General features: G+C 58.8%; 50 protein-coding genes, 2 pseudogenes and 1 riboswitch (1 of these 53 only partly in view). Of the genes and pseudogenes, 26 read left to right on the top strand and 26 right to left on the bottom strand.

Annotated elements, in window-relative coordinates; all coding sequences use genetic code 11:
• Positions 1 to 110 precede the first annotated feature (110 nt).
• Complete coding sequence (locus AC0N03_RS07450) at positions 111 to 1130, bottom strand: YeiH family protein (protein WP_474288011.1); 1020 nt, start codon at positions 1128 to 1130, stop codon at positions 111 to 113.
• Positions 1131 to 1232: 102 nt separating this feature from the next.
• On the opposite strand from AC0N03_RS07450, the gene AC0N03_RS07445 reads away from it, so the two are divergent.
• Together AC0N03_RS07445 and AC0N03_RS07440 are read left to right on the top strand one after the other, a co-directional pair.
• Positions 1233 to 2111, top strand: a complete 879-nt coding sequence (locus tag AC0N03_RS07445) for a LysR substrate-binding domain-containing protein (protein WP_474288010.1) — start codon at positions 1233 to 1235, stop codon at positions 2109 to 2111.
• Positions 2112 to 2158: 47 nt separating this feature from the next.
• Positions 2159 to 2764 (top strand): SAM-dependent methyltransferase, encoded by a 606-nt coding sequence (locus AC0N03_RS07440; protein WP_474288009.1) that lies wholly within the window; start codon positions 2159 to 2161, stop codon positions 2762 to 2764.
• A 19-nt stretch (positions 2765 to 2783) separates the two neighbouring features.
• On the opposite strand, the gene AC0N03_RS07435 is transcribed toward AC0N03_RS07440, so the two are convergent.
• The 4 genes from AC0N03_RS07435 to ftsH form a co-directional block, all read right to left on the bottom strand.
• A complete protein-coding gene (locus AC0N03_RS07435) occupies positions 2784 to 3572 on the bottom strand; it encodes a sulfite exporter TauE/SafE family protein (RefSeq protein ID WP_474288008.1) in 789 nt (262 codons plus the stop codon).
• A gap of 3 nt (positions 3573 to 3575) precedes the next feature.
• On the bottom strand, positions 3576 to 4469 hold the full coding sequence (locus AC0N03_RS07430; RefSeq protein WP_474288007.1) for an MBL fold metallo-hydrolase: 894 nt from the start codon (positions 4467 to 4469) through the stop codon (positions 3576 to 3578).
• 194 nt (positions 4470 to 4663) lie between these two features.
• Positions 4664 to 5383 carry an outer membrane protein gene (locus tag AC0N03_RS07425; protein WP_474288006.1) on the bottom strand — a complete coding sequence of 240 codons (720 nt, stop codon included), beginning with the start codon at positions 5381 to 5383 and terminating at the stop codon, positions 4664 to 4666.
• Between the two features lie 368 nt (positions 5384 to 5751).
• Complete coding sequence (ftsH, locus tag AC0N03_RS07420) at positions 5752 to 7575, bottom strand: ATP-dependent zinc metalloprotease FtsH (RefSeq protein WP_474288005.1); 1824 nt, start codon at positions 7573 to 7575, stop codon at positions 5752 to 5754.
• A 415-nt stretch (positions 7576 to 7990) separates the two neighbouring features.
• On the opposite strand from ftsH, the gene AC0N03_RS07415 reads away from it, so the two are divergent.
• The 3 genes from AC0N03_RS07415 (at position 7991) to AC0N03_RS07405 (ending at position 10050) form a co-directional block, all read left to right on the top strand.
• A complete protein-coding gene (locus AC0N03_RS07415; RefSeq protein WP_474288004.1) occupies positions 7991 to 8560 on the top strand; it encodes a hypothetical protein in 570 nt (189 codons plus the stop codon).
• A 150-nt stretch (positions 8561 to 8710) separates the two neighbouring features.
• On the top strand, positions 8711 to 9190 hold the full coding sequence (locus tag AC0N03_RS07410) for a DUF2938 domain-containing protein (protein ID WP_474288003.1): 480 nt from the start codon (positions 8711 to 8713) through the stop codon (positions 9188 to 9190).
• Between the two features lie 278 nt (positions 9191 to 9468).
• Positions 9469 to 10050 carry a hypothetical protein gene (locus tag AC0N03_RS07405; RefSeq protein WP_474288002.1) on the top strand — a complete coding sequence of 194 codons (582 nt, stop codon included), beginning with the start codon at positions 9469 to 9471 and terminating at the stop codon, positions 10048 to 10050.
• Positions 10051 to 10061: 11 nt separating this feature from the next.
• Here AC0N03_RS07405 and AC0N03_RS07400 read toward each other — a convergent pair whose 3' ends face one another.
• The 3 genes from AC0N03_RS07400 to AC0N03_RS07390 all read right to left on the bottom strand — a co-directional run bounded on the left by AC0N03_RS07400 (position 10062) and on the right by AC0N03_RS07390 (position 12958).
• Positions 10062 to 11618 (bottom strand): glycosyltransferase family 39 protein, encoded by a 1557-nt coding sequence (locus tag AC0N03_RS07400; protein WP_474288001.1) that lies wholly within the window; start codon positions 11616 to 11618, stop codon positions 10062 to 10064.
• A 213-nt stretch (positions 11619 to 11831) separates the two neighbouring features.
• On the bottom strand, positions 11832 to 12380 hold the full coding sequence (locus AC0N03_RS07395; RefSeq protein ID WP_474288110.1) for a transglutaminase-like cysteine peptidase: 549 nt from the start codon (positions 12378 to 12380) through the stop codon (positions 11832 to 11834).
• A gap of 404 nt (positions 12381 to 12784) precedes the next feature.
• Complete coding sequence (locus tag AC0N03_RS07390; protein WP_474288000.1) at positions 12785 to 12958, bottom strand: Flp family type IVb pilin; 174 nt, start codon at positions 12956 to 12958, stop codon at positions 12785 to 12787.
• A 958-nt stretch (positions 12959 to 13916) separates the two neighbouring features.
• Between AC0N03_RS07390 and AC0N03_RS07385 the strand changes: the two genes are divergently transcribed.
• Positions 13917 to 14456 carry an Hsp20/alpha crystallin family protein gene (locus AC0N03_RS07385; RefSeq protein ID WP_474287999.1) on the top strand — a complete coding sequence of 180 codons (540 nt, stop codon included), beginning with the start codon at positions 13917 to 13919 and terminating at the stop codon, positions 14454 to 14456.
• 53 nt (positions 14457 to 14509) lie between these two features.
• Here AC0N03_RS07385 and AC0N03_RS07380 read toward each other — a convergent pair whose 3' ends face one another.
• On the bottom strand, positions 14510 to 16090 hold the full coding sequence (locus AC0N03_RS07380; protein ID WP_474287998.1) for a CYTH and CHAD domain-containing protein: 1581 nt from the start codon (positions 16088 to 16090) through the stop codon (positions 14510 to 14512).
• A gap of 388 nt (positions 16091 to 16478) precedes the next feature.
• Between AC0N03_RS07380 and AC0N03_RS07375 the strand changes: the two genes are divergently transcribed.
• Positions 16479 to 16754, top strand: a complete 276-nt coding sequence (locus AC0N03_RS07375) for a PepSY domain-containing protein (RefSeq protein WP_474287997.1) — start codon at positions 16479 to 16481, stop codon at positions 16752 to 16754.
• A 43-nt stretch (positions 16755 to 16797) separates the two neighbouring features.
• Positions 16798 to 17316 carry a cytochrome b/b6 domain-containing protein gene (locus AC0N03_RS07370; protein ID WP_474287996.1) on the top strand — a complete coding sequence of 173 codons (519 nt, stop codon included), beginning with the start codon at positions 16798 to 16800 and terminating at the stop codon, positions 17314 to 17316.
• Here AC0N03_RS07370 and AC0N03_RS07365 read toward each other — a convergent pair.
• Entirely contained in the window at positions 17313 to 18218 is a 906-nt protein-coding gene (locus AC0N03_RS07365) for a DMT family transporter (RefSeq protein WP_474287995.1), read from the bottom strand. The two genes, AC0N03_RS07370 and AC0N03_RS07365, sit on opposite strands and share 4 nt — an antisense overlap.
• A gap of 114 nt (positions 18219 to 18332) precedes the next feature.
• Positions 18333 to 18436, top strand: a riboswitch (TPP riboswitch).
• Positions 18437 to 18487: 51 nt separating this feature from the next.
• On the opposite strand from AC0N03_RS07365, the gene thiC reads away from it, so the two are divergent.
• On the top strand, positions 18488 to 20317 hold the full coding sequence (thiC, locus tag AC0N03_RS07360) for a phosphomethylpyrimidine synthase ThiC (RefSeq protein ID WP_474287994.1): 1830 nt from the start codon (positions 18488 to 18490) through the stop codon (positions 20315 to 20317).
• An 84-nt stretch (positions 20318 to 20401) separates the two neighbouring features.
• Here thiC and AC0N03_RS07355 read toward each other — a convergent pair whose 3' ends face one another.
• Positions 20402 to 20938, bottom strand: a complete 537-nt coding sequence (locus AC0N03_RS07355; RefSeq protein WP_474287993.1) for an isochorismatase family protein — start codon at positions 20936 to 20938, stop codon at positions 20402 to 20404.
• 396 nt (positions 20939 to 21334) lie between these two features.
• On the opposite strand from AC0N03_RS07355, the gene AC0N03_RS07350 reads away from it, so the two are divergent.
• The gene (locus AC0N03_RS07350) at positions 21335 to 21811 is read left to right on the top strand and encodes a chemotaxis protein CheW (RefSeq protein WP_474287992.1); all 477 of its coding nucleotides are present in this window, start codon (positions 21335 to 21337) and stop codon (positions 21809 to 21811) included.
• A gap of 77 nt (positions 21812 to 21888) precedes the next feature.
• On the opposite strand, the gene AC0N03_RS07345 is transcribed toward AC0N03_RS07350, so the two are convergent.
• The 3 genes from AC0N03_RS07345 to rpe form a co-directional block, all read right to left on the bottom strand.
• On the bottom strand, positions 21889 to 22437 hold the full coding sequence (locus tag AC0N03_RS07345; protein WP_474287991.1) for an RBBP9/YdeN family alpha/beta hydrolase: 549 nt from the start codon (positions 22435 to 22437) through the stop codon (positions 21889 to 21891).
• Positions 22438 to 22769: 332 nt separating this feature from the next.
• Entirely contained in the window at positions 22770 to 24071 is a 1302-nt protein-coding gene (purB, locus tag AC0N03_RS07340; RefSeq protein WP_474287990.1) for an adenylosuccinate lyase, read from the bottom strand.
• A 114-nt stretch (positions 24072 to 24185) separates the two neighbouring features.
• Positions 24186 to 24866, bottom strand: a complete 681-nt coding sequence (rpe, locus tag AC0N03_RS07335) for a ribulose-phosphate 3-epimerase (RefSeq protein WP_474287989.1) — start codon at positions 24864 to 24866, stop codon at positions 24186 to 24188.
• A 124-nt stretch (positions 24867 to 24990) separates the two neighbouring features.
• Here rpe and AC0N03_RS07330 point away from each other — a divergent pair, with 124 nt between their 5' ends.
• Entirely contained in the window at positions 24991 to 26232 is a 1242-nt protein-coding gene (locus AC0N03_RS07330) for an NAD(P)/FAD-dependent oxidoreductase (protein WP_474287988.1), read from the top strand.
• 112 nt (positions 26233 to 26344) lie between these two features.
• Here the strand turns inward: AC0N03_RS07330 and AC0N03_RS07325 are convergent, their stop codons facing one another.
• Positions 26345 to 27331: a P1 family peptidase gene (locus AC0N03_RS07325; RefSeq protein ID WP_474287987.1), complete on the bottom strand. Its 987-nt coding sequence runs from the start codon at positions 27329 to 27331 to the stop codon at positions 26345 to 26347.
• A 119-nt stretch (positions 27332 to 27450) separates the two neighbouring features.
• Between AC0N03_RS07325 and AC0N03_RS07320 the strand changes: the two genes are divergently transcribed.
• Positions 27451 to 28176, top strand: a complete 726-nt coding sequence (locus AC0N03_RS07320; protein WP_474287986.1) for a cytochrome c biogenesis CcdA family protein — start codon at positions 27451 to 27453, stop codon at positions 28174 to 28176.
• A 53-nt stretch (positions 28177 to 28229) separates the two neighbouring features.
• On the opposite strand, the gene AC0N03_RS07315 is transcribed toward AC0N03_RS07320, so the two are convergent.
• From AC0N03_RS07315 to AC0N03_RS07290, 6 genes are all read right to left on the bottom strand, one after another.
• Positions 28230 to 29345 (bottom strand): branched-chain amino acid ABC transporter substrate-binding protein, encoded by a 1116-nt coding sequence (locus AC0N03_RS07315; RefSeq protein ID WP_474287985.1) that lies wholly within the window; start codon positions 29343 to 29345, stop codon positions 28230 to 28232.
• 141 nt (positions 29346 to 29486) lie between these two features.
• Positions 29487 to 29852 (bottom strand): DUF6867 family protein, encoded by a 366-nt coding sequence (locus AC0N03_RS07310; RefSeq protein WP_474287984.1) that lies wholly within the window; start codon positions 29850 to 29852, stop codon positions 29487 to 29489.
• Positions 29852 to 30577 (bottom strand): ABC transporter ATP-binding protein, encoded by a 726-nt coding sequence (locus AC0N03_RS07305; protein WP_474287983.1) that lies wholly within the window; start codon positions 30575 to 30577, stop codon positions 29852 to 29854. Before AC0N03_RS07305 ends, AC0N03_RS07310 begins: the two co-directional genes overlap by 1 nt.
• A complete protein-coding gene (locus AC0N03_RS07300; protein WP_474287982.1) occupies positions 30577 to 31497 on the bottom strand; it encodes an ABC transporter ATP-binding protein in 921 nt (306 codons plus the stop codon). The genes AC0N03_RS07305 and AC0N03_RS07300 overlap by 1 nt, the downstream gene beginning before the upstream one ends.
• Entirely contained in the window at positions 31497 to 32870 is a 1374-nt protein-coding gene (gene livM / locus AC0N03_RS07295) for a high-affinity branched-chain amino acid ABC transporter permease LivM (RefSeq protein ID WP_474287981.1), read from the bottom strand. Before livM ends, AC0N03_RS07300 begins: the two co-directional genes overlap by 1 nt.
• Positions 32871 to 32873: 3 nt before the next feature.
• Positions 32874 to 33791 carry an ABC transporter permease subunit gene (locus tag AC0N03_RS07290; protein WP_474287980.1) on the bottom strand — a complete coding sequence of 306 codons (918 nt, stop codon included), beginning with the start codon at positions 33789 to 33791 and terminating at the stop codon, positions 32874 to 32876.
• Positions 33792 to 34251: 460 nt separating this feature from the next.
• Here AC0N03_RS07290 and AC0N03_RS07285 point away from each other — a divergent pair, with 460 nt between their 5' ends.
• The 10 genes and pseudogenes from AC0N03_RS07285 to AC0N03_RS07240 all read left to right on the top strand — a co-directional run bounded on the left by AC0N03_RS07285 (position 34252) and on the right by AC0N03_RS07240 (position 45122).
• Positions 34252 to 35637, top strand: a complete 1386-nt coding sequence (locus tag AC0N03_RS07285; protein WP_474287978.1) for an aspartate ammonia-lyase — start codon at positions 34252 to 34254, stop codon at positions 35635 to 35637.
• Positions 35638 to 35924: 287 nt separating this feature from the next.
• Positions 35925 to 36353, top strand: a pseudogene (locus AC0N03_RS07280) (CoxG family protein); the annotation flags it as partial.
• A gap of 123 nt (positions 36354 to 36476) precedes the next feature.
• The gene (locus AC0N03_RS07275) at positions 36477 to 36971 is read left to right on the top strand and encodes a (2Fe-2S)-binding protein (protein ID WP_474287977.1); all 495 of its coding nucleotides are present in this window, start codon (positions 36477 to 36479) and stop codon (positions 36969 to 36971) included.
• A gap of 64 nt (positions 36972 to 37035) precedes the next feature.
• Positions 37036 to 39402, top strand: coding sequence for a xanthine dehydrogenase family protein molybdopterin-binding subunit (locus AC0N03_RS07270; RefSeq protein WP_474287976.1), 2367 nt, complete (start codon positions 37036 to 37038; stop codon positions 39400 to 39402).
• Positions 39403 to 39453: 51 nt separating this feature from the next.
• Positions 39454 to 40251 (top strand): FAD binding domain-containing protein, encoded by a 798-nt coding sequence (locus AC0N03_RS07265; protein WP_474287975.1) that lies wholly within the window; start codon positions 39454 to 39456, stop codon positions 40249 to 40251.
• Positions 40252 to 40334: 83 nt separating this feature from the next.
• Complete coding sequence (locus tag AC0N03_RS07260) at positions 40335 to 41258, top strand: AAA family ATPase (RefSeq protein WP_474287974.1); 924 nt, start codon at positions 40335 to 40337, stop codon at positions 41256 to 41258.
• Positions 41248 to 42477 (top strand): vWA domain-containing protein, encoded by a 1230-nt coding sequence (locus tag AC0N03_RS07255; protein WP_474287973.1) that lies wholly within the window; start codon positions 41248 to 41250, stop codon positions 42475 to 42477. Before AC0N03_RS07260 ends, AC0N03_RS07255 begins: the two co-directional genes overlap by 11 nt.
• 10 nt (positions 42478 to 42487) lie before the next feature.
• Positions 42488 to 42814, top strand: coding sequence for an XdhC family protein (locus AC0N03_RS07250; RefSeq protein WP_474287972.1), 327 nt, complete (start codon positions 42488 to 42490; stop codon positions 42812 to 42814).
• Positions 42811 to 43515: an XdhC family protein gene (locus tag AC0N03_RS07245; RefSeq protein WP_474287971.1), complete on the top strand. Its 705-nt coding sequence runs from the start codon at positions 42811 to 42813 to the stop codon at positions 43513 to 43515. Before AC0N03_RS07250 ends, AC0N03_RS07245 begins: the two co-directional genes overlap by 4 nt.
• Positions 43512 to 45122: pseudogene (locus tag AC0N03_RS07240) on the top strand (NTP transferase domain-containing protein). Before AC0N03_RS07245 ends, AC0N03_RS07240 begins: the two are co-directional and overlap by 4 nt.
• 27 nt (positions 45123 to 45149) lie before the next feature.
• Here AC0N03_RS07240 and AC0N03_RS07235 read toward each other — a convergent pair.
• The gene (locus AC0N03_RS07235; RefSeq protein WP_474287969.1) at positions 45150 to 46490 is read right to left on the bottom strand and encodes an ABC transporter ATP-binding protein; all 1341 of its coding nucleotides are present in this window, start codon (positions 46488 to 46490) and stop codon (positions 45150 to 45152) included.
• An 11-nt stretch (positions 46491 to 46501) separates the two neighbouring features.
• Positions 46502 to 48238 carry an ABC transporter permease gene (locus tag AC0N03_RS07230; RefSeq protein ID WP_474287968.1) on the bottom strand — a complete coding sequence of 579 codons (1737 nt, stop codon included), beginning with the start codon at positions 48236 to 48238 and terminating at the stop codon, positions 46502 to 46504.
• Positions 48239 to 48481: 243 nt separating this feature from the next.
• On the opposite strand from AC0N03_RS07230, the gene AC0N03_RS07225 reads away from it, so the two are divergent.
• Positions 48482 to 50164, top strand: a complete 1683-nt coding sequence (locus AC0N03_RS07225; RefSeq protein WP_474287967.1) for a thiamine pyrophosphate-binding protein — start codon at positions 48482 to 48484, stop codon at positions 50162 to 50164.
• A 70-nt stretch (positions 50165 to 50234) separates the two neighbouring features.
• Here the strand turns inward: AC0N03_RS07225 and AC0N03_RS07220 are convergent, their stop codons facing one another.
• From AC0N03_RS07220 to AC0N03_RS07210, 3 genes are all read right to left on the bottom strand, one after another.
• A complete protein-coding gene (locus AC0N03_RS07220) occupies positions 50235 to 50957 on the bottom strand; it encodes an SIMPL domain-containing protein (RefSeq protein WP_474287966.1) in 723 nt (240 codons plus the stop codon).
• A gap of 168 nt (positions 50958 to 51125) precedes the next feature.
• Positions 51126 to 52739: a phosphoenolpyruvate carboxykinase gene (locus AC0N03_RS07215; protein ID WP_474287964.1), complete on the bottom strand. Its 1614-nt coding sequence runs from the start codon at positions 52737 to 52739 to the stop codon at positions 51126 to 51128.
• A 201-nt stretch (positions 52740 to 52940) separates the two neighbouring features.
• Positions 52941 to 53663 (bottom strand): HugZ family pyridoxamine 5'-phosphate oxidase, encoded by a 723-nt coding sequence (locus AC0N03_RS07210; protein WP_474287963.1) that lies wholly within the window; start codon positions 53661 to 53663, stop codon positions 52941 to 52943.
• Positions 53664 to 53749: 86 nt separating this feature from the next.
• On the opposite strand from AC0N03_RS07210, the gene AC0N03_RS07205 reads away from it, so the two are divergent.
• The 3 genes in view from AC0N03_RS07205 to AC0N03_RS07195 are tightly spaced (at most 46 nt apart) and all read left to right on the top strand, a layout consistent with a single transcriptional unit that may run on beyond the window.
• Entirely contained in the window at positions 53750 to 54448 is a 699-nt protein-coding gene (locus AC0N03_RS07205; protein ID WP_474287962.1) for a response regulator transcription factor, read from the top strand.
• A 46-nt stretch (positions 54449 to 54494) separates the two neighbouring features.
• Entirely contained in the window at positions 54495 to 56216 is a 1722-nt protein-coding gene (locus AC0N03_RS07200; RefSeq protein ID WP_474288109.1) for a stimulus-sensing domain-containing protein, read from the top strand.
• On the top strand, positions 56213 to 56430 hold the 5' portion of the coding sequence (locus tag AC0N03_RS07195) for an HPr kinase/phosphorylase (RefSeq protein ID WP_474287961.1). The gene runs 211 nt beyond the window's last position; the window shows 218 of its 429 coding nt (coding positions 1-218); it begins with the start codon at positions 56213 to 56215; its stop codon lies off the right edge, out of view. The genes AC0N03_RS07200 and AC0N03_RS07195 overlap by 4 nt, the downstream gene beginning before the upstream one ends.

Genomic DNA, 56430 nt, shown 5'->3' with positions numbered 1-56430 from the left:
ATTTATAAAATATAAATTAGAAAATACTTATTTAATAGAAACGCAAACATTGTGATCTGAGCAGCCACGGTACCGTTCGCTCTGTAATACGACGCCGCGCGCGGCTATGATCAGCTTATGGCAAGAAGCCGGATCAGCGCGAAGGCAATCAGGCCGAGCAGCATCAATGACAGGCTTGCCGCCAGTGTGACGCGCGAGCCGGAACGCAGAAGTGCCCGGACATCCATGCTGAGACCCAGTCCGGCCATGGAAACGATGGTCAGGGCGCTGGCAATCTGGTCGGCAATATTGAGCAATGCCGGACTGATGAGATTAAGGGAATGCAGACCCATCAGCGCAAGAAAGCCGATGATGAACCAGGGCACCAGTCCGCGCCGCGCCGCCGCCAGATTGGCGCTGCCTTTGGCGGCGTAAAGGCTGATGCAGACAACCACCGGCCCGAGCATGAGCACGCGGATCAGTTTGACCAACGTGCCGATCTGGACGCTGATCAGCGCGACAGGTGCGGTCGCGGCGATAACCTGCGGCACGGCATAGACCGTAAGTCCCGCAAGAATGCCATATTGCGATTCAGATAAATGCAGCGCCGGAACCAGCAACGGCAGAAAAAGCACGACAGCCACGCCCAGCACCGCCGTATACCCAATGGAGGCAACAATATCTTCCGATTTCGCGCCGATAACTGGCGCGACAGCCGCAATGGCGGAATTGCCGCAAATGGAATTTCCGCAGGCGACAAGCAGGGCGAGGCGCCAGTTGAGGCCAAGCAACCGGCTGACGGAATAGCTTAACCCGATCACCAGCACTACGATGACGGCAATGCCCAGAATGAGTTTGCCTCCCACAGCGGAAAGCGATTGTGCGCTCATGGCTGCGCCCAGCAGCATCACGGCAATTTCGAGCAATGTCTTGGAACTGAACGCAATGCCCTCCCGCGCATATTCGCCGACAGGCAGGACGGAGCGCACGAAACCGCCAATAACAATGGCCAGAACGAGGGATTCAATGAACGGCCTGCCCATGAAGGCGATCTCAAGCCTTTGGGCGCCCGCGGCAAACCAAGCGATAAGGATGCAAAGCAGCGTTCCCGGTGCAAGGCGCAGAAAATGATTTTTCCAGGAAAGCAGCATGTTGATCCCGTTTGGTTGCGGTTTCAATTATCAGTTAGAAATGATTGTTTTATCCAGTTTAAAATAATTTACATTCCATTCGATTTAATTGAATAATAAGCCATGACCCTTGAGCAACTTCGCATTTTTATCGCCGTGGCCGAGCGCCAGCATCTGACGCGCGCCTCGGAAGCCTTGAGCCTGACGCCCTCGGCCGTCAGTTCCGCCGTCAAGGCTCTGGAAGAGCGCTATGGCGTGCGCTTGTTCAACCGCATCGGACGCGGCATCGAATTGACGGATGCGGGCCGGATCTTCGTCGATGAAGCGCGCGCCGCGCTGACGCGGGCGCAGCTCGCCGAATCGGCCCTGTATGAACTGGGCGGTCTGGCGCGCGGGTCGCTCCGGGTGCATGCCAGCCAGACCATTGCCAGCTATTGGGCACCGGAATTTGTCGTGCGTTTCATTCAGGCCTATCCGGGCATCGATCTGCGGCTTGAAATGACCAATACGCAGCGCGTCGTTGCGGCAGTGATGGACGGCACCGCAGAGCTTGGACTTGTCGAGGGTGAATTTGACGAGCCCGCGCTGAGTGCGCGTGTTATCGCTATGGATTTGCTGGCATTGGTTGTTGCGCCGGATCACCCCTGGGCAGATGGGCGCAAACTGACGCCCGAAGAACTGACCACCGGCCGCTGGGTTCTGCGCGAGGTCGGCTCCGGCACACGTTCGGCCTTCATCCGTGCTCTGCGGGCGCGGCGGGTTGATCCTGATGGCCTTGATGTTGCCCTGACGCTGCCATCCAACGAGGCCGTGATGTTGGCCTTGCAGGCGGGGCCCTTCGCCACTGTGTTGTCCGAGCGTGTGATCGCACCATTTGTCGAGGCGGGCCGGCTGGTTATGGTGGATTTTGCCCTGAATCCGAGGCCGTTCCGGATTTTGTGGCATAAGGAACGCTTCCGGACAAAAGCGGCGCAGGCGTTTGAGAAGCTTATTCTTGAGTGAAAGCTCATATAGCCTATATTCTCCGCACTATCGGGGAGAAGCGCGACATGAGCGAATTTGAACGCTGGCAGCAACGGTATTCCGTAACGGATTATGTGTTTGGCGAAGCGCCGAATGCGTTTCTGGCCGCGCAAAAGCACCTTCTGCCAAAATCCGGAAAGGCGTTGGCCGTGGCCGATGGCGAGGGCCGCAACGGCGTTTTTCTCGCGGAGCAGGGGTTGGACACGCTCTCGATCGATTTTTCGCCTTTGGCGCAGGCCAAGGCGATGGCGCTTGCCCGCAAGCGCGGTGTCCATCTGCAGACGGAAACAGCCGATGTGCATCGCTGGCCCTGGCCAGATGAGGAATATGACGTGATCGTCGAAATTTTTGCGCAATTCTCGCCGCCAGAGGAGCGCGCGCGTAAATTTGCAGGCATGAAACGCGCGCTCAAAACCGGCGGGTTGCTGCTTCTGGAAGGCTATACGCCTAAACAGCTCGAATATGGTACCGGTGGCCCGAAAAATATTGCCCATCTCTACACACAAGATCTGCTGGAGCAGGCGTTCGGCGACATGGCGAAGGTGCACATTCGCGCCTACGAAGCGCCATTGTCCGAGGGCGCGGGGCATTCCGGCATGTCCGCGGTGATCGATCTCATTGCCTGGAAGTAGCGTTCGCGCCCTGCGGCGCTCAGTGCATCAGTACTAGGACGCTGCGCCAGATCATGTACGCGGCGACGGCGAAGACCAGCACGGCAAAAGCCGAATTCAGCGCCCCTTTCCGTCCGGACATGAACCGCGCGACATAAGCACCGCTGAAGCCGCCCGTGCCGCCGCCCACAAGGAAGGCGAAAGCCAGCGGCCAGTCGACAAGGCCGGAAAAAGCATAATTTGCCGATGTGGTCAGGCCAAAGGCCGTCACCGCCACCAAGGAGGAGCCGACGGCGTTGAGAATCGGCATGCCCGTGGAGGCCACTAGGCCGGGAACAATGAGAAAGCCGCCGCCGATGCCGAAAAAGCCGGAAAAAATTCCCGTCAGACTGCCATAGCCGAATACTTTTCTTAAATTCTCCCGGTTGCATTCGGCGCCGGGATTTCCCTGATTGCCTCTGCCGCGGAGCATGAGAACACCGACGAGAATCATCACCAGAGCGAAAAGAAACAGCAGCTTCTGGCCGTCGAATAATTTGCCGATCGTCGAGCCGGCCGTTGCGCCGATGATGCCGGCAAGGCTGTACATGACGGCGCATCGCCATTTGACTGTGCCAAGCCGCGCATGATGGGCAAGATTGACGGCTGCGTTCAATGCGACCGCCAGCGCGCTTGTGCCAATGGCGATATGGGGATCAGGCACACCGACGAGATAGACCATCAGTGGCACGGCCAGAATGGAGCCGCCGCCGCCGAACAGCCCCAGAGAGAAGCCGACCAGCGAGCCGGACAGAATGCCCAGCACATATTGCAGCAGGGTGAACGTCATGCATCAAAGTCCATTGATCGGGACTTTGAGAAAGCGCTTGCCGCTCGTGTCCGGGTTGGGCAACTGGCCGGCCTTCATATTGACCTGCAGCGAGGGCAGAATCAGCCGGGGCATGCCCAGCGTTTTGTCACGGGCCTCGCGCATCCGGACGAATTCATCCTCGGTTATGCCGTCGCGGACGTGAATATTATGGGCCTTCTGCTCGGCGACAGTGGTTTCCCATCTGATATCGCGGTTGTTCGGGCCATAATCGTGGCACATGAACAGCCGCATCGCATCCGGCAGAGCGAGTACGCGTTTGATCGAGCGATAGAGCGTGCGCGCATCTCCGCCCGGAAAATCGGCGCGGGCGGAGCCGCCATCGGGCATGAACAACGTGTCGCCGACAAAGGCGGCATCGCCGATAACATGGGTCATGCAGGCGGGCGTATGGCCGGGCGTGTGCATGGCGAAGGCGTTCATTGTGCCGATTTTATATACGTCGCCATCCTCGAAAAGCCTGTCGAACTGGCTGCCGTCACGCCGGAAATCCGTGCCTTCGTTAAAAACCTTGCCGAATGTTTCCTGAACGATGGAAATGCCCGCGCCAATGCCGATCTTGCCGCCGAGCCTTGCCTGAATATAGGGGGCGGCCGAGAGGTGGTCGGCGTGAACATGCGTTTCGATCAGCCATTCGAGATTGAGCTGGTGGCTTTCGATGAATGCGATGATCTTGTCGGCGGACTGGTAGGTGATGCGCCCGGCGGCATAATCGATATCGAGCACGGAATCGATGACGGCGCATGAACTCGAAACGGGGTCTTTGACAACATAGCTGATTGTGTTGGTGTCGGTATCAAAAAAGGCTTTTGTGTCCGGTATGGTGGCGTGGTCGATCTCATGCGGAATTTCTGACATCGGCAAGCTCCGGAAAGTATGACTTTTTAAACCCGGCAATCTCGTTCGGGTCAGATTAAAACATACCTGATTTATTGAAGCCTGTCTTATATAAGATAATTCTAATATGTCAATTATTTTATCGTGCGTCCTGGGGATGCACAATAAAAAAGGCCCGGTGTTGAACCGGGCCGTGAAGGAGGACGGCGGGGAGATCAGAATTTGTAGGCGATGCCGACAAGCACGGCATTCGATGTGAATTTCACGCGATCAGCCGTGTTGCTTGCGCTATCCACGAAGGATTTGCGACCAAGATCGGTGTAGCGATATTCGACATTGCCGATGATGTTGTTGGTGAAGGCGTATTCAACACCGGCGCCCAGTGTCCAGCCGACGCGGTCGGTTGTTTCTGTAGCGAAAGGCGCGCCACCAGCGAAGGCATAGCTTGTCTTTACATTGCCGAAGGCGAAACCACCGGCGGCGTAGATGAGCGTGCGGTCGATGGCATAGCCGAGACGGCCACGAATATCGCCAGTCCAGGTCTGTTTGCCGCGCACGTCATAAAGGGTGTTGGAAGAATTCGCGACATTAAGCGCAGAGCCATGTACGTCGAGCCCCCCGTTCAGGTCACCCTCGACGCCGAACACGTAATTGCCAGTTTGCCAGTTATAGCCGACGCGCGCGCCCAGAAGACCGCCGTTGGCGTGTAATTTATAAGGGCCGGGAAGGGCGCCGGAAGCATTGGTGAAGGGTCCGGAAATATCAGCCCATTCGCCGCCGCCCTGAATGCCGACATACAGACCCGTCCATGTAAAGACAGGGGGAGGGGCCATGACAGGCGCCATAACCGGCGGAGCTTTGGTCGAGGGAAGGTCAGCTGCCTGAGCGGAGAGAGGTGTGGCGGCCAGCGCGGCCAGAACAAGAAGTTTTTTCATGAAATGCCTCATTTTTGAATGCAGGATTTAGAAAACCACCCTGTTTATTGGTATGACCATATTATCATAGAATCGCTTTTTCAAAAGAGGGCCGGCTGATCGACAGGGCTGATTTTGGGCTCCTGTTGCCGATGGGACACGCTTTCAGGATCGAATGGGCCGGAATTTTTCATTTAAAATTCTGATATTAATGGATAATTTTTAATCAGTTTAATTGGTGATGCCGTAGGGCCAAAAGTGGCAGGACAACGGTTGCGGCTCGCCGTCCTGACTGTGGCGGCCTAAATCCTTCGACACACTCACGACGAAGGGCCGGTCTGTCCGGCAGCAGAATCGGCCTTCGCCGTCCGCCCCATTTGGAGGTTATATTATGGCAGGGCAGGCAGGCGGGTGATGTCAAGTTCATCAAGTTCGGCCGACTGGAGCGTCTCGCTGGCCAGCAGGCGTTGCGCGCCCTTTTCCAGAATGTCCTTACGCTCGCCCAGAATTTTCGCCGCGCGGCCATAGGCGGTGTTGACGAGGCGGCGGATAGCCTGATCGATCTCACCTTCCGTAGCGTCGCTGGCGCGCTGTTCGACCTGAAACAGGCCGGGCGTGTCCAGCAGACGGTTTTGCGGTTCGGCATAGACGGCCTGACCAAGGTCGCGATCCATGCCGTAGAGCGTTACCATGGAGCGGGCAATCTCCGTGGCCTTCTGCAGGTCATCGGCGGCGCCGGTCGATACGACATTGAATATAAGCTGTTCGGCGGCTCGCCCGCCCATCAGCACCGCCATTTTAGCTTCAAGTTCGGTACTGGTCATCAGGTAGCGGTCTTCGATGGGTTGCTGGATGGTGTAGCCGAGAGCGCCGATACCCCGCGGAATGATCGAGATTTTCTTGACAGGGTCGGTATAGGGCAGTGAGAGGGCGACGAGCGCGTGTCCCATCTCGTGGTAGGCAACAGTTTTGCGCTCGATGGCATTGAGCAGGCGGTTGCGCTTTTCCGGTCCGGCAATGATACGCTCGACGGCGGCGATGAAATCCTCCATCGCCACGTCGGAACTGGCACGGCGTGTGGCCAGCATTGCCGCCTCGTTGACCAGATTGGCCAGATCAGCCCCCGTGAAGCCGGGCGTCAGCGCTGCTATGTCCTCCGGTTTCACTTGCGCGGCCACTTTTACCTTTTTGAGATGTACCTTGAGAATGGCCGTGCGGCCATTCTTGTCGGGCCTGTCCACCACAATCTGCAGGTCGAAGCGTCCGGCGCGCAGCAGCGCGGGATCGAGAATCTCAGGACGGTTGGTTGCCGCCAGCAGGACGACGCCGCCCCGCGGATCAAACCCGTCAAGTTCGCTGAGCAACTGGTTGAGCGTTTGCTCCTTTTCATCATTCGCGCCGGTCACTGAAGCCAGCCCGCGCGCACGCCCAAGTGCGTCCAGTTCATCGATAAAAATGATGCAGGGGGCGCTTTTGCGCGCCTGCTCGAACAGATCGCGGACGCGGGCAGCACCGACGCCGACAAACATTTCAACGAATTCCGAGCCGTTGATGGAGAAGAACGGCACTCCGGCCTCGCCGGCCATGGCGCGTGCCAGCAGGGTTTTGCCGGTGCCGGGCGGCCCCACCAGCAGAATGCCCTTGGGCACATGCGCGCCAAGGCGGCCGAAGGTTCCGGGGTCCTTGAGAAAGGCCACCACCTCCTTCAGTTCTTCCTTGGCTTCATCGACACCGGCAACATCCTCGAACGTGACCTTTATATCCTTCTCGACGAAGATCTTGGCCTTGCTCTGGCCGATCGACATGAAATTGCCCAGACCCTGACCGCCGCCCATCCGGCGGATCAGAAACTGCCAGAGAGCAAAAAACAGGATGATCGGCACGACCCATGACAGCAGGTCTCTGAGCCATGTTGTTTCGATGAGTCCGGAATATTTTACCCCGGCCGCGCCAAGATCCTTTGCTATCGCCGGGTCGACCCGTATGGCGAGAACATATTTCTGGCCCTGTTCGGCAGGCGACTTCAATGTGCCCTGAACATATTTATCGGCAACAACGACTTCTGAAATCTTGCCGTCATGCAGCATGGATTGGAATTCGCTGTACGGAATGGTCGATATCTGCTGGCTGGCAATCCAGATATATTGCGCCATGAACAGAACGACCGACGCGATGAAAAAATACCACAGGCTGAACTGGTGCTTTTTCTCCATAGCCGGTTTCCCCACGCGCAATCCGATCACTTTAAAAGCACGATCCGGTCAAGTCCACGCCTGCCGAATTGTCACGGCCTGTTGCCGGGCCGGGTGGATTCATCATCGGGGCATTCATTTTAGGGGGCATTGACGCGCATCAACTCAGGGCAATCAAAAAAATTTAAATTCGGACTTGCGCGTGTGAAATTTTCCCGCAACAATGCGCTGCCTTGTAGGGAGAGTCAATTTTGCGGGGATTTGGCGTCATGTGGGTTCGTGAGATTGTTCACGACATCACGCGGGCGCAGATTTCCGTTTGAAGGCTTTATGCGAATTCGTGAATTGAAACAATATTTTATCGAGGTGTCTGTTCATAATCCTGACGCAATTCAGTTCAATGATCAGACGTGTTAATCTTCAGGAGGTTTAAATAATGTTCCACAGCTCATTCAAAAGCCTGAGCCGGGTTTTTGGCGTGGCATTGATCGGCGCGACGCTGATTGCCGCACCAGCTTTCGCCAACAATGGCGGCGGTCATGGCAATAATGGCGGCGGACATGGCAATTCCGGCGCCAGCACGCATGGCGATTCCGGCAACGGAACCAACAATGGCGGCAGCGATAATGGCATGAACGCCAGCGCGCTGGGTGCGCTTAACGGATTCATGCATGTATCGCTTCAGGGCTTTACCCATGCATCGGCCAATTCCCGCATTGGCAAAATGCGCACATATATGAATGATTTGCAGAATTACCTCTCCTGCACATCGTCCACTTGCACGGTGACGCTGGCTCAACTGGCGGCGGATCTTCAGGCCGCAGCCAACAAGCCGCTCAGCCAGGACATCATCAGCATGCTGAACACGAGACTCGAGACATTTGATCCTTCGCTGTCGACATTGATCAGCTCGTATACCACACCGTCCACAACCACCACGCCCTCGACCACAACCACGACGTCCGGCGCCGATGCGCTGGCGTCCGATATTTACAGCGCGATTTAGTTCGTTTCTGTATCGGCTTGTTGTGTCAATTCTCAAATCCCGCGGGAAACCGCGGGATTTTTTTGTTTGTCTGCAAACAGGTCCGCTCCGGGTTGTTTTCCGAGGCAGGGTTGTTTAGGCTCGGAGCGCTTTTCTCCGGGTATTGTATTTATGGTTGATTTCATCTGGCGTTCTGTTGTCATCGGTGCGGGCGCAACCGTTTTGATGGATATCTGGGCCATTGTGCTCAACCGGGTCTTCGGCCTGTCCTTGCCTAACTGGGCGCTTGTGGGGCGCTGGTTCGCCTATCTTCCGCAGGGACGCTTTGTGCATGACGATATTGCCAAGGCGGCCGCGATTCCGCGTGAACTGGCAATCGGCTGGTCGGCTCATTATGTCGTCGGTATTATTTACGGCGGGCTGCTGTTGCTGGCGGCCGGCCCCGGCTGGGCGGCACATCCAACCTTTCTGCCGGCCTGGATTCTGGGGCTCGTCACTGTCGGCGCGGGCTGGTTTATCCTGCAGCCCGGCATGGGTGCTGGAATTGCCGCGTCACGCAGGCCAAATGCGAATCAGATCCGGGCGTTAAATCTTATTGCGCATACGGTTTTTGCCGCGGGACTCTTTGTTTCCGCTGTTGCGATAGCCTGACGAGCGCTGCCGGTTGGCACGCTGCGGCAATTGTTCACACGCTCGAAATCGTCCGCATGCACGGCTCTTAAACTTTCGGCGCGTGTTTCATCCGAGATATTTTCTCGATATTATTTGAAACTAATCTGTGAATATTTGAAATGACGTGTGAAATTTGCCCACAAAAGTATGCATCTGTCGAATTTGTGAATTCAAACTTTGACCTGCGTCATTGAAATACTCGACAGAACGATATTTAATCTCCAGCTGGTTTGTATAAACTGCCTCGGGAAGCTGGAATGTTGGACATAGTGCGAAATGCTTTGGTGATCGCAGCGTTGATGTTGCTGAGTTTTTTCTTTCAGCAGCATTATATGGGCGCGTTCAATCTCAGTGATCGCGTGTCGCTGTTCTATCTTCCCGCCGCCGTCATCACGTTGTCGTCATTAACCTGCGGTTATCAGGCCGCTGTCGGCCTGTTTGTCGGCGGTTTGCTGATCAATGTCTTTTTCTTTCCGACATTTCCCGCCGGGACAAACATGATCGTTGCCGCGATTTTGCCGGTAGAGAGTGTCGTTACGCTGATGTTGATGGCGTTGTTCAACCGGAATATCCGCGAGCTGATACGGCCTGCGACCCAATATTCACAAATCGACGCGTTTGACGTGCTGTATTTTTGCAGTCTGCATGCCGTTCTGAACACCGGCTTGTTTCAGGTGCTTTATGTATGGGATCCTGCCTTTGGCATGTCGTTCGACCTTTTCGCGGCCGTCGGCATGCTTGTCGGCGATATTACTGGTTCATTCCTGGTGTTCATCGCGCTGAACCTGACATTTTCGGTTCTCAAGCGTGTGGTCGGCAGCCGCATCGCGTCACGGTGAACGATCAGGCTTCAGCGTGGCATTCCGCAGGAAGCAGCCTCAGCGCTGGGCGGAATATAGGCGATTGCCACTTCGACGGCATTATTCATGCCGCCGAAATAGGTCGGCACCCTGAACCGAATGGCGCTTTGCCTGCATGTCTCGGGAAAGGCGCGGGATAATTCGCCCAATGACAGATCCGCGCGTACAATAGCAATGCCGCCGCTGGTGCGGCAGCCCGCAGTGCGGCCCGCGCTGTTCCAATAAGGCGAGGAAAGGTCAACGACACGCGGACGGTCGCTTAGCCAGAGCACAGGTGAGCCTGCAACCGGCATTTCATCTATGGCCAGACATTGAAGCGGGCCGTCATGATGGGCATGCCATGTCCGTTCAACCTGTTTGGCAAGATTATGCGACATAAGGTCGAATGAAAATACCGGATCACGGGTTGCATCCTTAAAGGCCATAAAGCCCATGAACAGCGCGAATTGGGCGAGCGGAAGGGCGATGACAGCGAGTATCCATTCCGGCCGGACAGGCCTGAGTGCCTCGCTGGTGGCTGGCTTGAGGACCAATGCAGCGGCAAGCGCCATGCCCGGCATGAAGACGAGGCTCCAGCTTTGCTTCGGCACCTGCTGCGTGAGCAGAGCGCCCGCAGCGAGGATAAGGCCCGGCGCAAAAGCGATGAGAACGGCATTCAGCACATTCTGCCGGACGATTTCAAATCTTTGCCCGCGTGCGAGCATGAGGCCCAGAACGATGACCGGGCCGATGAGCAGGATCAGTTGGCCGACGATGATGTTGCCTGCGCCCATGGCAAAGTCCAGCGCTTCTATGGCCAGGGAACCGGCAACCGCCAGCTTTCGCCCGTCGACGGCATAGGCCACTGTCGCCCAATGGTGCCGGTCGAGCCAAACGAGATTGGGCGACAACATCAGCACATAAATGCCAAAGCCAATCCAGAAGCCGGGCTTTTTAAAGATATGTCTGGTTTCGGTATGGATGATGGCGACAATGACAAGCGATATGAGCAGCAATATGGCTTCATATTTAAGCAGCATGGCCAGGCCGGCAGCAAATCCGGCATATGCGCCAGACCGGATATCCTGACGTTGGAGAAAAAGCATCCCGGCGTAGAGGCTAGCCGCCCAGAAGGGCATTAGCAGCGCATTGTGATTGATCTGGATGGAATAATAATTGGCTTGCGGCGCGCAGAGGTAAGCGAGCACGGCAAACGCCGCCATTTGTGCCGGCAGGAACAGGCGGGCGCTTTTCCAGATGAAATAGGCTGTTGCAGACACGCAGATCTGCGCCAGCACAAGCAGATTGACAATCGGATATGGCCCCCAGCCGGCGGCAAGTCTGAAAATCCAGGGCGCCAGCAACGGATGCTTGCCGTAGCCCAGCAGCCATTCGCGACTCCAGTAGACGATTTCAATGGTGTCGAAATGAAGGTTAGTTACGAAAATCAGCGATCCGGCAGTCCAGATGAGGAAATGCGCCAAGGTCGCAACGACTGCCAGCGTCTGATATCTGTCGGCATGTTCGCCGGGGAAGGCCAGTTCCCGGTCTGTTAGACTGTAAGACAAGCGAACCCCGTAAGCGGATAGCCGAAGGCCATCGAAAGACAGACATCATTTGGAATATGGCCGTGATTATGCCGAAATTGTGTCTTCCATTAGCGTTATATGATATTGCCGTGCTCGGAAATCCGTAAATCGGAACCCTGTTCAGCCGATACGGTATCGGGTGTATCCTTACTCCGCCACTTATCCCAGCGCAGTGCCGCCGTCGGAGCGAGACTAATTGGCCGCCTGATATGAACGCTTACCGACAACATCGCCAAGCGAAAGCCAGACGTTCGGATTTTCCTGAGACTGGCGCTTGATAAATGTGTAGCCCGTCTCATCCCACGGCCGGATGAAATCAACGAGATTATCGAGGATAAGATCACCGTCATCGGTCTTGACCGTGAGGATGGTGTGGCCATTGCCATTCAGATCGCGAACGATGGTCATCAGCAGGGCCTGCCGTGGAAAGCCGCGCTCTATGAGCAGCTTGCGCTTGTAAAGCGCGTAGATCTTGCAATCCCCTTTGCCGTCCGTCGGATAATCCCAATGGTCGAGATAGGTACCCCAATGTTCTATATTGCTCATCGGCTTGATGAAATGGTTCACCTTTCGGTTGATGCGATCAAGTTCAACCATGGTTTGGGTGGTCAGGGCGATGGATTTTGGCGGCAGGACTGCCTGCGAGCATTCACTTGGCCGGCGGCTGCAAAAATCGATCCAGCCATAGGGAATCGACGTGGCGCTGCCGACACTGGCGAAACTTGCCCGCATCGTGCGCATCTGGCTTGTTCCGGCATTCGCGCCGAAGCACGCCAGAAAAAACCCCAAGCCCGCCATGATACGCATGACATTGGCCACCATCGCCGCTCTCCGCCCCGTTTCGGCAAGCAGGCCTGTCTGGCCCAACCTGCCGTTTGTTAATAATTTATTAACACTTTAACGCGGGTGCGCGGATTTTGGCAATGGTGAAGATTCGGCGCGGCATTTGCGCTGCGGACAGGTTTACACCCGCGCTGGGCCTGCTGGTTGGAGGAGCTTGCGCCAATAAAAAAACCGCCCCTCGTAAGGAGCGGTGCATCAATTTCGCAAACTTCCGACTGGCCCCGACGAAGTTTGATCTGCGTCTTCAACCTGTGTTCAGACCCGCACTGGGCTGCGCACGCCAGATCGGAACTTGTTGATTTTTAGGTCAGAGCGGCATTCAGAGCAGTCCACTTGCTGGAGATCCAGCCGCCGACTGCAACGATGGTGACGATCACAGCCACCAGCAGGATGCCAAGGAGCACGGTATATTCAACGAGGGCTGCGCCGGACTCATCCTTGCCGAAATTGCCGACGAGCTTAATCATCTTGTTCATTTTAATCTCCTTAAAAATACAAACATTTAAAAAGTTATCAGGGTAAAAGGCCTGTAATGAAGCCGAAATACAAACTGGACTAATCAAGATCGAGAAATTCTTCCGATCACTCTTAAAAGCACCAAAAAACTTTCTGTTCCGCCGATCTCCCGCAATCTACATCACATTCTAAAAGCCACGTCCATTAGTAAGGTCGCAAAAATGATATTCGCGTTAATAACTAAGGTTTAAATTGTGTTTCTTGCTATTTTTTATGACCCGGTGTGCCAAAAAATTCCCTGCTGATGTAATCGTCAATACCATATCAGTCAAAACTGAATTAAGATTTCAATAAAATTGCGGCTTTTTCGTGAGCCTTGAATCGAACCAGTAACCATATTGACAGTCAAATGCAATAGAATTCAACAATTTAGGTTAATTTTACCCAACCCGCACCCGAACATCCTCAGGTTATTTTTCGCGATTTTGCCATAATTTTTCTTCACGTCAACCATCAAGCTGATCTTTGGTCCGTGGCGAATAGTTTGCGCGTTACAGGCTGGCCGATTTTGCGGCGCCCTGCCGCGCACGCTGCTTCGGGCAAAAAAAAGCCACCCATGTTGTCATGGGCGGCCAAGTCTAGGGAGGAAACGCCCAAGGAGGGCATTATCGGCGGCTCTCGCCGGCCGACGCGCTTCATATGCGCCCGGCTCGTTCAAAATTCAAGGGCGTATCTGACTATTTTCTGCCTTTTCTGCCGTTATGCTCGCAATTTTCTGGAATAGCCTCGGGGATGTTCCGCTTCCGCAGCTTCTGAGCAGAGTTGATCACCGTCAACGCAAAAGCCTGCAATTTATGCGAGATAATCTGCACTCATCGCCCCTGTTTTGCATGCTTATGGCGCGGCAGCGTGGCAGGCGGCAAGGGCGCTGACTTTGAAGCTGAATCTTTACAACGGGATTAGCAAGGAGTTCGTCACATGGCTGAGACAGCAAGAAAATTACCGGTCAAGACCGAGAAATCCGTTCCGCCTGTCATGAGATCCAATGGCTGGCCGAATTTTGAAAGCTTGCGTCATGAAATCGACGAGGTATTTGACAGGTTTGGCTTCGGATCCTGGCGCTTGCCATTTGCCGGGCCGGCTTTCGAGATAGAAACCGATTGGCCCAAGGATATGACAGCCGGGCTTTCGCTTGCCGTGGATCTTGTGGAACGGGACAAGAATTACGAGATCACGGCAGAGTTGCCGGGCATGGATGAGAAAAATGTCGACATCAAAGTTGCCAATGGGACGCTGACCATCCGCGGCGAAAAAAAGGAGGAAAGGCAGGAAAAGGACAAGGATTATTACCTGTCCGAGCGCCGCTACGGCTCTTTCACGCGCGCATTTGCCTTGCCCAATAATGTTGACGCCGACAAGATCGAGGCTTCCTTTGCCAAGGGTATTTTGACGGTTATTCTCCCCAAGGCCGCCGAAGCCCTCAAGAACGAAAAGAAAATCGCGATTAAATCGTCCTAGAGCGCTCGTGCAGGCGGGAATTTCTGCCAGGTGCAGCTATTCCCGCCTGGTTTTTACTCTTTCCAGAATCTCGGCGCCTTGCGATAGGCCTTCCAGGCTTTCTCAAGGCCGTGATCGGAATCTCCCTTTTCCATTCCCGACAATTTCATAATGATCCGGCTGGTGCGCGCGCGCGCCGCGGCAGTCCGCGGTTGCAGGGCGCTGGTCAGTTCCTGCGCCCGGATGAAATCATTATAGGCGCCAAGGCTGTCCTGCAGATGTTCAAGGCAGGCCCTGAAAGGATTAATGGTTTCGGTGCGTTCGAACAGGCTGGCGAATAATTCGGCGGCATAACGCAGGTGCTTGAGGGCTATGCGCGTTTCATGCCGTTCTGTGGGGGAAAGCTTGAGCAGACTTTTTCCCTTTTTGCGCAGCCGCTTGTCGAGGCGCTCCAACGCCTGCTCGGCGAAGGACGTAACAGTCTGGTCCAAATCACGCAGTTTTTTGGGGAGGGGATGCTTGATCCGGTCGGATCGCGTGGCGAATGCCTGCATCATCACGACAAATTCCGAGGTTCTCGGTGCAAGGATCGCGTCTCTTGCCCGGGCATGAGCTTCCTGCCGGGCCGCAGCCGAGCGGCTGCGCAGGTCTTCGAGCGGTTGCGTGCCTGACAGCTTTTCGGAATTTCCCTTATCCAGCATTTCGTAAAAGACATCGTAATCGCGTGCTTCACCAAGAACTGTCGCAATGCGTCTTGCCTCGTCAAGCAGGGGAGCAAGATCACTTTTTGGCAGAATTTTGCGGAACAGGCCCAGTTGAGCACGAAGGCGGCGCAGGGCCACGCGCATCAGATGAATGGATTCCGGGCGGTCCGCGATCAGCAGCGCTGGCCAGTTGCCGCAGAATTGCTGAAGATTCATGGCGATAATCAGACTGATCAGCTCCCGTGCCTTCATATCAGGACGCAACTGCGGATAAACGCTGCGCAATTCGGCCGGATGGGCATTGCGGGCAAGCCGGTAGCCGCGCTCTGATTTCTGTTCGAAGGAAAGGCGAAGCCCGGCATGGATGAGTTGCAGCGCCAGTTCATAGAGCTCGCTGGCCGCGCCCGATTTCAGTTCGATTTCGCATTCATTTACCGGCTCACTGTGTCCGTTCGCCAGAATTTCGCCTTCGTCCAGCGCAATTTCCAGCCGCGCAGCGGGCGTGATGATGTCGGCGGTGCGGCGGCGGATGCGCGTTTTGAAGCGCGGGACAAGCGGCTTTCCGGCAGTGGTGCGGGCAACCATCGCGGCAAGCCGCGCGCCAAGGCGCATGGGGTCGGGCGTTGGGCCGGTCAGTTCGGCCTCTGCTTCCCCGCGGCTGAAAATGGCGCCGTCGTCGTGCCATTTCAGTGTCATGCGATGGCGCGTGCCGTTTTGCCGCACGCGAAGGCACATGCCTGCCTGCTCAAGTGCATCGTCGGCAGTGTCGAAGTAGATGCTGCGCTGGTTCTGTGCATGCCAGTCAAGTGTCGTGCCGGCAAAGCCTTGAGGCTTCAACAGGTCATGAATGATGCCGGGGTCTCCGGTCAGCTTTATTTCAATCTCGCGCTGTCCCGACGCAGCAGGAGTGGGTGCGGCTTGTTCCTTATCCGTTTTGAATGCACGATTCATGGCGTCGCCGCTTTTCCGTCCGGCCAGTGCGCCGGGATTTTGCCTGACGCATTTAAATCAGTTCTATGCTGTTTGTCCTTAATCAAAATCAAAAGATCTGATCATTAGCGAAATCCAGCCCGCCATGAGCGAGAGCCAGCCATGAACCGCGAATACGTTTCTTCGAGGAGTTTGCACGGCATACACTTAACAGAATGCAGAATGAGCATCGGTATTTTTATCTATCTCAATTTTGTTTTTACCCTGATTTGGCCAGCATTCGTTCATTTTTTGGCCATAGTCCCGCGACATCGTTGCGCTCGTGGCCGGTTTTGGTCGCGAAGATAAAATAATTTCGTGCTTTCGGCGATTTTTGGCTGACTGCGCGCAACTGATTTGGAGTATGCCAATGCATCGCCTCTTTGCTGTTTCCGCTCTTGCTCTTCTTGTCGCCACCCCGGCCTTTGCGGCTGGCTCCTGCAGTAAGGCGCCCGCATCCAGTTTCAAGCCAAAGGCGACGCTTGAGGCGCAGCTTAAGGCGGAGGGCCTGACAGTGCGCCGCATCAAGGTCGAGAACGGCTGCTATGAAGTTTATGCCGTTGATAAGGCTGGCAAGAAAGTCAATTCCGCCTACAATGCCGAAACTCTGGAAAAGCTCGACAATGCCGAAGCCGGCGAGAAGTAACAGCCAGGACGACAGATCACCCGACGCGCGCCAGCCTGCTGGCATGACGCGCGTCTGGGATCCGGTGGTGCGGCTGTTTCATTGGAGTCTGGTGACGAGCTTCATCGTCGCATGGTTCACGGCCCGCATTCTTGAAAATCCCCATCAATGGGCGGGCTATACGGCGGCGGCGCTGATAAGCGTCCGCATTGTCTGGGGATTTTTTGGCACGCGTCACGCGCGTTTCTCGGCATTTGTCCGCTCACCGGCCGCTGTATTCGGCTATCTGGCCGACATGGCCCGGGGCAGGGAGGCCCGCTATATTGGCCATAATCCCGCCGGCGGAGCGATGATCGTTGTTCTGCTGATCTCGATGCTGGCCACGGCCCTCACGGGCTGGATGATGACGACCGACACGTATTTTGGCGTGGACTGGGTTGAAAACCTGCACAGTTTTTTCGCGCATGGCATGGTCGTGCTTGTGGTTCTGCATGTCTGCGGGGTCATTATCGCCAGCCTGCGTCACCGGGAAAATCTGGTTAAGGCCATGATCACCGGGTTTAAGCGCCGCGAGCAGAACTAGCCTGCTCCGCCCTTTTGCCGGCGGGGCAGGGCATTCCATAGTCCGGGGCCGATCTCTGCCAGCACCACGCCCGCTAGAATGAGGCCGCAGCCCAGTTGTGCGGTCAGGCTCAGGCGTTCGTCCAGCAGGATGGCGCCGGCCAAAGCAGCAAAGACGCTTTCCAGCGACAAAATCAGCGCGGCCTCAGCGGGCGGGGCGTGTTTTTGCCCGACAATCTGCAATGTATAGGCTATGCCCCCCGAAATGAGCCCGGCATAGAGAATGGCCGGCGCGGCGGCGACAAGCCCTTGCCAGCTCTGGGGCTCCAGCCACAAGCCGCATGCCAGCCCCAGCGCCGCAGTGATAAAATATTGTGCGAAGCTCAGGAAAAACGGCCTGTGCGTCCGGTGAAGGAAAATCGGCACAAGCGCTATGGCCAAAGCCCAGGCAATATCGGCCAGCACGACATAGAGATCGCCGATGGCAAAGCCGTGCGGCGCGCCGCCGGCGAGCAGCCAGGCTCCCGTCAGTGAAATGACGACAGCCAGAAGCACTGTCGTACGCGGGCGCCTGCGGTCAATTATCCAGACCAGAAACGGCACGAAAGCGACATAGAGCGCGGTGAGAAAGCCGCCATTGGTGGCGCTGGTGGTGACCATGCCGAGCTGCTGCAGGCTAGCGCCAGAAAACAGGCACAAGCCAATCAGGACGGCAAGCCCCATATCCTGCCGGCTCATTGCGGGCAGGGACTTGCGCGCCTCGCGCCGGATCAGCGGCAGCATGACGATGCCGGAGAGAAAAAATCGCATGCCGACGAAGGTCAGCGGGCCGATGACGGCATTGCCGCTTTTTTGCGCCACAAACGCCGCGCCCCATATAAGTGCAGTCAGAAGCAGCAGAAAATCAGCCTGCAATCGTGTCATCGTCAATCCCCCGGGCTTGGGATGTAACCGCTGATGCGCCGAAAGGCGAGAAAAATCCGGACTGTCGGCGCGGTCTTTCCTGTCTTGACCTGAGCGCGCGATCCATTAAAGATGGCTCTATCCGAGGGGTGTCCTTTTTGGGCTGAGATGGCGTTAAGCCGGACCCTTTGAACCTGATCCGGGTCATGCCGGCGAAGGGACTGGATCGTTTGGCTGAAGGCTGAAATTTCCTTTCTCTCGCGCCGGAAAACCCGATAGCGAGGAAAATCATGACGAAATCTGTTTCCAATCCGTTGCTGGCGTCGCAGGATGCAGTCACAACCGGCCCTATTGAAGGCTCACGCAAGGTTTATGCGGCGAGTGCCGCTTACCCCGACATCAAGGTGCCATTCCGTGAAATCACCCTGAGCGATCCGAATGAACCGCCCGTCCGCGTCTATGATGCTTCCGGCGCCTATACGGAAACGGATGCCGCCATAGATCTGCGCGCCGGTTTGCGGCAGGTGCGGGGCGCGTGGATTGCGGCGCGCGGCTTCGACGTGATTGAAGGGCGCGCCGTACGCCCCGAGGACAACGGCGATCTGCCGGAAGACAAGCTGGTTGAGGCTTGCCCGGCCAAGCGCCCGATCTACCGCGGCCGCGAGGGCCAGATGGTCACGCAATATGAATTTGCCCGCGCCGGCATCATCACCCCTGAAATGATCTATGTCGCACAGCGCGAGAATCTTGCCCGCGAGTGCGCGCATGCGGAAGCAGCAGCGCGTCTCGCCGATGGCGAGAATTTTGGCGCGTCTATCCCCGATTTTGTCACGCCGGAATTTGTGCGCGAGGAAGTGGCGCGGGGGCGGGCGATCATTCCCGCCAATATCAACCATCCCGAACTGGAGCCAATGGCGATCGGCCGGAATTTTCTGGTCAAGGTCAATGCCAATATCGGCAATTCGGCAGTCACCTCCGGCGTGGCGGAAGAAGTCGAAAAGATGGTCTGGGCAACGCGCTGGGGCGCGGATACCGTGATGGATCTCTCCACGGGCCGCAACATCCACAATATCCGTTCCTGGATCATGCGCAATTCGCCGGTTCCGATCGGCACCGTGCCGATCTATCAGGCGCTGGAAAAGGTGGGCGGCGATCCTGTAAAGCTGACCTGGGAGGTGTTCAAGGACACGCTCATCGAGCAGGCAGAGCAGGGCGTCGATTATTTCACCATCCATGCCGGTGTGCGCCTCGCTTATGTGCCGCTGACGGCCCGGCGCGTGACCGGCATTGTCTCGCGCGGCGGTTCGATGATGGCGCGCTGGTGCCTTGCGCATCACCGCGAAAGCTTCCTCTATGAGCATTTTGACGAGATCTGCGACATCATGCGCCAGTATGACGTCTCCTTCTCGCTGGGCGACGGTCTGCGTCCCGGCTCGATCGCCGACGCCAATGACGCGGCCCAGTTCGCCGAGCTGGAAACTCTGGGCGAACTCACGCAGCGCGCATGGGCCAAGGGCTGTCAGGTGATGATCGAGGGGCCCGGCCATGTGCCGATGCACAAGATCAAGATCAATATGGAAAAGCAGCTTCGCGAATGTGGCGAAGCGCCGTTCTACACGCTCGGACCGTTAACGACGGATATTGCACCCGGCTATGATCATATCACCTCGGGTATCGGCGCGGCGATGATCGGCTGGTTTGGCTGCGCTATGCTCTGCTATGTCACGCCGAAGGAGCATCTCGGCCTGCCGGACCGCGACGACGTCAAGACCGGCGTCATCACCTATCGCATTGCCGCCCATGCCGCGGACCTTGCCAAGGGCCATCCGGCAGCACAGTTGCGCGACGATGCGCTGAGCCGCGCGCGCTTCGATTTCCGCTGGGAAGATCAGTTTAATCTTTCGCTCGATCCCGACACGGCGCGCGCCTTCCATGATGCAACCCTGCCGAAGGATGCGCATAAGGTGGCGCATTTCTGCTCGATGTGCGGACCCAAATTCTGTTCGATGAAAATCACGCAGGATCTGCGCAAGGAGGCGGAAGCCATGGCGGGAATGCAGGATAAATCGCGCGAATTTCTGGAGCAGGGCGGCGAGCTTTATGTGCCGGCTGCAGAATAAGGCCTGAGTGCCGTCACTTGCATCATTGACACGGCCGACGGGGAAAATGAGAGGCGGCGGTTGGGCAATTCCCGCGCCGCCGGCTTATTTGATCAGAGCGACAATTTCGCGAAAATGCGGGTGTTCCGCGCTGGTCAGCCATTCGAACAGCACCATTTCGGTGGTGACGATTTCCGCGCCATGCCTTTCCAGCCGGTTGAGCGCGGCGCTTTTGCTTTCAGACCGGCGCGAGCCGGTGGCATCACCGGCAATAAAGACGTGGCGGCCTGCGCTCATCAGGCCAATGGCCGTTTGCAGCACGCAGACATGCGCTTCACAACCGGCAATGATGATCTGGGCCTGCGGCGCAATCAGGTCAAGAAAGCCAGCCGTGCGCCCGGCATCGAATGTCATCTTGCCAAAGCACCGGTCCGGGGTGGCTTCAAGCTCGCTTATTGTCTGGCCCAATTTTAGCGGGTTTTGCTCGGTAAACAGCATCGGCACGTTAAGCAGGCGTGCCGCCTTGACCAGATGACCCGCATTGGCGATGACTTGCGGCCTATCGGAGATGGCCGGCATCAGGCGGGTTTGAAAGTCGATCATGAGCAGAAAGCTCTGCCCGGCATCCAAAATCCGCGTCATGACGGCTTTCCTCCGGCTCTTGTCTGGCCAAAACCTGTCTGGCTCTGCGCCATATTTTGCGCCTTGCTGCCTGTGAAGTCGAGATGGCGCATCAGGGCCCTGTCGCTTAACGCGCTTTTCCGGTTCGCTCGCCGCGTGTCAGCTTTCCAATTTACAACTTTTGAAATATTTTAACAAACAATACACTTATTAGTTGTATCAATCGATGTCGTGGAACGGTGATTTGCATTGATCCGTCAGCTTCCGGGGTGTGCCCCGGCTGGGTGTTGCAGGAACGGGTTTTTCGCTGACGGCGTGTTTGCCTTCAAGGCAGGTGCGGCGGCAGGAGATCACAAGGGGTTTGGGCAGATGAGCGATGGCGGATTTCACACTGTGTCAGAGAAGGGGAGCAGGCTTATGTCGGAAGGTGCTGATACAAAGGATCGCGTCGCGGCGCGTGAAATGATTTCATTTCTGGTCAAATCGCAGGAATTCTGCGTGGATGTTATGTCGGTGCGTGAAATCCGTGTCTGGACCCCGGCAACACCGCTGGCGCATTCGCCGAGCTTTGTCTCGGGCGTCATCAACCTGCGCGGAAAAGTTCTGCCGATCATCGATTTCGCTGCCAGATTGGGCTTCCAGCCGACGGAACCGACCAGCCGGCATGCTATTCTCGTAGCCCAGATCGGCAATCAGGCCGTGGGCCTGATGGTGGAAGGCGTTTCGGAAATTCTGACCGTGCGTAACGACATGATCCAGCCGACGCCGGATGTCGCCTCGCAGGTGGCCAATAATTACATCAGCGGCATTGTGGCGCTTGAGGGGCGGATGATCAGCCTCATCGCCCTTGACGCGATCATCGCATCAAACGAGTTCCAGCAGCTGGCGGCATGAATTCGTTCTGCCTGCATCCGCTGGCCGGGTGAGACGCGCACGCTCCAACATCACACTGTCTCACCCGGTTTTTTATTTTATATCTTGTTCAGGAATCCGGCAAAGCTCATCAGGCCTTCGGGCCAGGGGCCATGGCCGGATTCGGTATTGATATGACCCGATTCTCCGGCGTCGATCAGAGTGGCGTGCCAATGGCGCGCATGGGCTTCTGCAACATGAAATTCGCAGTAGGGATCGTTGCGGCTGGCCACCAGCACGGATCTGAAGGGCAGCGGATGCAGCGGAATGGGCGCGAAGTCATGCGCAACGCCGGGCAGGAGATCCGGCCGGTTCCAGTCTGACAGGGCCACCAGAAACGCCCCGGCCACCGGCTTTTTAAAATGCGGCACCGCATGCACTATGGCCGCCACGCCCAGCGAATGTCCCACCAGCACGACCGGCTTCGCTGCCTGATTGACGGCCTCGGTGATGGCCTCAACCCATAAGGCCCGTGAAGCATGGTTCCAGTTGGTCAGTTTGATCATCTGCGCCGTGGAGAGCTTGGCCAGCCACCGCGAAACCCAGTAATCCTGCGTGTGGTCGCCAAAGCCGGGAACAAGAATGATCGAAGATTCGGCAAGTTTCATTTTGGTGCTCTTGATAGACAGACGCTGCGCGCGGATGCACGAAACAGGGTTAAGCTTTTCTGGCTGCGGAACAGGCGGACGTCAATGCAAATCAGGCCAGTCCGGTCATGACCATCCCGCCAGTCTGGTCAGTAGGAGCCGCAATGCGCATGAGCGCGGCGCCCGCATTACCCGGCTTTTCTGAGGGATCGGAAATATTTCGTGGATACGCGGGTCAAGCCCGCGCATGCCGCATCTGGAAAAACGCTTGCGGAATCACACGCGCCATGCCCGGGCCTCATCCTGAGCCGGGAGGCTCAGGGTGAGGTTATTTCGGCAGGTTTGCGGCCTGTTCAGCCGAATACCCGTGCAAATATCGTATCGACATGCTTCAGGTGATAGCCGAGGTCGAACAGATCTTCGAGTTCCGACGGCGAGAGCGCTTTTGAAACGTCGGCATCGGCCTTGAGCAGCGAGAGAAAATCGCCTTCGCCGCGCCAGACCGGCATAGCGTTGCGCTGCACATATTTATAGGCGTCCTCGCGCGAAATGCCCTTCTGCGTCAGGGCCAGCAGCACGCGCTGGCTGTGAATCAGGCCGCCGAGACGATTGAGGTTCTTTTCCATGTTCTGCGGATAGACCAGCAATTTATCGATGACATTGGTAAGGCGATGGAGCGCAAAATCCAGCGTGACGGTTGCGTCCGGCCCGATCATGCGCTCGACGGACGAGTGCGAAATATCGCGTTCGTGCCACAGGGCGACATTTTCCAGCGCCGGGGTCACCATGCCGCGCACGAGGCGGGCCAGCCCGGTGAGGTTTTCGGTGAGCACGGGGTTGCGCTTGTGCGGCATGGCGGAGGAGCCTTTCTGCCCTTCCGAGAAATATTCCTCGGCTTCCAGCACTTCCGAGCGCTGCAGATGGCGCACTTCGGTGGCGAGGCGCTCGATGCAGCTGGCAACGACGCCCAGCGTGGCAAAGAACATGGCGTGGCGGTCGCGCGGAATAACCTGCGTGGAGACGGGCTCGACCGTCAGGCCCATTTTCGCCGCGACATGGGCCTCGACGCGCGGATCAATATTGGCAAACGTGCCCACCGCGCCGGAAATGGCGCAGGTTGAAATTTCGGCCTTGGCAGCAACAAGGCGGGCGCGGCAGCGGGAGAATTCCGCATAGGCCTGCGCCAGCTTCAGGCCGAAGGTCACCGGCTCGGCATGAATGCCGTGGCTGCGGCCGATTGTCGGCGTCATCTTATGTTCGAAAGCGCGGCGCTTGAGCGCGGCCAGCAGCGCATCGACATCGGCGATCAGAATGTCGGCGGCGCGCGAAAGCTGCACATTGAGGCAGGTGTCGAGCACATCCGATGAGGTCATGCCCTGATGGACGAAACGCGAATCCGGCCCGATGAATTCGGCCAGATGGGTGAGGAAGGCAATAACGTCATGTTTGGTGACACGTTCGATGTCGTCGATGCGCGCCACATCGAAGGTGACGTGTCCGGCTTTTTCCCAGATGTTTTTCGCCGAATCCTTCGGGATGACGCCGATTTCCGCCAGGGCATCGCAGGCGTGGGCCTCAATCTCGAACCAGATGCGGAAACGCGTCTGCGGCTCCCAGATGGCGACCATTTCAGGGCGGGAATAGCGGGGGATCATATTTCTGTCCTTTCATGTTCTCCACCTTCGAGACGGCCCTTCAGGCCTCCTCAGGATGAAGATCGCTGGTTTCAAACCCTCACCCTGAGGTTCTCGAAGGGTGAGTCACAATAATCACGCCACTATTCCGCGGGCCGACTCGGCAGCCTGACGGATCGCGGCGATTTTGCCGGCATAATGGGCAGGCCCGCCGGAAAATACCGCGGAACCAGCCACCAGATAATTGGCGCCTGCTGCCGCCACCGCACCCGCCGTTTCGGCGGTGATGCCGCCATCAACCTCGATATCGATGTCGCGGCCAGCAACCATGTCGCGTACGCGGCGCACCTTTTCGCACATTGGCGCTATGAACTTCTGCCCGCCGAAACCGGGGTTGACGGTCATCACCAGCACGAGATCGACAAGATCAAGCACATGGGCGATGGCGTCTTCGGATGTGCCGGGGTTGAGCGCGACGCCGGCGCGTTTGCCCAAAGCCCGCACAGCCTGCAGCGAGCGGTGCAGATGCGGGCCGGCCTCGGCATGAACAGTGATGATGTCGCCGCCAGCCCGGGCAAACGCCTCGAGATAAGGGTCTGCGGGCGAGATCATCAGATGCACGTCGAACGGCTTTTCGGTGTGCGGGCGCAAGGCTCTGACCACGTCCGGCCCGTAGGATATGTTCGGCACAAAATGGCCGTCCATAATATCGAGATGGACAAGATCGCCGCCCGCATTCATGGCGGCGCGCACTTCTGCGCCAAGCTGGGCGTAATCGGCGGCGAGAATGGAAGGAAGGATGGAGATTGGACGCATGGCAGGCGCATAGCATGGGTAGGCGGGATGAGTCGAGATCAAAGCATTGCTCTTATGCGGCTTTGCCTCTTGCCAGCATGCTGTCCGGCGTCGCAAACTTGCGCCGATGATCAGGGAGTCTCTCATGAAAGCGGATGTGGTTGTGCTCGGAGCAGGGATTGTCGGCGTTTCCGCCGCGCTGCATCTGCAAAAGAAGGGGCGCGAGGTGGTGCTTATTGACCGGCGCGGCACGGCTGGCGACGAGACGAGCTTCGGCAACGCCGGTCTTATCGAGCGCTCCAGTATTTTTCCCTATTCGTTTCCACGCGATCTGCGGATGCTGATCAGATATGCGTTCAACCGGACGGCCGAGGCCAATTATCATCTCTCCGCGCTGCCGGTGGTGCTGCCCTGGCTGGTGCGCTATGCGGCGCAATCCGGCCCTGCAGCGACGCTCAGGAGCGCCATGGCGGCGCTGCCGCTGATTGAGCGCTGCGTCAGCGAGCATGAGGCGCTGATGACGCAGGCCGGCGTGACTGATCTTTGCAAGAAGGTCGGCTGGATCAAAATGTTCCGCAACGAGGGCAGCTTTGCCAAGGGCTTGCGGGATGCCGAGAAGATCAAGCCTTACGGCATCAATTTTGATGTGCTCGACAGCGCGGGGCTGGCGCAGCGCGAGCCGCATCTGGAGACCGGACTGCTGGGCGCCATTCATTTCACTGACCCCGCCTTCGTGCCTGATCCCGGCGCGCTGGTCAAAGCCTATGCCGCCCTGTTCACGCAGATCGGCGGACGCTTTATGACCGGCGATGCCGCAACGCTGGCGCAGGTGGCCAAGGGTTGGCGTGTGACGACAGGGCAAGGTGTGCTTGAGGCCCGCGATGTGGTGGTGGCATTGGGGCCATGGTCGAATGACATATGCGACCGGCTGGGATATTCAATTCCACTGGGAATCAAGCGCGGCTATCACATGCATTATCAGCGTAAGGGCAATGCCGTGCTCAATCATTCGGTGCTGGATGTCGATAACGGCTATCTGCTGGCGCCGATGAACCGCGGCATCCGCCTCACCACCGGCGCCGAATTTGCCCGCCGCGATGCGCCCAAAACACCTGTCCAGCTCAGGAAGGTTGAGCCTCTGGCCCGCAGACTCTTTCCGCTTGCAGAGCGCCTCGATCTCGAGCCGTGGATGGGCGCGCGGCCCTGCCTGCCGGACATGCTGCCTGTCATCGGTCCGGCGCCAAGGCACAAGGGGCTGTGGCTCGATTTCGGCCATCAGCATCACGGCCTGACGCTGGGGCCCGTATCCGGGCGGCTGCTGGCCGAAATGATTACTGGCGAGGTGCCGTTCACCGATCCTGCTCCCTACCGGGCCGACCGGTTCTAGAGGCTTTGTTCAGGCGAAAGCAGTTCGAGCGCGCTCTGCCCTCGTCCTGAGCCCGCCGGAGCGTAGGCGTAAGGGGCAGCGTGCAAAATATCTCGTTTGAACCAGACCTTGTTTAGCCGAAAAGATCACGATAGGCGGGCGGCGTGCCGGAAAAGGGCAGGGCTGTGGCTTCGAATATGGCCCGGCTGATCGCCCGCGCCAGACAATCTGCGGCAAGCGCGCCGATTTCGGTCAGGTCGCGCAGATCCGGATTACGGGCATGAAGGCCGGTGCTGGCGGCAAAAATCACGTCGCCATCCAGCGCCGCATGGGCCGGACGCAGCGCATGGGCCATTCCGTCATGCGCCTGAACGGCCATGCGCTTGGCCTGCGGCTTGGTGAGCGGCGCATCGGTCGCGACAATGGCGATGGTGGTGTTGACGGGCGCGTCGCCCTTGAGGCGTATGTCGAGTGTCGCTTCCGGCAGGGCGGGCGGGAGGCCATGCCCGCCAAATTCCGCCGCGCGCTCAAAGGCGGCCGCCCAGAAATGGCGGCTGTTTCCCATTGTGGCCTGACCCAGAGCATTCACGGCGACCAGTGCGCCGATCCGGTAGCCCTGGCTGCTGATGCAGGAGGCAGAGCCAAGACCGCCCTTGAGATTGGCCGTGAGCGCGCCATAACCTGCCCCTGCCGTGCCCAGTGCAAAAAATCTGGCAGCCTTTTGGGTGGCTGTGTGGCCAAGTTCCCAATAGGGCGGCCGCGCGCCCCAGTTCTTGTTGCCGCCGTTGAGCAGGTCAAACAAGATCGCGCCGGGGACAATCGGCACGCGCATTGCCCCGACTGCAAAGCCGCGTCCCCATGCTGCGAGCTGCGCCATTGCACCGCCGCAGGCGTCCAGCCCAAAAGCCGAACCGCCGGAAAGAACCAGCGCATCTACGGCGCTCACGGTATATTCCGGCTCCAGCAGCGCAGTGTCGCGCACGCCGGGTGCGCCGCCATGAATGGCGATGGATGCGGTTGCCGGCTGCTCGAAGACAACCACGCTCACGCCCGAGGCGAGATCCGCGTTCTCGGCATTGCCCACCAACAGGCCGGGAACGTCGGTGATCAGATTTTGCATGTATCTTCCCCAAATCGGTGGGACAATCCGCTCACTTTCTCGCGAGCCGTTGCAACGAGCCTATGATTGGCCGGCAAAAATGATTAGACAAGCGTGAACTTCAACAAGGATTAGCTGTAATGACGGATGTTTCCTTGCCCGCAGCGGGCCTTGCCGGGTTGCTGTCTTTTCTGAGCCCCTGCGTGCTTCCGCTCGTGCCGCCCTATTTGTGTTTTCTCGCGGGCACGACCATGGAAGACCTGCTGACCGAATCACCGCAGGCGGCGCGGCGCGATGTTGCTCTGGCCGGTCTGTTGTTTGTTGCGGGCTTTGCCACGGTCTTTGTGACACTGGGCGCGACGGCATCCGTCTTTGGCGCGTTTGTGCGGTCCTACCAGCAGGAATTGTCGCTGCTGGCCGGCATTGCCATCATCGTGATGGGCCTGCATTTTCTGGGCGTCTGGCGCATCAGCCTGTTTTACCGGGAAGCGCGTGTGCATGTGCAGAAAGCCGGGCTCGGCAGCGCTTTCCTGATGGGACTGGCTTTCGCCTTTGGCTGGACGCCCTGCATCGGGCCGATCCTCGCCGCTATTCTCGCGGTTGCCTCGAGCGAGGACAGCGTCTCCAAGGGGGCGGTTCTGCTTGCGGTCTACTCGCTCGGGCTTGGCATACCCTTCATGCTGGCAGCCCTGATGATGGGGCCGTTCATGTCGTTCCTGCGCCGGTTCCGCCGCTATTTCGGCAAACTCGAAAAGGTGGTGGGGATTTTGCTTATCGGCACGGGGGTTGCCTTTCTCACCGGCTCGATCCAGAGCGTGTCCTTCTGGCTGCTGGAGCTTTTTCCCGGACTGGCCAAACTGGGTTAAAAAAAGCCCGCCGTTTCGGGCGGGCCTTTCCAAGGTTTGAATTACCGGAAATCTTACATTTCGCTGTAGGTGATCTTGCCGTCAGCGCCCTTCTTCCAGACATAGAGGACATAGTCCGGACGGGTGATGTCACCCTTCTTGTCGTAGGAGAGGTCGCCGATCACGGTCTTGAAAGACTTGCCGCTGTGAATGACGGCTGCAATCTTCTTAGGATCGAGAGACTTGGCCTGTTCGGCAGCCTCGGCAATGATCTGCACGCCTGCATAGCTGTAGAGCGTGTAGGCTTCAGGATTGAACTTCTTGGCTTCGAATTCCTTCACCACGGCTGCGGCTTCCGGACGCTTGCGCGGGTCCGGCGGGAAGGTCATCAGGGTGCCGATGACGCCGTCGCCGCCGATCTGGGCGAATTCATCCGAAGTGATGCCGTCGCCGGACATCATGACAGCCTTCACGCCCTGGTCGCGCATCTGGCGCACGATCAGGCCGCCTTCGGTCTGCAGGCCGCCCCAATAGACAATATCTGCGCCGGAAGCCTTGATCTTCGACACGACAGCCGAATAGTCCTTTTCGCCGACATTGATGCCTTCGTAGAGAACTTCCTTCACGCCATGCGCGTTGACATATTTCTTGGTTTCGTCGGCCAGACCCTTGCCATAGGTGGTCTTGTCATGGACGAAGGCAACTTTCTTGCCCTTCAGCTTGGTGACAATGTAGTCGCCGGCAACAGCGCCCTGCTGGTCGTCACGGCCGCAGGTGCGGAACACGTTCCACATGCCGCGCTCGGTGATCTGCGGGTTGGTTGCCGAAGGTGTGATCATAAGAACGCCGTTGTCCTGATACACTTCCGAAGCCGGCATGGTCACGCCGGAGTTGAAGTGACCGACAACAAGCTTCACGCCGTCACCAACGAACTTGTTTGCCACCGACACGCCCTGCTTGGGGTCGGAGACGTCGTCGCCCGAGACAACTTCAATCTTCTGACCAAGGATACCGCCCTTGGCATTGAGATCTTCAGCGGCTTGGTTCACGCCATTGGTCAGCTGTGCGCCAAATGCGGCATTCGCGCCCGTGATCGGACCGGCGACGCCAAGCTTCACCTGGGCATTGGCCGCCCCGGCGAAAGCCAGACCTGCGGCCAGAACAAGGCCGGACATCCAGACTTTTTTCATACCTGTACTCCCCTATTTTAACGGATCAGACCGGATCCGAACGGCAGGCAACTCCCGCCTTACACGAAATATTGCGTGTTTCGGGCTGCGAGTCACTTGAAAACGGACAGGCGCGCTGGGCTCCTATCCGAAAGTCTAATTTTAATCATTTGATTTGTTGGCCCAATTCAGCTTTCCGCTGGATTTGAACAGCCAGCTATATTGCGTCACCATCTGGTTTGCGCGCATCATGCGATAGCCGATGGAACTCGATATCAGCACAAGCACAAAAGAAATCAGATAGTTGGTGATGGAGAGCAGTTCCTGCCCCGCCAGCGCATAATGCAGGAAGCGCTCCGCGAAAGTCAGAATTACGGCGTAGACCGGCACGTTGACATAGGGCCGCCATGTCCGCGCAATCGCCCGCCCGGACGCGAACGCCATCGAAATGCCGATTATGATCACCACGATGTTGACAATGAGAATGAACAGCGGCGAGTTGCCGCTGCCCGTGAGCAGGTAGTCCATCAATGTCCCCCTTCGAGATAAGCGGCGCGCACTTCGGGGCGGGCAAGCAATTCCTGCCCTGTGCCGGACATCGTGATCATGCCGTTGACCATGACATAGCCGCGATGGGCCAGCTTGAGCGCGTGGAACGCATTCTGCTCGACCAGAAAAACGGTAAGGCCCTGCTTTTGATTGAGATCGCGGATGGCATCGAAAATCTGCTTGACGATGAGCGGCGCGAGGCCGAGCGAGGGTTCGTCGAGCATGAGCAGCCGCGGGCGGCTCATCAGCGCGCGCGCAATGGCCAGCATCTGCTGTTCGCCGCCTGATAAAGTGCCGCCACGCTGCGGCGCGCGCTCCTTGAGACGCGGGAACATGGCGAAGACGCGTTCGAGATCTTCGTCGAAATGGGCGAATTTGTTGATGGCCGCGCCCATCTGGAGGTTTTCATAGACGGTCATGCGCCCGAATATGCGGCGCCCTTCGGGAGATTGCGCGATCGAAAGCCGCGCAATCTCATGGCTCGGCAGACGGGTGATGTCCTTGCCGGAGAAGGTGATCATGCCCTCTCTGGCGCGCGGCGCGCCGAAGATGGTCATCATCAGTGTGGATTTGCCGGCGCCGTTCGCGCCAATCATGGTCACGATCTCACCTTCGTTGACATCGACATCGACGCCCTTCAGGGCCTGAATCTTGCCATAATAGGTGTGAACGCCGCGGATTTGCAGAAGAGGCGAGCCGGACATTAGCTTGTTTCTCCTGAAGCGAGAGTCATGCTGGCGGGGTTCATTTCGTCATCGGCAACGCCGAGATAGGCGGCGATGACCTTCGGATCGTTGCGCACTTCCGTCGGTGTGCCATCGGCGATCTTGGTCCCGTAATCCAGCACGATCACATGATCCGAAATTTCCATCACGACCGACATGTCGTGCTCGATGAGCAGGATCGACGTCTTGTGGTCCTGGCGGATTGCGCGCAGCAGCGCGTTGAGTTGCAGCGACTCCTTCGGGTTGAGGCCGGCGGCCGGTTCGTCAAGGCAGAGCAGCACGGGGTCGGTGCACATTGCGCGGGCAATCTCCAGACGGCGCTGGTCGCCATAGGGGAGTTCGCCGGCCGGATCATCCGCGCGGTCCGTGAGGTCGATCAGATTGAGCCAGAACTTGGCCTTTTCCACCGCCTGCGCCTCGCGGGCGCGGTAGCCGCCGATGCCCAGAATTCCGAGAACGGAGAAGCCCGAGGCCACCATCAGCGGATTATGCTGGGCGATGATCAGGTTTTCCAGCACGGTCATGCCCTGAAACAGGCGGATGTTCTGGAACGTGCGCGCCACCTTGGCTTTGTGAGCGATCCTGAAATCGGGCATTCTTTCCAGCAGAAAGATGTCGTCATCGCCGTAGGTGCCATGCTGATGGCCCGAAGCGGTCAGCGCAACGACGTCTTCCGGCTTGGCGATGCCGTGGCGGGCCAGCGCAAGCCGCCCCTCCGTCGGCTTGTAGAAGCCGGTGACGCAGTTGAAAACGGTGGTCTTGCCGGCGCCGTTCGGTCCAATCAGAGCCGTGATGTCGCCGCGGCCAACCGAAAAGGAGAGGTTGTTCACGGCCACAAGGCCGCCGAAGCGCATGGTCAGATGCTCGACGACGAGCAGGGGATTCGTTACGGAGAGCATTAGCCGTGGCCCTCCCCGACAAGAGAACCAGACACGGATTTCTTTTCCTTGAGGAAGAGGGATGGTTCACGCGACGAGATGATGCCGCGCGGTTTCCAGATCATCATGATCACCATGGCGGCGCCGAAGATCAGGCTGCGATATTGTGCCGGATCAAAATCCTGGCCGAAAATTTCCTTGAGCCAGTCCAGTTCGCGCAATATCTCCGTGCCGCCCACCAGAACCAGCGCAGCGATGGCAACGCCGATCTGCGAACCCATGCCGCCCAGAACCACGATGGCCAGAATGGTGGCGGATTCGATGAAAGTGAAGCTTTCCGGACTGACAAACCCCTGCCGGACGGCGAAGAACGAACCTGCAAATCCGCCAAACATCGCGCCGAGCGCGAAGGCGGTCAGCTTGGTGTTTGTGGTGTTTATGCCCAGCGAACGGCAGGCGATCTCATCCTCGCGAAGCGCTTCCCATGCGCGCCCCACAGGAAGCCGGCGCAGGCGCATGGTGACGAAATTCGTCAGCAGCGCAAGGCAGAGAATGAGATAGAACATGAAGATGATGCGGTGAATCGGCGAGAATTCTATGCCGAAAAAGCTGGAGAAGCTGTGATCATCGTCGGTGAAGGGCAGGCCGAAGAATGTGATTTTCGGAATGGAGCTGATGCCGGCATAGCCGTTGGAGAAATCCGTCCAGTTAACGAGCACCACACGGATGATCTCTCCGAAGGCGAGGGTGACGATGGCAAGATAGTCGCCGCGCAGGCGCAGCACCGGAAAGCCGAGGATGATCCCCCATGTGGCGGCCAGAATGCCGGACAAGGGCAGGCAGATCCAGAACGAGAGGCCGTAAGTTGTCGAGAGCAGCGCATAGGCATAGGCGCCGACTGCGTAGAAGGCGACATATCCGAGATCGAGAAGCCCCGCGAGACCGACAACGATGTTCAGCCCCCAGCCCAGCATGATGTAGATCATGATCTGGATGCCGTAATTGTTGATCCACTTCAGCGAGCCGGACGAGCCCAGAAAATAGAAGGTCACCAGCGGGAAGATGAACAGTACGATAAGGCCGACCGTGCTGATCCAGCGGCTGATGAATTTTGCCGTTTCGGAAGGGGCGGCCGTGGAGACGGCTTTTTCCGCCCTTGACCGCGACGATATCGCGATCATGACAAGGCGTCCGACGAAGACGATCAGGGCCGCCCATACCGACCATGACCAGCGCCCGGTCAGGATCAGTTTGTTGGAGACATCGACTTCTGTTTTCAGGGCCAGCATCGGGAATGAAAGTCCCAGCGTGATGAGGGCCGCCATGCCTGCGTCTTTAATCGCAGAACCCATATTGAACGGTTTGTGCGCGTTTGATGGAATAGATTTCGCCATGACTCAGACCTTTTCCACTTCCGGACGTCCGAGAAGACCCGATGGCATGAAAATCAGGGTGACGGCTAGGATCGAGAAGGCCGCGACATCCTTGTAGTCTGTCGAGAAATAGGCCGACCAGAAAACCTCGATAAGGCCGATCAGCAGCCCGCCGATAACCGCGCCGGGCAAGGAGCCGATGCCGCCCAGAACGGCAGCGGTGAAGGCCTTGACGCCGGGAACGAACCCGTCGGAGAAGCTGACGACGCCATAATACATCAGGTAAAGCACGCCGGCGACCGCCGCCAGAGCCGCACCGATGACGAAGGTCAGCGAGATGGTCTTGTCAACGTCTATGCCGAGCAGCGAGGCCATTTTACGGTCCTGCTCGCAGGCGCGCTGGGCGCGTCCAAGCGGCGTTTTCTGCACCAGATACCAGAATGCGGCCAGCAGAATCACCGTCGTTACCATGATGAGGATCTGCTTGTAGGACAGGTTTGCGGTGTAGACGTCGCCCTTCGTGATCTGGAAACCACCCTCGAACACACCGGGAATCGACTTGTTGCGCGGCCCTTGCACGACCTGCACGAAATTGGAGAGGAAGATCGACATGCCGATCGCCGAAATCAGCGGCGCGAGGCGGAACGATCCGCGCAGCGGCCGGTAGGCGACGCGCTCAATCGTCCAGTTCCATAATGAGGTCAGTATCATCGAGCCAAAAAGGGCGATCAGAAATGCCATCGCCGTGGACGACACGCCCAGAAGCTGGGTCAGAGCCATGAAAACGATGAGACCGATGAAAGATGAAAGCATGAACAAATCGCCGTGAGCGAAATTCACCATGCCGATGATGCCAAACACCATGGTATAACCAATGGCTATCAGCCCATAGATCGAACCGAGCGTGAGCCCGTTGATCAGCTGCTGCAGGAAAATATCCATGCGCCGCTTTAACTCCCCTGTTTACTGCACAGTTTCTGGCGACTTCTGGCGACGCCTTTGAAATCTACGCGACATTTCCAAACTTAGTTTTGCAGTTAACCCGAATTTTCAACCATCGGTTTAAGCTTTGAGGGTTGAAAACTCTGCCGCTCTCAGCTTTGTCCAGAAGCTAGACTGGATATCCACGCCTTGGCAATGAGCAAAAATCACAAATTTGACAAATAGTGAAATTATTTAAATTTCTCGGAATTGACAAAAAAATTCACTAAAATGTCTGGCGCTTTCGCCCTGACAATGTGGATTTGAACGAAAATTTCCAAAATTTAGTGACGGCGCTGGGTGACAGCCCGCGCTCCGGCGGCGATCTGCCGCTTTTTAAATCATATTTTGTCACAAACTATGCATTATTCCAATCCGCGGAATGAGCGCCTCTGCGGCAGAGGCCGGTGTGCGGGAGTAAATGAAAATGGTGCGGTTGGAGCATGATCTTCTGGGCGACAGGCATGTGCCGGATGAGGCCTATTACGGCGTACATACTTTGCGGGCGCTGGAAAATTTCAACATATCGGGCGTGAGAATCTCGGCCTATCCGGAATTCATCCGGGCGCTGGCCACCGTGAAACAGGCCGCGGCGCTGGCCAATGCCGATCTTGGCGTGCTGAGCCGCGAAAAGGCCAATGCCATAGCCGCCGCCTGCGAGGAGATCCGCGCGGGCAAATGGCATGAGCATTTCGTTGTTGATGTCATTCAGGGCGGGGCGGGCACTTCAACCAATATGAACGCCAATGAGGTCATCGCCAACCGCGCGCTCGAACTTCTGGGCCATGCGCGCTCGGATTACGCGCATCTCAGCCCCAACGAGCATGTCAACCTGAGCCAGAGCACGAACGACGTCTATCCGACGGCAATCAAGCTCGCGCTGATCTCCGGCATTCACCGGCTGCGCGGCGCGATGGCGGTGCTGCGGCAGGAATTCGCGGCCAAGGCTGCTGAATTTGCTCATATTGTCAAAATCGGCCGCACGCAGTTGCAGGATGCTGTTCCCATGACGCTGGGGCAGGAATTCTCGACCTATGCAGTCATGATCGGGGAAGACGAGGAGCGGCTCGCCGAAGCCGCCGGACTTATTCACGAGATCAATCTTGGCGCAACGGCCATCGGCACCGGCATCAACGCGCCGCATGGCTATGCCGGGGCGGTCTGCGCCTATCTCAGCGCTTTGTCGGGAGAGAATTTCGTGACGGCGGGCAATCTGATCGAAGCCACGCAGGACGCGGGCGCCTTTGTCCAGCTTTCCGGCGTACTCAAGCGCGTCGCTGTGAAATTATCGAAAATATGCAACGATTTGCGGCTGCTCTCATCGGGGCCGCGCGCCGGTCTGGGCGAGATCAATCTGCCCGCGATGCAGGCGGGCTCCTCGATCATGCCGGGGAAGGTCAATCCGGTCATTCCGGAAGTGGTGAATCAGATCGCCTTTGAAGTGATCGGCAATGATATCACCGTCAGTTTCGCGGCAGAGGCCGGGCAATTGCAGCTCAACGCCTTTGAGCCGATCATCGCCTTCAGCCTGTTCAAAAGCTTGTCGCATATGGAGCGGGGCAGTCTCGTGCTGGCGGAGCGCTGCGTGCGCGGCATAACGGCCAACGAGGACCATCTGCGGCACATCGTCGAGCGCTCGCTGGCGGGCGTGACGGCGCTTAATCCGCATATTGGCTATGCGGCGGCCACGGAACTCGCGCTGGAGGCCTATCGTACGGGGCAGAATATCCGGCAGCTGGTCATCGACAAGGGTTTGCTGCCGGCGGACAAGGTGGACGCCATTCTCGATCCCAAAAACCTTGTCTGATCAAAAAGGCTTCCCGTTTCTATCCTCGTGCTGTCGCGGCCGTTATCCTGATATTTCGCAAAAACGCCCGGATTTCGGTGCTTTTGCCAGCGCTACCTCTTGCAAAATTGCGGAAAACGCGCTGAATTGAGCCAGAGTTAGCGGTAATGCTGAGTGGTCAGCTTTTGCGCTTGTATTAAAGTGCCGACGGGCGTCTCATCCAAATGGCGGATAGACATGCCGATAAAAAAAGTGTCGCGTGTGCCTTATATTGCGCGATAATAAATTTAGGCGAGGAGTGCGTTTCAATGGCAATGACGATGCAGGGCGAAGTCGCCCTTGCGGCAGACAAAGCGACGGTCTGGGCGGCGTTGAACGACGCGGAAATTCTCAAGGCCTGCATTCCGGGATGCCAGAGCCTGGACAAAACCAGCGATACATCATTTTCGGCGGTCGCCAAACTCAAGATCGGCCCGGTTTCCGCCACCTTCAAGGGCGCTGTCCAGCTTTCTGAAATGGATCCGCCGAATGGTTACCGCATCACCGGCGAGGGAGAGGGCGGAATCGCCGGTTTTGCCAAGGGCGGTGCGCTCGTCAAGCTTACCGACCACGAGGGCGGCACTCTGCTGTCCTACAATGTCGAGGCCAATGTCGGCGGCAAGATCGCCCAGCTTGGCTCGCGCCTTATCGACGGCGTCGCCAAGAAGATGGCCGATGAGTTTTTCAACAATTTCGCGGGCAAGCTCGGCGCTGTGCCGTCCGAGCCTGCGCCGGAGGCGGAAAAGGATTCGATGACGTCGAAGGCTCTCAAGGGCCTGAAAGGCGTCTTTTCAAAAAACACATAATCAGGGAGTGTAACGATGCAAAAAGTGTCCATGATCATCAACGGGAAACCCGTATCGGCCATGATCGACCCGCGCACATTGCTTGTGCAGTTCATCCGGGAAAACCAGCATCTCACAGGAACGCATGTCGGGTGCGATACCAGCCAGTGCGGCGCCTGCGTCGTGCACGTGGACGGCAAGGCGATCAAATCCTGCACCACGCTCGCCCTTTCCTGCGACGGCTCCAGCGTCACCACCATCGAGGGGCTGGCGCAGGGCGAGGAACTGCATCCGATGCAGGCGGCCTTCCGCGAGCATCATGGCCTGCAATGCGGCTTCTGCACGCCGGGCATGATCATGACCGCCGTTGATCTGGTCAACCGCAAGGGGCACGAACTCAGCGAACATACGATCCGCGAGGAGCTGGAGGGCAATATCTGCCGTTGCACCGGCTATCACAACATCGTCAAGGCTGTTGCCGCCGGTGCCGAGGCCATGGGCCGCACCAGCATGGCAGAAGCTGCCGAATAAGCACGTTATTGCGAAGAATTACGGCTATTGTGCCAGATAATTCCGAATTTTGTGGAGGAAACACATGAGTGCTCAAGGCATTGGCGCCTCGGTCCGGCGCAAGGAAGATATCCGTTTCATCACTGGCAAGGGCCAGTATACCGACGACGTGAACCGCGTGAATCAGGCCTATGCCTATTTTCTGCGCTCGCCGCATGCCCACGCCGAGATCCGGTCCATCGACATTTCGCAGGCGCGGCATATGCCGGGCGTGTGCGGCATTTACACGGGTGAGGATCTCGCTGCCGACAAGGTGGGCGGGCTCATCTGCGGCTGGATGATCCATTCCAAGGACGGCTCACCGATGAAGGCGGGTGCTCACCCCGCGCTGGCACAGGGCAAGGTGCGCTATGTCGGCGACCATGTCGCCGTGGTCATTGCCGATACCTATGCCGAGGCCCGCGCCGCGGCAGAAAAGATCAACGTCGACTACAAAGTGCTGCCGGCCAATGCCGATACGGCCGCGGCAACGGCATCGGGCTCGCCGCAGGTGCATGCGGAGGCGCCCAACAACACCGTGTTCAACTGGCATCTCGGCAACAAGGATGAAACCGAGGCTGCCTTCAAGCGCGCCGCGCATGTCACCAAGCTCGATCTCGTCAACAACCGTCTGGTCCCGAATGCGATGGAGCCTCGCGCCGCCGTGGGCGAATATGATCCCGGCACCGGCACGTTCACATTGCATACCACCAGCCAGAACCCGCATGTGGCGCGCCTTGTGCTCTCTGCCTTTATCGGCATTGCGCCTGAGCACAAGCTGCGCGTGATCGCCCCGGATGTCGGCGGCGGCTTCGGTTCCAAGATCTTCATCTATGCCGAAGAGACGGTCTGCGTCTGGGCCGCCAAGAAAGTTGGCCGTCCGGTTAAGTGGAACGCCGATCGTACCGAGGCCTTCCTCTCGGATGCGCATGGCCGCGATCACGTGACCCATGCGGAGCTTGCCACTGATGAAAAGGGCAAGATCATCGGCCTGCGCGTGCATACGGTGGCCAATCTGGGGGCTTATCTCTCCACCTTCTCCTCGTCGGTGCCGACCTATCTCTACGCGCCGCTGCTCTCCGGCCAGTACAACATTCCCGGCGTCTATGCCGAGGTGGATGGTGTTTACACCAATACGGCTCCGGTCGATGCCTATCGCGGCGCGGGCCGTCCGGAAGCAACATTTGTTGTCGAGCGCCTTGTCGAGGTGGCCGCACGCGAACTTGGCCTTGATCCGGCCGAATTCCGCCGCCGCAACTTCGTCAAGAGCTTCCCGCATCAGACGCCGGTCATCATGTGCTATGACGCCGGCGATTATGGCGCGTCGATGAGCAAGGCGCTGGAACTTGCCGATTACAAGAATTTCGGCAAGCGCAAGCGCGAAGCGGCCCGTCGTGGCAAGCTGCGCGGCATCGGCTTTTCGGCCTTCATCGAGGCCTGCGGCATTGCGCCGTCAGCCGCAGTCGGCTCGCTCGGCGCGGGCGTCGGTCTGTGGGAATCGGCTGAGGTGCGCGTCAATCCTATCGGCACGGTGGAAATTCTCACCGGTTCGCACAGCCATGGTCAGGGCCACGAAACCACTTTCGCTCAGCTTGTCTCGGAGCGCCTCGGCATTCCGCTCGATAATGTCTCCATTGTCCATGGCGATACCGACAAGGTGCAGATGGGCATGGGCACATATGGCTCGCGCTCCGGCGCGGTGGGCATGTCCGCCATTTCCAAGGCGCTCGACAAGGTGATCGCCAAGGCCAAGAAGGTCGCCGGCCATGTGCTCGAGGCATCCGAAAAGGATATCGAGTTCAAGGACGGCAAGTTCTCGGTCAAGGGCACCGATAAGTCGGTGGATTTCTCCGGCGTCGCGCTCAATGCCTATATCGCCCATAAATTCAACGGGCAGGAGCTTGAGCCGGGCCTGAAGGAAGGCGCGTTCTACGATCCGACAAACTTCACCTTCCCCGCAGGCACGCATATCTGCGAAGTGGAGATCGATCCTGAAACCGGCGTGCTCACCATCGAGAAATATACGGCCGTGGATGATTTCGGCGTGCTCATCAACCCGATGATCGTCGAAGGGCAGATGCATGGCGGCATCGCCCAGGGTATCGGCCAGGCGCTGCTCGAAGGGGCTGTTTACGACAAGAGCGGCCAGTTGCTTACGGCCAGCTACATGGATTACGCCATGCCGCGCGCCGACGACCTGCCGTCCTATCAGACGGCCTTCACCGAGACGCGCTGCCCGTCCAATCCGCTCGGCATCAAGGGTTGCGGCGAGGCCGGGGCCATTGCCGCGCCGCCCGCAGTCATTAATGCAATTACCGATGCCGTCGGTCATGAGGATGTGCCGATGCCGGCCACCCCGCAGGTGATCTGGCGCGCCGCGCAAAAAGCGATGATGAAAAAGGCTGCCGAATAATTTCATACCGGCGCTCAGGCGCCGGGCTTCAATCTGTTGGGAGATCGTTCCATGTATGAATTCAACTATCATCGTCCGCAATCGCTGAGATCGGCCTCGGCGATGGTCCAGAAGCTGGAAGACGGCAAGGTGCTGGCTGGCGGCCAGACCCTGCTGCCGACTATGAAGCAGCGTCTTGCCGCGCCCTCCGATATTATCGACATTGGTCAGGTCGCTGAACTCAAGGGCATCAGCATCAAGGGCCGCAACGTCGTTATCGGCGCCATGACCACCCATGCCGAGGTTGCGGGCTCCGCTGCCGTCGGCGAGGCAATTCCGGCGCTTGCCGCGCTGGCTGGCGGCATCGGCGATCCGCAGGTGCGCCACAAGGGTACGATCGGCGGTTCCGTTGCCAATAACGACCCGGCTGCCGATTATCCGGCGGCCTGTCTTGCTCTCAACGCCACCATCATCACCACCAAGCGCAAGATTGCTGCCGATGATTTCTTCACCGGCATGTTCGAGACGGCGCTTGAACCGGGTGAACTGATCAAGGCCATTTCCTTTCCGGTGCCGGGCAAGGCCGCCTATCAGAAGTTTCCCAATCCGGCCTCGCGTTATGCCATGGTTGGCGTATTCGTCGCCAAGAAGGGCAAGGATGTGCGCGTCGCCATAACCGGCGCCGGCCAGAACGGCGTGTTCCGTTCGAGCCAGCTTGAAGCTGCACTGACAGCCAAATTCTCGCCCAAGTCGCTGGATGGCGTGGTTGTATCGGCTGACGGGCTCAATGCCGATATTCATGCCAGCTCGGACTATCGCGCGCATCTCATCGGCGTGCTGGCCCGCCGTGCGGTTGCCGCTGCCAAGTAAGCGCCTATATGTGAGGGGCGGCAGGTGTTCTGCCGCCCCATTTTATTTTGAAAATCTCTTTCCCGGCCACAGAAAGTCTTCCTATGGCGCCTGCGAGCACGCTGCCTGACTCAATTGACGCAACGCTGGCGATGCTGGAGGCCGCGCATTATGTCGGCGACAGGCCGCTGGCCACCGTACTTTATCTCGCGCTGAAGATGGGCCGCCCGCTTTTGCTTGAGGGCGAAGCCGGAGTCGGCAAGACCGAAATTGCCAAGGTGCTGGCGGCAAGCCTCGGGCGCAAGCTTATCCGTTTGCAATGCTATGAGGGGCTTGATGTCGCCTCTGCCGTTTATGAATGGAACTATGCCGGCCAGATGATGGCGATCCGCCTTGCGGAGGCGGGCGGCGACATGGATCGCGGCGAATTGGAATCGACGATCTTTTCCGAGCGCTATCTGGTCAAGAGGCCGCTGCTTCAGGCGCTGGAGGCTGATCTGGCCGGCGGTCCTGTGCTCCTCATCGACGAACTCGACCGCACGGATGAGGCGTTTGAAGCTTACCTGCTTGAACTGCTCTCTGATTTTCAGGTGACGATTCCGGAGCTTGGCACCGTCAAGGCAGCGCAACCACCGATCGTCATTCTCACATCCAACCGCACACGCGAGATTCATGACGCCCTGAAGCGCCGCTGTCTCTACCACTGGGTGGATTATCCCGACGCGCAGCGCGAGATGCAGATCGTGCGGACCCGGCTGCCGGGCATTGGCGCGCGGCTCACCGCCGAACTTGTCGGTTTCGTGCAGGCCATCCGCAAGGAGGATCTGTTCAAGGTGCCCGGCGTCGCCGAGACGCTTGACTGGGCCAGCGCGCTGACTGAACTCGACGCCGTGGCGCTTGATCCGCAGATCGTCTCGGACACGCTCGGCGTGCTGCTGAAATATCAGGACGATATCGCCAAGATTCAGGGAACGAAGGCCGCAAGCCTGATCGAGGATGTCAAAGCCGAGTTGAAGCATGGAAAATGAACCGCTGCCCATGACGGGCGGCACCGGCAGGTTGCCGGAAAATATTGTCTATTTTGCCCGGGCGCTGCGCGAGGCTGGCGTACCGGTGGGGCCGGGCGCGGTGCTGGATGCGCTGGCCGCCGTGGAAGTGGCGCATATTGGCGAACGGTCGGATTTTTATGCCACGCTGCAGGCTGTTTTCGTCAAGAAGAAAGAACATATGATCCTGTTCCGGCAGGCCTTCGACATTTATTGGAAACGCCGCGGTTTCATGGAGCGGCTTATTGCGATGATGTCGCCGCAGGCACCGCCGCAGAGCCAGAAGAAACAGAAAGCCGAGGCAGGCGCCTCCCGCGTGGCCGATGCGCTGCTCAAGCAGGACAGGAAGGACGAAAAGCCAGCACCGTCGCTTGATCTTGATGCCCGTTTCACCATGTCGGCGGCGGAGGTGCTGCAGCACAAGGACTTTGCCCAGATGACAGCGGCGGAGATAGCCGAGGCCATACGGCAGATCGGGCAGTTGCGGCTCTCGCAGGATGAGGTTCTGGTGCGCCGGTTTGAACCTTCCGGCCGCGGCCCGCTGATTGATCCGCGCCGTTCGTTCCGGCGCAGCCTCAGGCCCGGCGGCATGATCGAGCTTGCGTTCCGGCAGCATCGGCTCAGGCATCCGCCCATCGTGGCCATATGCGATATTTCCGGCTCAATGAGCGAATATAGCCGTATATTCCTGCATTTTTTGCATACGCTCACGGCGGAGCGCGGGCGTGTCCATACGTTTTTGTTCGGTACCCGGCTGACCAACGTCACCCGCGCCCTGCGCGCGCGCGATGTCGATGAGGCGCTGGCGCAATGCTCCGGCGCGGTGCAGGACTGGTCCGGCGGCACGCGCATCGGCACTTCGCTGCACCGGTTCAACCGCGAATGGTCCCGGCGCGTGCTGGGGCAGGGTGCGATCGTGATCCTGTTCACTGATGGACTGGAGCGCGAGGGAGCCGAGGATCTCACACATGAAGTGGAGAGGCTGCATAAATCCTGCCGGCGGCTGATCTGGGTCAATCCGCTGTTGCGGTTTGACGGCTTCGAGGCCAAGGCGCTCGGCATTCGCGCGATGCTGCCGCATGTCGACGAATTTCGTGCTATTCATAATCTGCAATCCATGGCGCAGCTGGTGGCCGCGCTTTCCGGAAAGGGGCGGGGTTTTGCGACCGATCCGCGTCTCTGGTTGCAGCGCGCGGCTTGAGGAGGTTTTCATGCTCAGTTCGGACGATGAACTCTTGAAACAGGCGCAGGCCTGGCAGGCGGAAGGGCGCGGTGTGGCCATTGCCACGGTCATCGAGACCTGGGGCTCGGCGCCGCGGCCGGTGGGCAGTCATCTGGTTATCGACGAGACCGGCCACTTTCTGGGCAGCGTATCGGGCGGCTGCGTCGAAGGCGAGGTGGTCACCGAGGCGCTGGACGTCATTGCTGGCGACAAGCCCAGAGTGCTCGAATTTGGCGTAGCCGATGAAACCGCCTGGCGGGTCGGCCTGTCCTGCGGCGGCCGCATCAAGGTCTATGTGGAAAAGGTGCAGCCATGAAGGCGCATCTGCTGGCGGCGCTGAACGAGGCGCGCGCAGCCCGGCAGGCGGCCGTGCTGGTGACGGATATCGGCAGCGGCGAACAGCGGCTGGTCTTGGCGCAAGCGCTGCGCGCCGATCCGATGGCCGATGCACTGGAAGCGGCGCTGCGCAGCGGCAAGAGCGGCCTTGTCGAACATGACTCGCGCCAGTGGTTTATGACGGTTCAGGTGCCGCCGGTGCGGCTGGTGGTGCTGGGCGCAGTGCATATATCGCAGGCGCTCGCGCCGCTGGCGGTGCTGACCGATTTCGACATGACGGTGATTGATCCGCGTTCGGCCTTTGCGACGCCCGAGCGCTTTGCCGGGGTGAAGCTGCTGGCGGAATGGCCGGATCTGGCGCTGCCGCAGATTGGCGGTCTCGACCATTACACGGCGGTCGTGGCTGTCACGCATGATCCGAAGATCGACGATCCGGGCCTGATCGCGGCGCTGAGGGCCAATTGCTTTTACATCGGCGCGCTCGGCAGCCGCAAAACCCACGCCAAGCGGGTTGAGCGCCTGATGGCGCAGGGCTTTTCCGAACAGGATATCGCGCGTATTCACGCGCCTATAGGGCTGGATATCGGCGCCGTGTCTCCGGCAGAAATCGCAGTGTCGATCATTGGCGAAATTATTGCGGCGTTGCGCAAGAAGCCGTTGCGGACGGAAAAGACACCATGAAATTCGGGCCCGTTCCGGTTGAAATGGCGCAGGGCGCCATAGCGGCCCATGCCATCCGCCATGAGCTGGTCGTGCTCAAAAAGGGCGATGTCGTGCGTTTTGAGCATATTGCGCCGCTCAAGGCGGCGGGGTTCGATGAGATCATCGTGGCGCAACTTGGCCCTGAGGATGTCGGCGAGGATATCGCCGCGGCGGAACTGGCACAGGCATTTGCCGGCGCGCATGTGCGGCGCGACCGCCCGTTCACCGGGCGGGTGAATTTTTTCTCCGAAACCGCAGGGGTTCTGCTTGTCGATGTGGAGGCTGTCAACCGTGTCAATGCGGTCGATGATTCCATCACCTTTGCCTCGCTTGAGCCGTTCAAGGCGGTGGAAGCGGGCGAAATGGTGGCGACCGTGAAGATCATCCCTTTTGCGGTTGAGCGGCGCTGGCTGTCGGCGGCGCGCGATGTCGGCGGGCTTGTTTCGATCATGCCGTTCAGGCCGCTCAAGATCGGAGTCATTTCCACGGTTCTGCCCGGTCTCAAGCCCAGCGTCATCGCCAAGACGCTGGCTGTCACGCAGCAGCGGCTCGATCCGGCGGGCGCACGCATCATTGCCGAGCGGCGCGTGCCGCATGAGGAAAAGGCGCTGGCCGCCTCTATTGGCGAACTGGCGTCGCTGTGCGACATGGTGCTTGTTTTCGGCGCATCCGCCATCACCGACCGGCGCGATGTCATCCCCGGCGGGCTCGAAATGAGCGGCGGGCGGGTCGAGCATTTTGGCATGCCGGTCGATCCCGGCAACCTGCTGCTTCTGGGTGAGTGGAACGGAAGGCCGGTTCTCGGTGCGCCCGGCTGCGCGCGCAGCCCGAAGGAAAACGGCTTCGACTGGGTTTTGCAGCGTCTGCTGGCCGGATTGAAGGTGACGGCGAATGATATCCGCCGCATGGGCGCCGGTGGGCTGCTGATGGAGATCGTGTCGCGCCCGCAGCCGAGACTGGGTGAACATGATTAGGCGGATATGACACGCATTGCCGCTCTTATTCTTGCCGCAGGACGGGCGAGCCGCTTTGGCGGCGCGCGGAGCAAGGTGCTGGCCGAGTTGGCGGGCGTGCCGATGGTGCGCAGCGTGGCCGAGGCGGCGCTGGGCGCTGGCCTGCCGCTTTATGTCGTCACAGGGTATCAGGCGGCGCAGGTGCGGGCAGCAATCGGCGATCTGGCGGCGGCCATCGTCGAAAATCCGGATTTCGCGCAGGGTATGAGCACATCGCTCAAGGCCGGGCTGCAGGCGCTGCCGCCGGGCGTGGATGCGGTTGTGGTTCTGCTGGCCGACATGCCAGAAGTGGGCGCGGAACTGATCCGGACGCTGGCGGATGCATTTCGTGCGCATCCCCAGGCTCCGGCCATCGTACCCGTATATCAGGGCGAACGCGGCAATCCGGTGCTGGTGGCGCGCGGGCTTTTTCCTGCGATCCTGCACCTTACGGGAGATCAGGGCGCGCGCAAGATTCTGGACCGGACCGAAGGCGTGATTGACGTTCCGGTGGAGGATGCCGCCGTGAAGCTCGATATTGATACGCAGGAGGCCCTGCTCGCGCTGAAGCGGGACAGGGCCAATCCGGTCTGAGGCGCCTTTCGACCGGTGGACTGTGTCTCAGTTCGGATCTTCGAGGCTGAAGACTTCCGAAGTTTCGTCATAGGCGAAAAGCTCGCCGTAGCGGCCCCAGTTGGTCACCGAACGCAGGGTGGTGTCGGCATATTCCTCGGACATGTAGTCCTCCAGCTCCTCGCGGAAGCGGATCGCCGGGGCGCGGTGGGTGGGCCGCTCGTCCAGCACATGGCGGATACGTGCGGCCAGTGGCACGTAGGCAATGAGATGTTCGCCAAAGAGCCGCTTGCGCTGGTCGGTATCAAGTCCGGCGAAGCGCTTGCCGTCGTCTGTGAGCTTGATGTCGCCTTCCTCCAGTTCGGCAAAGCGCAGGAGCTGCAGCGTTTCGGCCACGGGGAAGAGATGATCGATCTCCATGCTCAATTCGTCGGCGACATGCGGCAGGTCGGCGCGGCCATTGAAGGGCGCGGCGGCCACGGCCTCGAGGAAGCCCGATAGCGTATTGGTGGACACGCGCGGCAGCGACATGGCGAGACCAAGTCCGGGCAGGCCCTCTTCCTTCTGCGGCTTTGGCTCGGGGCGCTTGGTCATGCGGGCGTAGATCGTATCAACCAGCTGCCGGAAGACAGGGTCGAGGCGGTTGCGCGGATGTGGCAGGTTGACCTTGATTTCCGAGGCGATGCGGCCCGGATTGGACGAGAGGATGATGATGCGGTCGCACATCAGCACGGCCTCTTCAATATTATGCGTCACCATCAGGATGGATTTGATCGGCATGCGGCCTTCGACCCAGAGGTCGAGCAGATCGGTGCGCAGCGTCTCGGCTGTGAGCACGTCGAGCGCCGAGAAAGGCTCGTCCATCAGCAGGATGTTGGGATTGACAACAAGGGCGCGGGCAAAGCCGACGCGCTGGCGCATGCCGCCCGAAAGCTCCTTCGGATAAGCGGATTCAAAGCCGTCGAGGCCGATCAGATCGATGGCCTTGAGTGCGCGCTTGCGGGCCTCGATCTCCGGCACATTGAGCGCCTCGAGGCCGAGTTCGACGTTTTTGAGCACCGACAGCCAGGGAAACAGCGCAAAGCTCTGGAACACCATGGAAATGCCCTCTGCGGGGCCATCCACCGGCTTGCCCTGATAGGTCACTTCGCCTTCGCTGGGGTGCAGAAGCCCGGCGACAATGCGCAGAAGCGAGGATTTGCCGCAACCGGAACGGCCCAGCAGGCCGACAATCTCGCCCGAATTGAGGCTGAGCGAAACATGGTCGAGCACGAGCGAGCCTTCCTCGCCCGAACCCTTGCGGTAATTCTGGCAGACGTTCTTGACTTCGAGCAGCGGGCCGTTGCTCACCGGAGCGGCGGACGTATGGAATGCGGCGGCGTTCGACATGGCAGAGCTCCTCAGGAGAGGCGAAGCTTGCGCTCGGCGAGCCCAAGCAGGGGCCGCCAGAACAAGCGGTTAAAGCAAATGACGAAGAAGGACATCATTGCGACGCCCAGCACGATCTTCGAATAATCTCCGGCCTCGGTCGCCTGGGCAATATAGGAACCGATGCCATGCGCGACAACCTTGTCGTCGCCCCATTTGACATATTCGGCGACAATGGCCGCATTCCATGAGCCGCCCGAGGCTGTCAGCGCGCCGGTGAAATAATAGGGAAATATGCCGGGCAGCATCACATTCTTCCACCAGGACCAGCCATGGATGCGGAAATTGGCGGCGGCTTCCTTCAGGTCGTTCGGAAAGGCGGATGCCCCGGCGATGACATTGAAAACGATATACCATTGCGTGCCGAAAATGATCAGCAGGCTGAGCCAGATATCGGGATTGAGCGCGAATTTCAAAATCACGATCACGAAGATCGGAAACAGGATATTGGCCGGATAGGCGGCCAGAAATTGCGCGGCGGGCTGGAGCTTTTCGGCGATTGAGGGCCGCAGGCCGATCCAGACGCCGACCGGCACCCAGAACAATGTCGCCAGCACGATGAGGATGATCACCCGCAGCATGGTGATGATCGTGAGGCTGAATGTCTCCCAGACATCGGAAATGCTGAGCGTCTGCGAGACGAAGGCGTAGATCTGCCACAGCGAATAGACGACGATAGCCGCGACAAAGGCGAAAAACACCATATCGAAAGCGCGCGAGACCGAGGGATTTCTGATCGTCACGCGGTCCATGGCCGGCAGAAACTGCATGCGCGGACGGCCGACCTGCCGCATGAGCCAGCCCAGCGGCGACAGGCCGATCTTGATCCAGCGGGTTTTCTGAAAAATGGACAGCACCCAGGAACGCTCTACATTCTGGCCCGCGGAAAGTTCCACCCTGAATTTCGCCGCCCAGGCCACGACAGGCCTGAACAGAAGCTGGTCATAGGCCAGAATGACAATAAGCATCATCAGGCTGGCGGCCACGATGGCATTGACGTTTTTCTCGTCAATGGCCACGGCGATATAGGAGCCGATGCCGGGCAGCTTGACCGTGGTTTCGCCAACGGTGATCGCCTCCGAGGCAACGATGAAGAACCAGCCGCCGGACATGGACATCATCATGTTCCAGACCAGACCCGGCATGGCGTAGGGCGTTTCCAGCCGCCAGAATTTCTGCCAGGACGAAAGTCGGAAGCCGCGCGCCACTTCCTCGAGATCTCTGGGGACTGTGGTCAGGGACTGGTAGAAGCTGAAGGCCATGTTCCAGGCCTGACTCGTGAAAATGGCGAATACGGCAGCACATTCGGCGCCCAGCACCGAATCCGGGAAAAGCCCAAGAAAGAAGGTCACCGTGAAGGACAGAAAGCCCAGTACGGGCACGGACTGCAGGACGTCCAGAATCGGGATGAGCACCAGTTCAGCCCGGCGGCTCTTGGCGGCCAGCGTCGCATAGGTGAAGGTGAACAGAAACGAGAAGAACAGCGCTGCGAACATGCGCAATGTCGTGCGCATGGCATAGTAGGGCAGATGTGCATAGCCAAGGTCGATGGGCGAGGTGTCAAGCGCTTTCAATGGCTGGTTGATGGCCACGGCGCCATTGGAAATCGCGACAAAAAGCCCGATGATCAGGCAAAGAGCAATGGCATCCCAGATATTGGGGAGAGACTGGCGATGAAGGGCCGGAAAGGCTGGCAGTTTGATATTCATCGGCACCCATTTCTTCAACCGGCGGCAACTTCTGACTTCAGGCTTTGACCTATTGCCATGACAATTTCAAGACACAATTTCACAAATGGAACGGCCGGCGCCAATTGGCCGGAACGCATCCACTTCAACGCGGTTGATTGGTTCGATTTCAAGATTTTATGGATCAGGCCAGAGGCAAAATCGCCAAAGGCATAGCGCGTTTTCGCGCAGCGTGGCATATCAGAATAAAAAGGAGTTCAAACTATGACAGGTCAGATGCGGACGGGCGGTCAGATTTTGGTGGGGTGTCTGGAGGCGCAGGGCGCAAGCCATGTTTATTGCGTGCCGGGAGAGTCCTATCTCGCCGTGCTGGATGCTCTGCACGACGCATCGATCAAAGTGACGATCTGCCGGCAGGAAGGCGGCGCCGCCATGATGGCGGAAGCCACGGCGCGCCTGACGGAGCGGCCCGGCATAGCCTTCGTCACGCGCGGTCCGGGCGCGACCAATGCTTCTCCCGGCATTCATATCGCCGAGCATGACTCGACGCCGATGATCCTGTTCATCGGACAGATCGAGCGCGGCATGCGCGAGCGCGGCGCTTTTCAGGAAATGGATTATCGCGCCTTTTTTGGCTCCACCGCCAAATGGGTCACGGAAATCGATCAGGCGAGCCGCATACCCGAAATCATTTCGCGCGCCTATCATGTCGCCATGCAGGGCCGGCCCGGCCCCGTGGTGATCGGCCTGCCGGAAGATATGTTGCTGGAATTGTCGGATGTCGCCGATTGCGCCCGCGTCGAGCCGGTCGAGACATGGCCCGGCCAGACGCAGATGGCGCAGTTGCAGAAGCTGTTGTGGAGCGCACAGCGCCCCATGGTTATCCTTGGCGGTTCCAACTGGAGCAGCAAGGCCTGCGCGTCCGTGCAGCGTTTTGCCGAACGTTTTGCCCTGCCGGTGGCCACCAGCTTCCGCCGCGCCATGCTGTTCCCCTCGGATCATCCCAATTACGCCGGCGAGATCGGCATCGGCCCCAATCCCAGGCTGAAGGCGCGGATCGAGGATGCCGATCTGGTGTTGCTCATCGGCGGGCGCATGGCAGAAATGCCGAGCCAGTCCTACACGCTCTTTGGTGTTCCGCAGCCACGGCAAACACTGGTGCATGTGCATGGCGGCGCGGAAGAGCTTGGCCGCGTCTATCACCCCGCACTGGGCATTCATGCCACGCCGCGCGCCTTTGCCGCCGCGCTGGAGACGCTGCAACCGCCGAATGAAATTGTCTGGACCGCCCATCTCGCGAGTGCGCGCGAAGATTTTCTGCAATGGACGACCACCTTTCCCGTTCATGCCCGGCAGGGATTTGTCGACATGGGCGAGGTGTGCCAGTGGCTCAAGGGACGTATTCCGAAAGACGCCATCATCACCAATGGCGCGGGCAATTACGCCATCTGGCCGGGGCGCTATCTTGCCGTCAGCGAATATGGCACCCAGCTTGCGCCAACCTCGGGCTCGATGGGCTATGGCGTGCCTGCAGCCGTTGCCGCTTCAATCGTCTGTCCCGACAGGCTGGTGCTCTCTTTCGCGGGGGACGGCTGTTTCCTGATGAACGGACAAGAGTTTGCCACTGCCGTGCAATATGGCGGCAAGCCCATCTTCATTGTGGTGGATAACGGCCAGTATGGCACGATCCGCATGCATCAGGAGCGCGAATATCCGGCCCGCGTGTCCGGTACGCAGTTGCGCAACCCCGATTTTGCCGCCTATGCGCGTGCCTTCGGCGGTTATGGCGAGATGGTGACGCGTTCGGAGGAGTTTGGCCCCGCCTATGAGCGCGCGGTTGCCAGCGGGGTGGCGGCCATTCTGCATCTGAAAGTTGATCCTGAGATCATTTCCCCAAATCTGACCTTGCAGGCGATGCGCGAAAAGGCCGGTATGAAATGGGGATAGGGGGCCATTGCGGAGAGGCGCGAAAGCTCAAGGCCATTCTTCATGCGAGGTGATAAAACCCCGCATGAGGTTATTGGCCGGGCAGCAGTTCCCAGCTGGCGTGCACCGTAGTGTTGAGGTGGATGAGGCCGGGCTCGAGCGCAATATCGGGCGCCGGCGAACTGGCAAGTGCCAGCGCGCGCATGGGCCGGGGCGCTGTGTCGCCCTCGGGGGTCAGCGAAAGCAGGCGGCCCAGTTTCATATGGGCTGCGGCGGCATAGACCTCGGCGCGGTGGCGGGCATTTTCGACGGATGCGGCGCGCAGTTCATCGGTATATCTATCTGCATGCGCGAGGGTGAATTGCACGCTCATCACGCGGTTTGCGCCTGAAGCAAGCATCTGCCCCATCAGAGCGCCAAGACCCTGAAGATCCTTCACCTTTACCGCGATGGCGTGCGTGGCCCGGTAGCCTTTGATGGTCTGGCGGATCGGACGCCGTGTCTGCGGATCGATTTCATCTTCCATGATCGGCATGACATCGAAATTGCGGGTGGATATGTCCGCGTCGGCTAAGCCTTTTGCGAGGAGCGCCGCGAGCAGGGGTTTGCTGGCGGCGGCATTGTCCTGTGCCGCAGTTTCCGCACTCCGGTTTTCTGTGACCACGGCCAGACTGACGATGGCCTGATCCGGGCTGAAGTCCTTTTCAGCCTCGCCCAAAACATCGATATGTGCGGGCCTGGGGGGCAATTCCTCTGCCCGGGCGGACAAGGCGGCAAGCGCCAAAGGCAGGGCGAGGACATAGGGCGCGCGCATGAAAAGCTCCGGCATTGGCTGGTCGACAGCTTAGCCTAGTTGCGGGATGTGGCGCAAATGGGGACACCGGGCAGTCACCGCGCCGGCGCCTTGGAGCCTTACCCCGCACCCGGCGAGTGCCCCGGGTGCGGGAAAGGTTTGGTCGTTCTGGTTCCCGGAATTTACGATTCATTCCGCCGCGATCAAGGTCACGGGCGCTGCGGCGCGTACTTCGGCGTCGACATGTTCTTCAAATTTGATGAAGTTTTCGCGGAACATGGTGACAAGCCGGCGCGCGGTTTCGGCGAATTCGGATTTTGAGGCCCATGTGCGTGACGGGTTGAGGATATGCGGCTCGACGCCCGGCACATGGGTGGGCACAGCCAGGCCGAAGAACGGATCGGTGCGGAAGTCCGCTTTGTTCAGTGATCCGTCAAGGGCTGCAGCCAGCAGGCGGCGCGTGACCCGGATGGGCATACGGCGACCGACGCCGAATTTGCCGCCGGTCCATCCGGTATTGACCAGCCAGCAATCGACATGATGCCGGGCGATCAGGTCACGCAGCAAATTGCCATATTCACTCGGGTGCCTTGGCATGAAGGGCGCGCCAAAGCAGGTGGAGAAAGTGGCCTGCGGCTCGGTCACGCCTTTTTCTGTCCCAGCCACCTTGGCGGTGTAGCCGGACAGGAAGTGATACATGGCCTGCGCGCCGTCGAGCTTGGCGATGGGCGGCAACACGCCGAACGCGTCGCAGGTCAGCATGACGATGTTTTTCGGATGCTTGGCCCTGCCGGTGATGCTGGCATTGGGAATGAAATCCAGCGGATAGGCGATGCGGGTATTTTCGGTCTTCGATGTATCGTCAAAATCCGGCTCGCGGGTGACCGGATGAATGACGACATTTTCCATCACCGTGCCGAAGCGCTCGGTCGTGGCAAAAATCTCCGGCTCCGCCTCGCGCGAGAGCTTCACGGCTTTGGCGTAGCAGCCACCCTCGAAATTGAAGACGCCGTCCTTGCCCCAGCCATGCTCATCATCGCCGATGAGAATGCGCGAGGCATCGGCTGACAGAGTTGTCTTGCCGGTGCCCGACAGGCCGAAGAACACGGCCGTGTCGCCTGCCTCGTCGGTATTGGCCGAACAATGCATCGGCATGACTCTGGCTTCCGGCAGCACGAAATTAAGATAGGTAAAGACCGATTTTTTCATCTCGCCTGCGTAGGACGTGCCGCCAATCAGCACGATCTTGCGCGTGAAATCGCAGGCGATGACGGTTTCCGAGCGGCAGCCGTGGCGCTTCGGTTCGGCTTTGAACGAGGGCAGATCGATGATCGTCAGATCGGCGACGAAGCTGGCCAGTTCCTCCGCCGTGGGGCGGATCAGCAGGTTGCGGATGAACAGCGAATGCCAGGCATATTCCGTGACAACACGCGCCCTGATACGGTTGGCAGGGTCCGCGCCGCCGTAAAGATCCTGCACATAAAGGCTCTTGCCCCGCACATGATCAAGAAAGTCGGCATGCAGACGGTCAAACTGCTCTACAGACAGCGCGCCGTTGTTTTCCCACCAGACCTTGCCGATGGTCAGTTCGTCGCGCACGATGAACTTGTCCTTCGGGGAGCGCCCGGTATGCGCGCCCGTTTCGGCGACCAGCGCGCCGCCACGCGCCAGCAGTCCCTCGCCACCGGCAATCGCGCGGTCGATGAGCGCTGCAGCTTCCAGATTGTAAATCGCAGCGGCGGCTTCTGTCAGACCTGAAGCTTCGATGCTGAATTTGGGATTGAACGGGCCAATCTGCTGCATAGCCTCTCCTTCGATGCCGGAATAAACGGCGAATGGGTTGCGCGCGAACCACGCGCGGCGGACGGTGCCCATCTTCACTAAAGAATGGTGCCTGCGGCCGCAATTCGACGATATGCGCAGACGCAGGCAGGCTGTCAAAATCGGATCAGCGTGCTGATATTAATTTACATGCCAGTAAAAAATTTCATTCATTACATAGATTTAACTGGCATTCCTGTTGTAAACCGCTTTAAGAATGAATTCAGGATCGATGTTATCGATCTCACGAAGCGCGAGGGGAATGCGCATGGCGTCCTCGCCGCAAATGAGATCGATGCCCTCGGGATCAAGGCCGCTGATCTGCCAGTTTTTTGCGGCTGAATGGGTGTTTTGTGCGATCTTTTGCCGCAGTTCTTTGGCGTACTTGTCTTTGATCTCGGCCATCAGTTCTTCGGCGCGCCGGGCATAGATTTCCAGATTATCAGGAGGGCACAGAATCTCGTCCGGCGTAAAATCTGCGGCACGGGCGAAGCCGCCGTTAAGATGAAGGTCGCGCACTTCGAGCCGGTAAAAGCCGAAATCGGCGAAACCGGCATAGAGCGCAGCCTTGGGCTGGCGGGCGAGAAAGCGGGCGCGCAGATGCCCGGAAGTATCGGGAAGGGCCTTGCCGGAAACTGTCAGGCGCGGGTGGGCCAGCGGATCGCCTTTGCCGGTGCTGGCGAGAAGCAGCGAACAATTGGGGTCGGCGGCGAGGTTTTGCGTGTGAATGGCAAGTTTCGAGAGAAGAAATATGGGGCTTCCGTCGAAATCCGGCGCGAAGGTGACCAGCGAGGTAAAGGGCAACCCGTGGCGCAGCGTTGCCAGGGCGCCGCTTCTGGGCAGATGCAGAAGCGTTTTGGCTTCATTTATCAGGGAAATTCGGTCCGGGTCTGGCATTTTGTTCATGGCATGGCCATATTTTGGCCGTTTGGTATCTGCATCAATTCAGCTATAGTCCTCTCATATATGAACCACTTAAGGCAAGATAAAGCATGGCAACCATTGCTCTCGTAGATGATGACCGCAATATTCTCACTTCAGTGGCGCTGTCGCTTGAGGCCGAGGGCTATCGCATACAAACTTATACCGATGGCGTCGCCGCGCTGGAGGGCCTGCGCGCCAATCCGCCGGATCTGGCGATTTTCGATATCAAGATGCCGCGCATGGATGGCATGGAACTGCTGCGTCGTCTGCGGCAGAAATCTGACCTGCCAGTGATTTTTCTCACCTCCAAGGATGAGGAGATCGACGAATTGTTCGGCCTGAAGATGGGCGCGGACGACTTCATTCACAAGCCGTTTTCGCAGCGTCTGCTGGTGGAGCGCGTCAAGGCGATTCTGCGCCGCGCCAACCCGCGGGATGCTTCGCCGAGCAAGGAATCCGAAAGCAAAATACTGGAGCGCGGCCAGCTCAAGATGGATCCCGACCGCCACGCCTGCACCTGGAAAGGCGAGAACGTCACCCTGACCGTTACGGAATTTCTGATCCTTCAGGCGCTGGCGCAGCGTCCGGGCGTGGTCAAGAGCCGCAATGCGCTGATGGATGCGGCCTATGACGATCAGGTTTACGTCGATGACCGCACGATCGACAGCCACATCAAGCGCCTGCGCAAGAAATTCCATGTTGTTGATCCCGATTTCGACATGATTGAAACCCTTTACGGCGTCGGATACCGGTTCGGAGAGGCTTAGTCCGGTCACAGTGGACAAATTGACAGACGACACTTCGCTCCTGCGCATGCGCCGGGAAACGAGCCTGCGTTTCCGGCGGTTTCTTCGCGCGCTCAACCGGCGTATGTCGTCGTCCCTTTCGCGTCGCATCGTGGTGCTTAACCTCGGCGGGCTGGTGGCGCTGCTGGCGGGATTTCTCTATCTCAACCAGTTTCGCGAAGGCCTGATCGATGCGCGTTCGCAAAGTTTGCTGACTCAGGCGGAGATCATTGCCGCCGCGGTGGCCGCTTCCGCCACCGTCGAGACCAATTCGATCACCCTTGATCCCGAAAAATTGCTGCAATTGCAGCCGGGCCAGAGCACGGGAATGCGCGAGGACCCCAATTCCGCGCTGCTTTTTTCCATCAATCCCGAGCGGATCGGCCCGGTCCTGCGCAAGCTCGTCTCGCCGACACGCACCCGCGCCCGGATCTATGGGCGCGACGGCGATCTGGTGCTGGATTCCCGTTCGCTGACGATCCGCGGCAATATTTTGCGCGTCGATCTGCCGCCGCCGTTGCCAAAATTCTGGCTCATGCGGTTGTGGCAGGAAATTGAGCACCATTTTGCCTCTTCGGCAGAGCCGCCTACCGAAGATATCGAGGTTACCAACGGGCGCGGCGTGCCCGAGGTGGATGCGGCCCTTGCCGGACAGCGGCTCACCGTTGTGCGGGTCAATGTCAGGGGCGAGACGATCATTTCCGTCGGCGTACCCATCCAGCGCTACCGGGTGGTGCGGGGCGCACTGGTGCTGGCGACGCAGGGCGGCGACATCGACAAGATCATCGCTTCGGAGCGGTGGGCCATTCTGCGGGTGTTCGCGGTGTCCGCGATTGTCATGGTGGTTCTGTCTCTGCTTCTGGCCGGCACGATCGCCGAACCCATGCGCCGTCTGGCCGAGGCAGCGGAGCGTGTGCGCCGGGGCTCCAAATCGCGGCAGGAAATTCCCGATTTCACTGAGCGCGCCGACGAGATCGGCCATTTGTCTGGCGCATTGCGCGATATGACCAAGACGCTGTACAACCGTATCGAAGCGATTGAAAGTTTCGCCGCCGATGTGGCGCACGAGCTCAAGAATCCGCTGACCTCGCTGCGCTCGGCCGTCGAAACTTTGCCGCGGATCAAGACCGACGAGTCGCGCGCCAGATTGCTCGAAGTGATCCAGCACGACGTGCGCCGTCTTGACCGGCTTATCTCCGATATTTCCGATGCCTCGCGCCTTGATGCGGAACTGGCCCGCACGGACATGATGGCGGTGGATCTGGCGAAATTGCTGGGTGCGGTGATTTCGGCAACCAATTCCGTCGACCGGCCGGACGGTGTGAAGGTGCGGCTGATGCTGGAGCCCGCGCAGGCCGGACGCGACGGCGCTTTTGTCGTTAATGGCTTTGACTCGCGTCTGGGGCAGGTGCTCAATAATCTGATCGACAATGCCCGTTCGTTCTCGACACAGGGCGGCGAGGTGCGCGTGACGCTGCGGCGGCTTGATGATGTGGTCGAGCTCTGGGTCGATGACGATGGCCCCGGCATTCCCAGCGACGCCTTCGAACGTATTTTCGAGCGCTTCTACACCGACAGGCCGAATCAGGGCTTCGGGCAGAATTCCGGTCTTGGGCTCTCCATCTCGCGGCAGATCGTCGAGGCGCACCGTGGCCGCATCTTTGCACAGAACCGGCATGCGGCGGGCGACGAAAGCGCCATTCTGGGCGCCCGATTCGTGCTGCAATTGCCTGCGCTGGCAACATCGTGAGCGAAGACTGGCTCCATGCCTCAGCGCTTGGCATCGACGGGCACGGGGTTCTTGTGCGCGGTGCATCGAAATCAGGAAAAAGCGCGCTGACCCTCGCCCTGATTGAGGCTGCTCACGCTCAGGGCCGGCAGGCCCGGCTCATCGGCGATGACCGCGTTAAGCTTGTGCGGCGCGATGCGCACCTGCTGATCATGGGCCATCCGGCCATTGCCGG

This window comes from Methylocystis sp. sgz306128 (assembly GCF_056032725.1).
Note: the sequence above shows the minus strand (reverse complement) of the source record. Positions and strands in the feature narration are given on the sequence as shown.

Bases quoted from the DNA above. Each gene is read 5' to 3' on its own strand.
- AC0N03_RS07450 (WP_474288011.1), bottom strand. From the start codon at position 1,130: ATGCTGCTTTCCTGGAAAAATCATTTTCTGCGCCTTGCACCGGGAACG.
- AC0N03_RS07445 (WP_474288010.1), top strand. From the start codon at position 1,233: ATGACCCTTGAGCAACTTCGCATTTTTATCGCCGTGGCCGAGCGCCAG.
- AC0N03_RS07440 (WP_474288009.1), top strand. From the start codon at position 2,159: ATGAGCGAATTTGAACGCTGGCAGCAACGGTATTCCGTAACGGATTAT.
- AC0N03_RS07435 (WP_474288008.1), bottom strand. From the start codon at position 3,572: ATGACGTTCACCCTGCTGCAATATGTGCTGGGCATTCTGTCCGGCTCG.
- AC0N03_RS07430 (WP_474288007.1), bottom strand. From the start codon at position 4,469: ATGTCAGAAATTCCGCATGAGATCGACCACGCCACCATACCGGACACA.
- AC0N03_RS07425 (WP_474288006.1), bottom strand. From the start codon at position 5,383: ATGAAAAAACTTCTTGTTCTGGCCGCGCTGGCCGCCACACCTCTCTCC.
- ftsH (WP_474288005.1), bottom strand. From the start codon at position 7,575: ATGGAGAAAAAGCACCAGTTCAGCCTGTGGTATTTTTTCATCGCGTCG.
- AC0N03_RS07415 (WP_474288004.1), top strand. From the start codon at position 7,991: ATGTTCCACAGCTCATTCAAAAGCCTGAGCCGGGTTTTTGGCGTGGCA.
- AC0N03_RS07410 (WP_474288003.1), top strand. From the start codon at position 8,711: ATGGTTGATTTCATCTGGCGTTCTGTTGTCATCGGTGCGGGCGCAACC.
- AC0N03_RS07405 (WP_474288002.1), top strand. From the start codon at position 9,469: ATGTTGGACATAGTGCGAAATGCTTTGGTGATCGCAGCGTTGATGTTG.
- AC0N03_RS07395 (WP_474288110.1), bottom strand. From the start codon at position 12,380: ATGCGCACGATGCGGGCAAGTTTCGCCAGTGTCGGCAGCGCCACGTCG.
- AC0N03_RS07390 (WP_474288000.1), bottom strand. From the start codon at position 12,958: ATGAACAAGATGATTAAGCTCGTCGGCAATTTCGGCAAGGATGAGTCC.
- AC0N03_RS07385 (WP_474287999.1), top strand. From the start codon at position 13,917: ATGGCTGAGACAGCAAGAAAATTACCGGTCAAGACCGAGAAATCCGTT.
- AC0N03_RS07380 (WP_474287998.1), bottom strand. From the start codon at position 16,090: ATGAATCGTGCATTCAAAACGGATAAGGAACAAGCCGCACCCACTCCT.
- AC0N03_RS07375 (WP_474287997.1), top strand. From the start codon at position 16,479: ATGCATCGCCTCTTTGCTGTTTCCGCTCTTGCTCTTCTTGTCGCCACC.
- AC0N03_RS07370 (WP_474287996.1), top strand. From the start codon at position 16,798: ATGACGCGCGTCTGGGATCCGGTGGTGCGGCTGTTTCATTGGAGTCTG.
- AC0N03_RS07365 (WP_474287995.1), bottom strand. From the start codon at position 18,218: ATGACACGATTGCAGGCTGATTTTCTGCTGCTTCTGACTGCACTTATA.
- thiC (WP_474287994.1), top strand. From the start codon at position 18,488: ATGACGAAATCTGTTTCCAATCCGTTGCTGGCGTCGCAGGATGCAGTC.
- AC0N03_RS07355 (WP_474287993.1), bottom strand. From the start codon at position 20,938: ATGACGCGGATTTTGGATGCCGGGCAGAGCTTTCTGCTCATGATCGAC.
- AC0N03_RS07350 (WP_474287992.1), top strand. From the start codon at position 21,335: ATGTCGGAAGGTGCTGATACAAAGGATCGCGTCGCGGCGCGTGAAATG.
- AC0N03_RS07345 (WP_474287991.1), bottom strand. From the start codon at position 22,437: ATGAAACTTGCCGAATCTTCGATCATTCTTGTTCCCGGCTTTGGCGAC.
- purB (WP_474287990.1), bottom strand. From the start codon at position 24,071: ATGATCCCCCGCTATTCCCGCCCTGAAATGGTCGCCATCTGGGAGCCG.
- rpe (WP_474287989.1), bottom strand. From the start codon at position 24,866: ATGCGTCCAATCTCCATCCTTCCTTCCATTCTCGCCGCCGATTACGCC.
- AC0N03_RS07330 (WP_474287988.1), top strand. From the start codon at position 24,991: ATGAAAGCGGATGTGGTTGTGCTCGGAGCAGGGATTGTCGGCGTTTCC.
- AC0N03_RS07325 (WP_474287987.1), bottom strand. From the start codon at position 27,331: ATGCAAAATCTGATCACCGACGTTCCCGGCCTGTTGGTGGGCAATGCC.
- AC0N03_RS07320 (WP_474287986.1), top strand. From the start codon at position 27,451: ATGACGGATGTTTCCTTGCCCGCAGCGGGCCTTGCCGGGTTGCTGTCT.
- AC0N03_RS07315 (WP_474287985.1), bottom strand. From the start codon at position 29,345: ATGAAAAAAGTCTGGATGTCCGGCCTTGTTCTGGCCGCAGGTCTGGCT.
- AC0N03_RS07310 (WP_474287984.1), bottom strand. From the start codon at position 29,852: ATGGACTACCTGCTCACGGGCAGCGGCAACTCGCCGCTGTTCATTCTC.
- AC0N03_RS07305 (WP_474287983.1), bottom strand. From the start codon at position 30,577: ATGTCCGGCTCGCCTCTTCTGCAAATCCGCGGCGTTCACACCTATTAT.
- AC0N03_RS07300 (WP_474287982.1), bottom strand. From the start codon at position 31,497: ATGCTCTCCGTAACGAATCCCCTGCTCGTCGTCGAGCATCTGACCATG.
- livM (WP_474287981.1), bottom strand. From the start codon at position 32,870: ATGGCGAAATCTATTCCATCAAACGCGCACAAACCGTTCAATATGGGT.
- AC0N03_RS07290 (WP_474287980.1), bottom strand. From the start codon at position 33,791: ATGGATATTTTCCTGCAGCAGCTGATCAACGGGCTCACGCTCGGTTCG.
- AC0N03_RS07285 (WP_474287978.1), top strand. From the start codon at position 34,252: ATGAAAATGGTGCGGTTGGAGCATGATCTTCTGGGCGACAGGCATGTG.
- AC0N03_RS07275 (WP_474287977.1), top strand. From the start codon at position 36,477: ATGCAAAAAGTGTCCATGATCATCAACGGGAAACCCGTATCGGCCATG.
- AC0N03_RS07270 (WP_474287976.1), top strand. From the start codon at position 37,036: ATGAGTGCTCAAGGCATTGGCGCCTCGGTCCGGCGCAAGGAAGATATC.
- AC0N03_RS07265 (WP_474287975.1), top strand. From the start codon at position 39,454: ATGTATGAATTCAACTATCATCGTCCGCAATCGCTGAGATCGGCCTCG.
- AC0N03_RS07260 (WP_474287974.1), top strand. From the start codon at position 40,335: ATGGCGCCTGCGAGCACGCTGCCTGACTCAATTGACGCAACGCTGGCG.
- AC0N03_RS07255 (WP_474287973.1), top strand. From the start codon at position 41,248: ATGGAAAATGAACCGCTGCCCATGACGGGCGGCACCGGCAGGTTGCCG.
- AC0N03_RS07250 (WP_474287972.1), top strand. From the start codon at position 42,488: ATGCTCAGTTCGGACGATGAACTCTTGAAACAGGCGCAGGCCTGGCAG.
- AC0N03_RS07245 (WP_474287971.1), top strand. From the start codon at position 42,811: ATGAAGGCGCATCTGCTGGCGGCGCTGAACGAGGCGCGCGCAGCCCGG.
- AC0N03_RS07235 (WP_474287969.1), bottom strand. From the start codon at position 46,490: ATGTCGAACGCCGCCGCATTCCATACGTCCGCCGCTCCGGTGAGCAAC.
- AC0N03_RS07230 (WP_474287968.1), bottom strand. From the start codon at position 48,238: ATGAATATCAAACTGCCAGCCTTTCCGGCCCTTCATCGCCAGTCTCTC.
- AC0N03_RS07225 (WP_474287967.1), top strand. From the start codon at position 48,482: ATGACAGGTCAGATGCGGACGGGCGGTCAGATTTTGGTGGGGTGTCTG.
- AC0N03_RS07220 (WP_474287966.1), bottom strand. From the start codon at position 50,957: ATGCGCGCGCCCTATGTCCTCGCCCTGCCTTTGGCGCTTGCCGCCTTG.
- AC0N03_RS07215 (WP_474287964.1), bottom strand. From the start codon at position 52,739: ATGCAGCAGATTGGCCCGTTCAATCCCAAATTCAGCATCGAAGCTTCA.
- AC0N03_RS07210 (WP_474287963.1), bottom strand. From the start codon at position 53,663: ATGAACAAAATGCCAGACCCGGACCGAATTTCCCTGATAAATGAAGCC.
- AC0N03_RS07205 (WP_474287962.1), top strand. From the start codon at position 53,750: ATGGCAACCATTGCTCTCGTAGATGATGACCGCAATATTCTCACTTCA.
- AC0N03_RS07200 (WP_474288109.1), top strand. From the start codon at position 54,495: ATGCGCCGGGAAACGAGCCTGCGTTTCCGGCGGTTTCTTCGCGCGCTC.